The organism is Martinezella multihospitum, from assembly GCF_900094585.1.
In the GTDB taxonomy this organism is placed as follows: Bacteria; Pseudomonadota; Alphaproteobacteria; order Rhizobiales; family Rhizobiaceae; genus Rhizobium; species Rhizobium multihospitium.
On record NZ_FMAG01000002.1, the window covers coordinates 253,302 to 309,165 of the forward strand.

A 55,864-nucleotide genomic window follows, 5' to 3' on the forward strand; every position below is an offset into this window, starting at 1 on the left:
TAAGGCGGAGCATATCGATGAGCGATCCAGACGGCCTCTTCTATCCCATACTGACATTGCTTCTGGCTGCACTGGTCATCATGGGAAGCCCGGGCCCCTCGACGATCAGCGCGACGGCGATGGGAGCCGCCTATGGCTTCCGGCGGTCGCTCGGTTACGTCTTCGGTCTCATCGCGGGCACCGTGGCGGTCTTGCTGGCCGTGGCGGCCGGCGTCGTTGCGATCCTCCTCTCCGTGCCGCACGGCGCCTTGGTGCTGACGATCGTCTCGGCCGTCTACATCCTTTATCTCGCCTTCAAGATCGCCACGGCGCCGCCGCTGTCTCGCCGCGACGATCGGGTCGCGGCGCCTGCCTTTTCCGGCGGGTTCCTGCTGGCCGTCGCCAATCCCAAGGCCTATCTGGCGATCGCCGCCGTCTTTGCCGGCGTCAGCCTGTTTCAGGATCAGAGGCTGCTCGACGCTGCCTCCAAGATCGTGCTGCTGACGGCAATGATCGTCGCCATCCATATGATCTGGCTTCTCGTCGGTGCTTCCCTATCCCGTTTCCTCCAAGATCCGAAGATCTCGCGGATCGTCAATATCTTGCTGGCGATCCTGTTGATCGTTGCAACCGTCGTCGCCGTGCTGGAGTGAAGCCTCAGTTCCAGTCGCCGATCGCGACCTGGATCACCGCCATGGCGGCCACAGCCGCCGTATCGGCACGCAGGATGCGCGGGCCGAGCGGAATGGCGGTGACGAAATCGAGGCTGCGCAAGAGGGAGCGCTCTTCTTCGGAAAAACCGCCTTCGGGGCCGACCAGCAGCGCCAGATGCTTCTCCTTTACCTGCGTCAAAAGCGGCAGCGGGTTTTGGCCGGCATCGCCTTCGTCGCAATAGATGATGCGGCGCTCACGCGGCCAGCGGGCAAGCAGGTCGGCAAGCTTCATCGGCTCAGCCACATCGGGAATGCCGAGAATGCCGCATTGCTCGGCCGCCTCGATGACATTGGCCTTGACCTTGTCGAGATTGGTGATCTTGCCTTGGACGTGCTGGGTCATGACCGGCTGCAGCAGGCCGGCACCCATTTCGACCGCCTTCTGCACGAGATAGTCGAGGCGCCCGACCTTTAAGGGCGCAAAGAGATAATGCAGATCGGACGGGGCCGGCTGGGGCCGCGTTTCTTCGACCGGTGTCAGCAGAATGCGTTTGCGGGTGGGGAAGGAGACGCCGACTTTCCATTCGCCGTCGCGGCCGTTGAAGACAAGAAGTTCGGCACCATCCTCCATGCGCAGTACGTTGGCGAGATAGTTGAATTGATCCTGGTCTACCTCGATGGTGGTGCCAGCCTTGATGTCTGACGTCACGTACAGCCGCTGCATGCGGAAATTGGCGCGCATGGATTACCCCCGGAATTACCTGGAACTATGAGATGGAGCGGCCCGAAGATCCGGCGAGAAGCCGAACCGCTCTAAATGAAGAGCGCGACCATAACCCAATATACGGCGGCGGCAAGCAGGGCAGCCACGGGAACGGTGATCGCCCATGCGCCGATGATGGTCATGAAATGAGAGCGGCGCACCAGGCGCCGGCGATGAACCTCGTCGGGATTGCGCTCATCCGTGGTTTCCGGCTCGTGCCAGGGGATACCGGCGGCTTCGGCCCTCTTGCGCATGTAGGCGAGGCGCCGTCTGGAGCGCACGGTGGACCATTCGCGGAAGAAGCCGACGCCGAAGACCGCACCGACGGCGATATGGGTCGAACTGACAGGAAAGCCGAACCAGGCCGCGACGATGACGGTAAGCGCGGCGGAGACCGCCACGCAATAGGCCCGCATCGGGTTGAGCTTGGTGATCTGCTCGCCGAGCAGGCGGATCAGGCGCGGCCCATAGAGCAGGATGCCCACCGAAATGCCGCAGCCACCGATCATGACGACCCAGAAGGGCGCCTTCTGCGTCGTCGTTTCGGCCACCACGCCAAGCGAGCCGCCGAGCCCGATATCGCGGACGATCGCGGCCAGCGGGCCGATGGCATTGGCGACGTCGTTGGCGCCGTGCGCGAAGGACATCAGCGCCGCCGAACAGATCAAGGGCAGGCGGAAAAGCTTGCGCAGCGAGCTGTTCTTGTTTTCGAGCCCGACCGATTGCGCCGCCACCAGCGGCCCCGCACCGAGCCAGGCGACGATGCCGACGATAATGCCGATCCCAAGGTTCAGTACATTGGGAATGGCACCTTTCGGCTCCAGCTGGACGACGAGATAGCCCGAAAAAGCGCCGGCCATCAGTCCGATCAGGATCGGAATCCAGTATCTGGCGGCGGCGATCTTGTCGTCGCGATAGATGATACGCGTCTCGATGAAGAACAGGATGCCGGCAGCGATGGTGCCCCCGAGAAACGGCGTTATCACCCAGCCGGCGGAGATCGCGGCAAGAACATTCCAGTTTACGAGTTCCGGGCCGACGGCGGCAACGCCTGCGCCGACGACGGCTCCCACGATCGTATGGGTGGTCGAAACGGGGGCTTTCAGCCAGGTGGCGAAGTTGATCCAGAGCGCGGCGGAGAGAAGTGCTGCCATCATCAGCCAGGCAAGCTTGCCGATACTGATGATGCGGTTGGTGTCGACGATATGGGTCGAGATCGTATTGATGACCGGGCCGCCGGCGATCGTCGCACCGAGGATCTCGAAGATTGCGGCCATGACGAGGGCCTGCGTCATGGTGATCGCACGCGCGCCGACCGCCGCACCGACATTGTTGGCGACGTCTTTCGCGCCGATGTTCATGGCCATGTAGCCGGCAAGGGCAACGGCGGCAAAGATCAGTGTCGCGCGCGGCTGGTCGAAAACGTAGATGCCGGCAAAGACCATGGCGAGACCGAGGAAGATCAGGCCGATGCCCGGCGCCACCAGACGTCTCGTGACGTGATGGGTCGCGTCCTCGACATAGGTGACTTTGTCGAGGTCCTTGTCGAGCGTCCTTTTTACTGGTGTGGCCGGTCGGTCGGGCATGCAATTCTCTGGATCAAAACTCTCGTATCGCGCTGACCGATAAGGCGCGCAATATCCACCAAGCATACTGGCACAGTTTTTTGTGAGTAATGTGGCTTACTTCGCCTGCAAAACCGCTGGAGCGGCCGTCATCCGTTGCGCGAAGGCGAGAATGAGATCGTGCAGTTCCGGTTCGCGAACGCGTTCGGCTGCTTCCTCGCAGGAGACCCACTCAATGGAGCGCTCGCCCTTTTCCTTGAAGTTCTTGACGAGTTCGCTGACCTCAAGGGCGTAGACCTGCACGCGGCATGGCACCTGAATGCCGTCCTTCAGCACCTTGTCGTAGCCGAACGAGCCGAGCGGCTCAGTTTCCACCACGCCTCGCACGCCTGCCTCTTCATAGGCTTCGCGGGCAGCGACCTCGTGGGAGAGCTTGCCGGGCATCGGCCATCCCTTGGGAACGACCCAGCGACCGGTGTCGCGGCTGGTCAGCAACAACATCTCAAGTTGACCGGTTTTCTTTTTCACCCGATAGCAAAGCGCAGCATATTGCTGTCGCGGCGGACGCCGAAACATGAGTTGCACATCATTTGCTATGCGGCTGAGAAAGGCCAATTGTCGGTTCACCTTTGAGCGTTGGAGTGAAGGCTGGAATCTATATTATCATGGTGTGGAAAAAATTTGCGCTCCATATAAGGCTATATGGTATTTCCCCACAAAATTATTGAGTGTTGCATAGATAAAAATGCGAAGATTTGTCTTCTGATATTCGCCAGCGATTGTGCTGAAAACGACATTCAACAGCATTTTCGTGCCGCAGATGGCGCAATTGCTTGGATGTGGCTGCTATCGTTTTGGAAAGAAAGAAAAAACTTATTATGTCCGGACGCATTCCGCCTCGACGCCTGCCGCCCTTGAACGCGCTGCGCGCCTTCGATGCGGTTGCGCGCTGTGGCAGCATCCTGAAGGCGGCCGATGAGCTTGGCGTCGTGCGCGGGGCCATCAGGCAGCAGCTGAACCTGCTGGAGGCACATTTTGGCGTACCCCTGTTCGATCGGCAGAATGGCAGGCTGGTACTGACGGCGAAGGGCAGGGCATTTGCCGATTCTGTCGGTATCGCATTCGGCATCCTGACGCGGGCTTCGGCAGAACTTTCCATAGGAGGCCGGCGGTCGATCCGGCTCGGCGTTCCCTCCGCCTTTGCCGTCTGGTGGCTGATGCCTCGCGTCGCCGCGCTCCAGGCGGCTCTTCAGGATATCGATATAGACATCGTGCCCATGGCGACGGTGGAGCCGCTTGCCAAGCGCGCCGAGCTTGAGGCGGTCATCATGGGCGGCGAATACAGGCCGATGCGTGATATCACGGCCATTCGCTTCATGGAGGACGAGTTCGGCCCTGTCGCCACGCCAGATCTTGCCGATCGCGTCGGGCTTGCCGACGGCGTTTCGGCGCTTGCCGGGGCTATCGCCCTTGCAAGCCGTTCCGCCCCAAGCCTGTGGGAGGATTGGTTTGCCGAAAGTGGCCACGCCACTGTCCGCTTTGCCGGAAATCGCGAATTTGAAGACCTATTGCTTGCGATCGGCGCCGCCCGCTCGGGCCTGGGGGTGGCGATTGCGCCGCGCACGGCCATTGGCGAGGATATCGATCGTGGCGCATTGGTCGCGCCATTCGGCTTCATCCGGCGGCCGGCGGGCTATAGCCTCAGTATCCGCAGCAGCGATGTGAAGGACCCGGCCCTCGTCCGGCTGGCGAATTGGTTGAGTGCGGCCGGGGCCGAACAAGCTTAACAAGACACTCTGCTCCCGATCATATGGCAGAAAATCTGCCATATGACGCATCGCAATGTCCATCGACATGCCCTTTGCCATCATGCCAGATCGTGGCATCGAACCAGCCGGCAGGAGCGCATCATGGATCAGCCTTCTTTTCTTTCCCGTATCGACTGGGTGGCGCGCAGCTGCCGGCTCCTGGCGGCCACGGCAGCGGAGTTTCGCGACACAAAACCCTTTGCCGGTCTCACCATCGGCACGGGCATCCATCTGGAACCGAAGACCGTTGCGCTGCTGATGACGCTACGCGCCGGCGGCGCCGATCTCGTCTGCACCGGCAATCTCAACAGCACCCAGCCGGAAACGGTGGACTATCTCCGCGCCCAGGGCATCAAGGTCTTCGCGACACAGACCCGCGACGCCGGCGAGCACGGCGCCAGCCTCGATGCGATCCTGGCGGAAAAACCAGATCTGCTACTCGACAATGGCGGCGATCTCTTCGCCCGTGCGGCCGACCGGCCCTATGCCAACCTGCTCGGCGGCACCGAGGAGACCACATCCGGCCGCACCCGCCTCCTGCCGATGCGCGACAAGCTCAACATGCCGATCCTCGTCATCAACGACAGCCCGATCAAGCAGTTCGCCGAAAACCGCCATGCCGTCGGCCAGAGCCTGTTCGAGAGCTATCTGCGCTTCACCAACCGCTCCACCAACGGCAAGCGCGTCACCGTCTTCGGCTATGGTGCCTGCGGCAAGGGCACGGCTGCCTGCTTCCGTAACGCATTCTCCGCCGTCAGCGTCGTCGACATCAATCCTGTCACCACGCTCGAGGCGCATCTCGACGGCTTCTCGACGCCGCTGCGCGAAGCGGCGATCCGTTCCGCCGATATCCTGATTACCGTCACAGGCTATCCAGATATCATCACGGTTGCCGATCTGCCGTTGATCAAGGACGGTGCGATCCTGATGAATGGCGGTCACTTCCCGCATGAGATCGATGTCGAAGGCTTCCGCAACAGTCCCGATGTCTCAGGTATCGACCGCTATGAAGCCGAGCAGATCGAGACCGTCCGCATGCGCGATGGCCGTGCCTTCCACATTCTCGGCGGCGGTCACATGGCCAATCTGGCCGGCCCGCGTCCGCTGGGGAATACCGTCGAATCCATGGATCTCGGCTTTGCGCTGCAGGCCCGTTGCCTGGAGCGAGTCGCCAGGGGCGACCTCGGCAAGGAAGCCTGCGTTATCCCTGTTCCCACTGATATCGACGCTTTGGTCGCCTCCGCCTATCTCGACCTGACACGCTAAATCTCGGTCAGCGCCTGCGGCAGTAGACGATCATAGAGTGCCGCCATCTCGTCGCCGAAACAGCAGAAGATGATTTCCTCGAACGCACCGTCCTTGCTTTCGGCAAGGGTGGTGCGGATCGCGATTTCTGCCGCCGGCGCGGCGGGAAAGCGATAGACGCCGGTGGAGATCGCGGGAAAGGCGATAGTTCTGAGGCCGTGCTGCCGGGCAAGGCTGAGGCTGTTGCCGTAACAACCGGCAAGCAACTGCTCTTCGCCACGGTCGCCGCCATTCCAGACCGGGCCGACCGTATGGATCACATGCTTTGCCGGCAGGCGATATCCGGCTGTCATCTTCGCCTGGCCGGTCTTACAGCCGTTCAGCGTCCGGCATTCTGCAAGGAGATCCGGCCCGGCGGCGCGATGGATCGCGCCATCCACGCCACCGCCGCCGAGCAGGCTGCTGTTGGCCGCATTGACGATGGCATCGACCGCAAGCCGGGTGATGTCACCAACAACAACGGTGAAGCGGGTCTTAGAATTCTTGGCAACATCGGAGCGGATGGTTTCAGGCGCGGACATGATGCTCTCCTCGGACTTCGAAAGGGCTTTCACCGTTCCCAATAGGGAACAGGACCGTAAAGTTCCGCCAGAAAATCGATGAAGACACGTACTTTCGCCGGCAGGAACTGTCGGCTGGGGTAAACGGCCGACAGCGTGACATTGTGCGAGCCTTCATAGGCCGGCAGCACCTGCACGAGGCGGCCGTCGCGCAATTCTCCCCCGATATCCCAGGTGGAGCGCAGCGCAATGCCGAGCCCGGCGATCACGGCTTCGCGCACGACCTCGCTGGAATTGGTGATCAGCCTGCCCTCCGGCCGAAAGATCAGGCTGCCTTTCGGCCCTTCTAGCCGCCATGGATCGAGATTGTGCGCCGGCAGGCAGATATGCCGGCGCAGATCGTCGATATCCTGCGGCATGCCGTAGGCTGCGATATAGTTAGGCGAGGCACAGAGCACGCGGCGCACCGGCGCGAGCCGGCGGGCGACAAGACTGGAATCGGTGAGCTCGGCAATGCGGATGGCAAGATCGAAGCCGCCGCCGACGATGTCGACGAATTCATCGCTGAGCACGAGATTGAGAGCCAGTTCGGGATGCGCCTGCATGAAGGATTTCAGATGTGGCGCGATGTGCAGCCGGCCGAAGGATGTCGGGGCTGAGATTTTTAGCGTGCCGTGCATCTGCGAGGAGCGCCCGGCAATATAGGCTTCCGCCTCTTCCAGCCCTGCAAGAATGGCAAGCACGCGATCGTAGAAACCCTGGCCCGCTTCCGTCAGCGAAATCTGCCGCGTCGTGCGCTGCAGGAGGCGCGTGCCCAGCCTGTCTTCGAGGCGCTTGATGCGCTTGGAAATGACGGCCGGCGAAAAGCCGAGCGCACGGCCGGTCAGGGACATGCTGCCGGTCGCAACGACGCTCGCGAAGATTTCGAGATCTCCTAAATTGGTCATGCAGAATTATTTCCTGTTTTGGAATAAGTGCTTATCATTTGCTCCAAACTTGGGAAAGCGCTAAGCCTGTAATGCGCTACAAGGGGGCTGTATCCGCAACGGGATGCAGGAGGAGGACGGCATGGCCGAGGCCATTTCATTTCTGGAACCGCGTGCGGATGTTCTGGCCCGGCGCAGCGCGATCGTTGCCGATCTCGCCGATCTCTTGGCGCCCGAATGCTTGATCCACGAGGCGCGCGAGCTCGTGCCCTTCGAGACCGACGCCTTCGTGTCCTATCGCCGCCTGCCGCTCGCCGTCGCCCTGCCGCGCTCGACGGCGGAAGTCGCGGCCGTCATGAAATATTGCCATCGCTACGGCATTCCCGTCGTGCCGCGGGGCGCCGGCACCTCGCTCTCCGGCGGTGCCATCCCGCAGGAGGATGCCGTCGTTCTCGGCCTCTCCAAGATGAACCGCATCCTCGATATCGATTATGCCAACCGCACCGCGACCGTGCAGGCGGGGGTGACGAACCTGCATGTCTCCGAAAGCGTTTCGGCCGATGGCTTCTTCTATGCGCCCGACCCGAGTTCGCAGCTTGCCTGCACCATCGGCGGCAATATCGGCATGAATTCCGGCGGCGCCCATTGTCTGAAATACGGTGTCACGACGAACAATCTGCTCGGCGTCAAACTGGTGCTGACCGACGGCACCGTCATCGATCTCGGCGGCAAGGCGCTGGATGCGGCGGGCTACGATCTGCTCGGCCTCGTCTGCGGGTCGGAAGGCCAACTCGGCATCGTCACCGAGGCGACAGTGCGGCTGCTCGCCAAGCCTGAGGGTGCCCGGCCGGTGCTCTTCGGCTTCGACAGCTCCGAGGAGGCCGGCGCCTGCGTCGCCGATGTCATCGCCGCTGGCATCGTGCCCGTCGCAATCGAATTCATGGACAAGCCGGCGATCGAGATCTGCGAAGCTTTTGCCAAGGCCGGCTATCCCCTCGATGTCGGGGCGCTGCTGATCGTCGAGGTGGAGGGGTCGGAGGCGGAAATGGACGACATGCTGGCTAGCATCGTCGCCATCGCCCATACCCATAAGGTCAAGACCGTGCGCGAATGCCAGTCGGCAACGGAAGCCGCCCTGATCTGGAAGGGCCGGAAATCCGCATTCGGCGCCACCGGCCGCATCGCCGATTATATCTGCATGGACGGCACCGTGCCGCTTAGCCAGCTTTCCTATGTGCTGCAGAAGACGGGGGAAATCGTCGACGGCTACGGTCTGCGCGTCGCCAATGTTTTTCATGCCGGCGATGGCAACATGCATCCGCTGATTCTCTTCAACGCCAACGATCCCGAGGAGGCGGCCAAGGCGGAAGCGGCCGGCAACGATATCCTGCGGCTCTGCGTCGATGCCGGCGGCTGTCTTACCGGCGAGCACGGCGTCGGCATCGAAAAGCGCGACCTGATGCGGCACCAATATGCCGATGTCGATCTTGCCCAGATGATGTCGGTGAGATCGGCCTTCGATCCCGGCTGGATCCTCAACCCCTCCAAGGTCTTTCCGCTCGACGGACGCAACGCTGCATGACCGAATTTCACCCCAGGACCGAGGAGGAAGCCGCCTCCATCATCGGCGATCACGCGGCACGCGGCGCGGCTCTCGCGATCGTCGGCGGCAATACGCGATCCGGCTTCGGCAATGCGGTCATATCCGAAGCCACTCTGTCTTCGCGCGATCTTGCCGGCATCGTCGCCTATAATCCGGGGGAGATGGTCATGACCGCGCGTGCGGGCACGCCGGTCGCGGAGATCGAGGCCGCTCTTGCCGCAAGTGGTCAGATGATGGCGTTCGAGCCGATGGATCATCGGCCGCTGATGGCGACGGAAGGCGAGCCGACGATCGGCGGCATTTTCGCCGCCAATGTCTCTGGCCCGCGCCGTTTCGTCAGCGGTGCTGCGCGCGATAGCCTGCTTGGCGTCCGTTTCGTCAATGGCCGGGGCGAGATCGTCAAGGCCGGCGGGCGGGTGATGAAGAATGTCACTGGCCTCGATCTGGTCAAGCTGATGGCCGGTTCGCACGGCACGTTCGGCCTTCTGACCGAAGTGACCTTCCGCGTGCCGCCGAAACCGAAGACGGAGGAGACGATCGTGCTGTCCGGCCTCAACGATGCGGAAGCCGCCAATGCGATGGCCGCTGCCATGGCCCTGCCGCTTGAAGTGTCCGGCGCTGCTCATCTGCCCCTAACGGTCGCCTGGTCCTTTCTCGACGGCAGGCTGCCGCAGGGCGAGGCGACGGTACTGCGCCTCGAGGGTCTTCCAGGCTCTGTCTCCGTCAGGGGTGAAAAACTCGCCGCTGCGATGGGCCGGCTCGGGTCGGTGAAGCGCCTTCCAGAAGACGACAGTCGCAGGCTCTGGCGCGAGATCCGCGATGTGAAGCCCTATGCTGACGGTACGACGCGCCCCGTTTGGCGTGTGTCCGTGGCACCCAGTATCGGCCACCAGCTCGTCGCGGCCCTTCGCCTGGAAGCGGGCGTCGACGCCTATTACGACTGGCAGGGCGGATTAGTCTGGATGCGCATGGAAGCGGAGCCGGAAGGCGATGTATTGCGACGCTACATCCATGCCTTGGGCGGCGGACATGCGACTTTGATGCGCGCGACCTCGGCCCACCGCGCGATGACACCGGCCTTCCAGCCGCAACCGGACGCCGTGGCGCTGCTGTCTGCGCACGTGAAGGAAAAGTTCGATCCGGTGGGGATTTTCAATCCGGGGAAGATGGGGTGATGCGGCACTGTCCAAGATTGCCCCTCACCCTAACCCTCTCCCCGCAGGCGGGGAGAGGGGACGATCTTTTTCCGAGCGGCCTTTCGATGCTTGCAAAGGTTAGAGACGACGGAGGGCGCGTCCATCACCTTCTCCCCGTCAAAACGGGGAGAAGGTGGCCGCCCTTCGGCAAAAACTCAGGAGGCCGGATGAGGGGCAGGATCTTGCTCGAACGGGGACATGTGTAAATGCAAACCAATTTCACGCCCGAACAGCTTGCCGATCCGCATGTGGCCGAGTCCGAGGCGATCCTGCGCAAATGCGTGCATTGCGGCTTCTGCACCGCCACCTGTCCGACCTACGTCACGCTCGGCAATGAGCTCGATAGCCCGCGCGGCCGCATCTATCTCATCAAGGATATGCTGGAAAATGGCCGACCCGCCGATGCCGAAGTGGTCACGCATATCGACCGCTGCCTTTCCTGTCTTGCCTGCACGACGACCTGCCCCTCGGGCGTCGATTACATGCACCTGATCGATCATGCGCGCGTCCATGTCGAAAACACCTACAAGCGTCCCCTGATGGACCGGCTGACCCGCAATGTGCTCGCCGCTGTCTTGCCCTATCCCGGCCGTTTTCGGTTGGCTCTGCGGCTTGCGAAGCTTGGCCGGCCGTTCAAGGGCCTGTTGAAGCGCGTTCCGGCATTGAAGGCTTTCGCCGCCATGCTCGATCTTGCGCCCCGCAGCATCCCGGCGCCTTCTCCCTTTGCCAAGCCCGCTCAATATGAGCCGCAGGCGGAACGGCGCGGCCGCGTGGCGATCCTGACGGGCTGCGCCCAGCCGGTGCTCGATCCGGAGATCAACGCAGCCACCATCCGCCTGCTGACACGCCTCGGCGTCGAGGTCGTGGCGCCGGAAGGGGAGGTCTGCTGTGGCTCGCTGGTCCATCATATGGGCCGCGAGGAACAGGCGCTTGCCGCCGCCCGCACGAATGTCGATGTATGGATACGCGAGATCGAGGCGGGAGGGCTGGACGCCATCATCATCACCGCGTCAGGCTGCGGCACGACGATCAAGGATTACGGTCACATGCTGCGCCTCGATCCGGCCTATGCTGAAAAGGCGGCGAGGGTTTCGGCGCTCGCCAAGGACATCACTGAATATCTGGCTGGCCTCGATCTTCCCTCGCATATGCCGCGGGGCATTGCGGTTGCTTATCATTCCGCCTGCTCCATGCAGCATGGGCAGAAGATCACTATGGCCCCGAAACTCTTGCTGAAGGCAGCCGGCTTCACCGTGCGCGATCCGGCGGAGGGCCACCTCTGTTGCGGCTCGGCCGGCACCTACAACATCATGCAGCCGGAGATTTCGGCCGAGTTGAAGGCGCGCAAGGTGAGGAATATCGAGGCAACGAAAGCCGATATCATCGCAACGGGCAACATCGGCTGCATCACCCAGATCGCCACAGGAACCGGCATTCCCATCCTGCATACGGTGGAATTGCTGGATTGGGCCTATGGCGGCGAGATGCCTGCGAAACTGAAGGGTCTGCAGCCGGCCGCTGCCTAGCGCATTTTCAGGAGAAGCGGGAATGATCTAATGCAGCTTATCGCGCGCCGGTCGGCGATGTGCCTGCCATTCGACCTCGAACCGGTCGGCGGCAATCTGCGTCATGCTGATGCGATCCTGGCCTTCCTCGAAGAAGAGGCCATCCACCAGGCCGGCGATGCCCTCGTAAAACGAACCTTCGACAAGACTGGTGAGCCGCCGCATCTCGCGGCCCAATGCAGCATAGTCGGCAACCGACATGCAATGCCGGCGGCCGTCCGCGAAAACGTCGATCAGTCGCGGAACATCGCCGGCGACATCGACTTCGTAATAAACGATGACTGGCTCCTCGCTTTCCGGATGGATCCAGTCACATCGGTAGTAGAAAAAGCTCATGGCTGAAACATAGCACAAGATCCCCCAAGCCTGAACCGGTTTGAGGGATCGATTGCGACTTCAGCCTGAGCGACGTCAGAAGTTGAACGAAACGCCGAAGTTGAGAGCGTGGGTGAAAACCCTGGTCTTCAGCGTGTCGCCGCTGTCGATCGAGACGTTGTTCACGAAGTTGTAGTTGCCCTTGTATTCGACGAAGGTCGACCAGTGCTTGGCGAACTGGTAGCTGACGCCGGCTTGAGCCTGCAGCGAAGCGCCGCCGAACTGGTAGTCGAAGGTTGTGCCGGAAGCGCGCGTGACTTCGACGTGCGGCACGTTGATGCCGGCGCCGAGACCGACATAGGGTGTCCAGTTGCGGCTCGAATCCTGGAAGCGGTAGAGCGCATTCAGCGTCAGCATGTTCAGGCCGTCGGTGAACTCGAAATGCGACCAGCCGGGCGTGTTGCCGAGATCGCCGTAGACCTTCGCATGGGTATAATCGAGCGACACGCCCCAATTCGGCTTGTCGAACTGGTCAAGCCACCAGATGCCGCGGAAGCCGAAATAGGGCGGCATCTTGAACGATTTGCCGGACCAGTTGGGGTCAAAATCAGCGCCGTCCGACGTGGTCACATTGCTGCCTGTCGCGCCCTGTATGCCGCCGTAAGCGGAAAATTGCATCTCTGCCGAGGCAGAGCTTGCGGCAAATATGAATGCGGAAGTCGCAAGCGCGGCGAATGCCGGCTGCTTGATGCGAAATGCACGATGCATATGAAATCCCCGGATGCCAAAGTGCCGCTATCTAAACGCGCTTCCATGACACTTCTATTGCAGTCACGGGTAAGCAAGTACGGCTTAGGCGGGAAAACTGACGGCAAACTGAAGGCAATGGGCCGTTTTTCAGCGGTGCAGCGTGATAAATTTCAGGCTGTAACCCCGGCGCAACAGTGCCTCCATCCGCGCCTGCACACAATAAGCTATTGCAAGTGATACGGGCGTCCCTTCCTGGCATGAATGGTGTCATGCCAGGAAGGGACGCCCGCTATCTTGGTGCCTGATTCGGGTCGGCCAGATCTCGGTTCTATCAGCCGCCGAACAGGGTCCTCAGCACATCGACGCCGCGATCCTGATAGCTGACTTCGCCCTGCTTGTTGCCGGGACCGACGACGATGACCTTCGTGCCGACGGGAACGCGGTCATAGAGATCGATCACGTCCTTGTTCATCATGCGGATGCAGCCGGACGACATGTTGAGGCCGATGCTCCATGGCTGGTTGGTGCCGTGGATGCGGAAGGCGGTGTCGTTGCCGTTGCGATAGAGATACATGGCGCGCGCGCCAAGCGGATTGTCCTCGCCGCCTTCCTGGAATGCCGGCAGCTTGTGGCCCTTCTTGGCTTCGCGAACGATCATTTCCGGCGGCGGCGTCCAGCCGGGCCATTCCGCCTTGCGGCCGACCTTGACGACGCCCGACCAGCCGAAGCCGTCGCGACCGACACCGATGCCGTAGCGTCTTGCGCGATTATTGCCTTCGACGAGGTAGAGATACTTGTTGTTGGTGTCGACGATAACGGTGCCCGGCTCCTCGTTCGTCGCCAGCCGCACCATGCGCCGCTGGAACTGCGGCTTCACCTGGCCCTGCGGCTCCATCGCGACCCGGACAACATCGCCGCGGGTAGCAGGTGCTGCATAGGGTGCGGAGGCGGTGAAGGCCGCCGCGTTCGATGCTGCAAGAAGACACGCCGCAACGACACCTGTCGTCACGATCGACAATGCTGCTTTCATAATGCCATTCCCCTCGTTGAATTCGGTAGGAAACTACCGGAACCAACGAGGGGATCAAGATCAAAATGCCCGATGAGGAGAACGGCCTGGAAGAACCGCCCTCTCTTCTATGGTGGATCAGACTATAGTCTGAACTATAGTGGAGGGCTTTCCGGTGCGGCGAATACTGCCCCTTCGATGGGATAGTATCGCCGCACAGGTCCAGCGGTCGTTCGAGATTACATCACGGTGACGCGGGTGCCGACCTTCACGCGATTGTAAAGGTCGATGACATCCTCGTTGCGAAGGCGGATGCAGCCGGACGAGACGGCATTGCCGATTGTCCACGGCGCGTTGGTGCCGTGGATGCGATAGAGCGTGGAGCCGAGATACATGGCGCGGGCGCCGAGCGGATTGCCTTCGCCGCCTTCCATGTGCGCCGGCAGATAGTGGCCCTTGGCTGCTTCACGGGAGATCATTTCGGCCGGCGGCGTCCAATCCGGCCATTCCTGCTTGCGGGTCACGGTGTGGGCGCCGGCCCATTCGAAGCCAGGCTTGCCGACGCCGACACCATAGCGACGCGCCTTGCCGCCATCCATCACGAGATAGAGAAAGCGGTTGTTGGTGTCGATGACGATGCTGCCGGGCTTTTCCTTCGTCTGGTAGTCGACGATCTGCGGCAGGAACTGCGGATCGATCTGGCCGCGGATTGCCGGATATTGCGGACGGGCCATGGCGACCTGCTGCACGGCGGGACGCGCAAACAGGCCGCGCGGCTGCACGACCTGACGCACCTGCGGATTGGCCTGCTGCTCCATTCTGGGATCGGCGGCGCGACGCGCCATCGGGCGGGGGTAGACGACCGGCTGCACGTTGCCGCCGCCAAGCTGCATCACCCAAGGGGCGGTCAGATCGGGACTGACGATAACGGGCGGGCGCGACTGATAGCGATCGTCGGCAAAGGCGGTGGAAGCAAGCAGGCTCAGGGCGCCGGCGGCGCATAGAACGGCATGTTTCATCATCGGACAAACTCTCTACACATGGGCCGAAGATGGGCGCGAAGCACCCGGTCGAAATCATGGTGCCACTTGCACGCGAGCGAATGGTAAAGATCTATTCATCAAAATGCCGCGAAGCCGATAAAGCTTTATCAGGGTTACCACCTGGTTTGGAAAGATGGTTTGCAAGTGGTAAATCATGAATCGGAATGCGCGGTCGTCGAAATCAGCCTATGAATTTAAGCATTTGATTGATCTCAATTTATCCGATAGTTGCATACCGGTTTCCGGTAGCGCGCGCTGAAATAGGGGACGAATCGCGAAAATGACCGAAACGGGCATAATCACCGGCGAAGATGGCAAGGACCGCTGCTTCTGGCACGGCAATCTGCCGGAATATCAGCGCTATCACGACGAGGAATGGGGCCGCCCGGTCGTCAACGACATCAGGCTCTTCGAGAAGATCTGCCTGGAAGGCTTCCAGTCGGGCCTGTCCTGGCTGACGATCCTGCGCAAGCGAGAGAATTTTCGCGCCGCTTTTGCGGGCTTCGATTTCGAGAAGGTCGCCAAGTTTGGCGAAGCCGATATCGAGCGCTGCCTCGCCGATGCCGGCATCATCCGCCACCGCGGCAAGATCGTCTCCACCATCAACAATGCCAATCGCGCCATCGAGCTGCGCAACGAATTCGGTTCGCTCGCCCGCTATTTCTGGGGCCATGAGCCGACCGCTGCCGAGCGCCCCGAGGTCTTCGATCTTGCGCATCTTCGCGCCAATCCGACGACTGCGGCTTCGGTGCGGATTTCGAAGGATCTGAAGAAGCGCGGCTGGACCTTTGTCGGTCCGACCACAGTTTATGCCTTCATGCAGGCCATGGGCCTCGTCAACGATCACATCGAAGGCTGCTATTGCCGGAAAGAGGTGGAGGCGATGCGATACGCATTGGTGCGGCCGTGAGAGCTGCACTTCTCGGTTTTTCGCTGACGGCGTTTGCGCTGTTGGGCGCTGCCGGCGCCCAGGCTCAAAGCGACACCCAGCAACAGCAATTGCCGCAGCTCGACCGCGGCGAAAAGCTCGAGAAGATCGCCTTGCCGGCTGTCCTGGAAAAGCTGACGGGTTGGACGAAATTCGGCAAGGGTAAGGTCTATCTGCTGCCGCTCAAGAAGGGCCAGCATGTGCGGATCAGCTTCAGCTCGAAGAGCAAATACGCCTATATGGCGATCTTCGATCTATCGTCGAGCGAGGATGAATCCTTCTTCGGCACGGATGAGGACGGCGATACCGCAGACGTCACCGTCAACGAGGACACGACCTGGCTGATCAAGCCATACTATTCGCGTGTCACGCGCCGTCGCGGTCTCGGCGCCCCCTACGAGATCCTCATCGATCCCAATCCGCCGGCCACACAGCAACCGGCCGACCAGCAGAAGGATCAGGGTCCGATGCTGTTTCCGCCGCGCTCGAAGCAGGGACAGTAAAGCTCAGGAAAGCGCCTCGATGATGCCGTGCAACTCGCCGAGATGGCCGATCTTGCGGAAACGCGGCGCCTCGCTCGGTTCGTCGACATGTTCGAAGGACCATGTGAGTTCGTGCGGCACGAAGACGCCGTAGCTGCCGGCTGCGAGCGCCGGCACGATGTCCGATTTCAGCGAATTGCCGATCATCATCGCCCGTTCCGGCCCGTCACCGACCTTGGAAAAGATGCGGCGATAGGTCGACGCGTTCTTGTCGGAGACGATCTCGACCGCATCGAAAAGGTCACCCAGCCCGGATTGGGCAAGCTTGCGCTCCTGGTCGAAGAGATCGCCCTTGGTAATCAGCACCAGCAGATACTTGCCCGATAGCGCTTCCAGCGTCTGGCGCACATGTGGAAGCGTTTCGACGGGATGGGCGAGAAGGTCGCGGCCGATATCGAGAATTTGCGCGATAACGGTCGCCGGCACTTCTCCCTCCGTGATTTCGATGGCCGTCTCGATCATCGAGAGGGTGAAGCCCTTTATGCCGAAGCCGTAATGCCTGAGGTTGCGTTTTTCCGCCTCCAGCAGCCGTGCGGAAATGACGTCGCTTGCCGCATGATTGGCGAGAAGATCGGTAAATTGCAGCTCTGTCAGCCGGTAGAACTGTTCGTTCTGCCAGAGCGTGTCGTCGGCGTCGAAGCCGATCGTGGTCAAAGGGCGTTGCGTCATCGGTATGTCCGTTCTGCGCATGATATGAAGGCTAGAGTCTAATCCGCGCCCGGCCGGACGCAAGAGTAAGCGTCGGTCACCGCATCGTGATCGGTCCGAGGTCTCGCGTTGAAATCGGTTTCCGGTGCATTATGTGCTTGTTGTCTCGATTGCCGCGGAGCCAGAGCCGGGCCTCGATGACTGTCTTATGACCTCTCCAGGGCAGTGCCGACAGCGGCTGCCGTGCCGAGGCCAATCTATACCAAGAGATAAGCATTCACCGGCCGGAAGCATCTTCCGGCTGACCACAAGGGAATTTCTCCTATGCGTTACAATCAACTCGGCAATACCGGGCTGTTCGTCTCCGAACTCTGCCTGGGCACGATGACCTTCGGCGAAGCCAATCCCAACACGCCCTGGGGTTCGATCGCCGACGTCGACCAGGCGCTGGCCGACAAGATCGTCGAAGGCTCGCTCGCAGCCGGCGTCAATTTCATCGATACCGCCGACGTCTATTCCTTCGGCAATTCCGAAAAACTGCTCGGCCAGGCCCTGAAGAACCTCGGCGTTCCCCGCAAGGATGTCGTCATCGCCACCAAGGTCTACGGCGTCATGGGCGACAAGCCGAACGACCGCGGCGCCTCGCGCGGCCATATCATGGACTCGGTGCAGGCAAGCCTCGACCGTCTCCAGACTGATCATATCGACCTCTATCAGATCCATGCCACGGATACGGTGACCCCGATCGACGAGACGCTGCGGGCGCTGGACGATCTCGTCTCGCGCGGTCTGGTCCGCTATGTCGGCGTTTCCAACTGGCAGGCTTGGCGCATCGCCAAGGCGCTCGGCATTTCCGAACGTCGCGGCTTTGCCCGCTTCGAGACGGTGCAGGCCTATTATTCCATCGCCGGCCGCGATCTCGAGCGTGAAATCGTGCCGCTGATGGCAGAAGGGAAACTCGGTTTGATGGTCTGGTCGCCGCTGGCAGGCGGTCTGCTCTCGGGCAAGTATGGTCCGGGCGCTCCCGGCAATGGCGAGGGACGGCGTGCGAGCTTCGACTTCCCGCCCGTCGATAAGGACCGCGCCTGGGCCTGCGTCGCCGCTATGCGCGAAGTGGCGGAGAAGCACGGCTCCAGCGTCGCAACCGTGGCGCTTGCCTGGATCCTGGCGAAGCCCTTCGTCACATCAATCATCATCGGCGCCAAGCGTCTGGACCAGCTCGATCAGAATCTGGCCGCGGTCAGGCTGAAGCTCGATGCCGACGATATGGCCAAGCTCGACGACGTCAGCGCGCTTCCGGCCGAATATCCCGGCTGGATGTTGGCCCGCCAGGGCGCCCAGCGCGTGCCGCAACCCTTCGAGCCGAAGGCCTGATATCATGCAAAGCCGGGCCGCAGCTTTTCGCCGCGGCCCGGCGGCTGTCACAGCTCGATGACGATCTTGCCGAAGGGGCCGCGATCGAGATGATCGAAGGCGGCCGGTACCTCGCCGAGTGCATAGCGATGATCGATGACGGGCTTCAGGCCGATGCTGTCGACCGCACGCACGAAGTCTTCGAGTGAGCGGCGATGGCCGACGCCGATGCCCTGCACGGTGGGGGACTTCAGCAGCAGCGGTGCTGCCGGACCCGAGATGTCAAAACCCTCGAGGACGCCGATGACCGAGATGCGGCCATGAGGCGCCACCGCCTTCAGCGACTGGCCGAAGTTCGGCCCGCCGGCAATTTCGATGATATGGTCGATGCCCTGATCGTTGGTGAGACGATAGACTTCCTCCACCCAGTCGCCTTTATTGCGGTCGATGCCGTGATGGGCGCCGAGTGCCTTCGTCCGTGCGAGCTTCTCCGGCCCCGACGAGGTCACGAAGACCTCGGCTCCCTGGGCGGCGGCGATCTGCAGGCCAAACAGCGCCACGCCACCCGTTCCCTGTACCAATACGCTATCACCGGGCCTGATCTTGCCTCGCTCGACCAGAGCGAACCATGCCGTCAGGCCAGCGCAGGGCAAAGTGCTTGCCTCGGCATAATCGAGGCTCGCCGGAGCCGATACGAACCAGCCCTCCGGCATGGAGATATATTCGGAGAGCACGCCGGGATAAAAGCCGCCAAGCGTCTTGTAGGGAGGTGTGCGGGCATCGCCGAGCGGCTTGCCGTCGATCCAGCCGGGATGGAAGGTCGAAATGACCCGGTCGCCCACGGCAAATCTGGTCACGTCGTCTCCGACCGCTTCGATCACGCCTGCCATATCGGAGGCCGGCACGAAGGGAAATTGGATCGGTAGGCCCATGCCGGTCTCGCGCACGAGCTTGTCGCGATAGTTCAGCGAAACGGCTTTGACCCGCACAAGCACTTCGCCGCGCGCCGGCTTAGGTACTGCCGTTTCCGTGAGGTTCAAGGGAGCGCCGACGGCAATCGTATCGAGAGTCCAGCGCTTCATGGTCTTCGTCATCATGATCTCCTGAGAGGAATTGGAAGCAATGGACAGAGCATATCGTTGCTTTTTGGTCGCCAGTGGCGATATTATTTCCGCTAAATGGTTCCTTATGGGAAGCAATCATCATGAACGACATGCTCAACGGCATTCCGGAATTCGTGGAGGCGGTCGAGGCCGGCGGCTTTTCGGCGGCGGCGGCACGTATGAACCTGTCGCGCTCGGCGATCGGCAAGACCATCGCCAAATTGGAGCGGCGCCTGAATGTGCGCTTGTTCCACCGCACCACCCGCATGCAGAGCCTGACGGATGAAGGCCAAGCCTTTTACGAGCGCTGCCGCCGGGCGCTGGACGAGATACAATCCGGCGAAGCTATGCTGGAATCGGGCAAGCGCGAGGTCACCGGACGCCTGCGCATCTCCATGCCGGTTCTCTTCGGCCGCCGCTGCCTTACGCCGCTGCTGCTGGAGCTGGCCCGCATGCACCCGAAGCTCGAACTGGATCTCTCCTTCAGCGATCGCGTCGTCGATCTCTTCGACGAGGGCTTCGATCTCGCTATTCGCAACGGCGTACTGCGGGACGAGGCCGGTCTTGCCGCGCGCAAGATCGCCTTCCATCACATGACGCTATGTGCATCGCCGGCCTATCTGGCCGCAAGAGGGACGCCGCAGATCGTTGCCGATCTCGCCGATCACGATCTCGTCGTCTATGCGAGATCCGGCGAGGCGAAGAGATGGGCTTTCCTGAAGGATGATGGCGCAGCCCTCGACTATTTTCCGCAAACGCGGTTGCGGTTCGATGACCTGGAGGTCATTGCGGACGCGGCTGCTGCCGGAATGGGCATTACCTGGCTACCCTGCTGGCTCGTAAGGGGCTATGTGCACGCGGGCAAGCTCATGCCCGTGCTCAATGTCTCCAGCCGTCCCGTCAACGTCTATGCCGTCTGGCCGCAGGTACCGCAGCTTTCTCTGAAGATGCGTGTGATCATTGATCTGCTCGCCGCGCGCTTGCCTGGAATCATGGACTGAGCGCGTGATGATGCCTCCGGCTAGAGCAATTCCAGGAAAAGTGCGGAGCGGTTTTCCGTCCGGAAGTGCGTGAAAACAAAGAGATAGAGCGGTTCAGAGTTTCCGTGAAAAGCTGAGCCGCTCTAGAGCAGGGCGCCCTCGGCAAAGACCTGGTTCCATCTGAAGACCCGCACGGATTTGCGCAGGCCCGACGCCCAGAATGGATCTTCCTTCACCAGACGGTCGACGGCATCGCCGGTCTCCGCTTCGACAAGCCACAGGCCGCCGGCAAATGCGTCACCCTCCCGGCTGAGCGGTCCGGCCGTCCTGATGGACGCGGCATTCGCTTCCAGGAAGGCGAAGTGGCGCGACAGATACTCCTTGCGGATCGCGGCGGCGTTTTGCTGATCGTCCTCGAACAGAACTGCGAACAGGGTCATCTTCATCTCCTTGCTGGATATTTCCAGTCTATGACTGCAATAATGCCGATACACGCGGTAAATTTTCAGCAGGGAGCTGCAAAATTGCACGATATCGATTGGAATGATCTGCGCCATCTTCTCGCCCTTGCGCGGGGAGGGTCCTTCGCTGCTGCCGGCAGGGCGCTTCGCACGGATGCGACGACGGTCGGTCGCCGCCTGCGCGTCCTGGAGAAACGCCTCGGCACGACGCTGTTTTCGCGCGATGGAGGTGGCGCCCTGTCGCCGACGCCAGCGGGCGAGATCGCGGTGGCGAAAGCCGAGGCGATCGAGGCCGAAGTCATGGCGCTGTCGGGCGCGTTGGATGCGGCCGATCCGATGGCACTCGGCAAGGTGCGCCTCACGGCGGCGCCATCCTTCATCAGCCGGCTGTTGATCCCCTCGCTGCCCAGCCTGCTGGCGCAACATTCCGGCCTGCAATTGGAACTCATCGGCGATTCCAGAAATTTCAACCTGACCCGGCGCGAGGCCGATATGGCGCTGCGCCTTGCAAGACCCGCCGATATGACAAACGGCAAAGTCGTCGCCAGGCGGATCGCAACGCTGGACTATGCCGTCTACGTCGCTGCCGGGCAGGAGAGGCATGCGGAAAAGCTGCCCTGGATCGTCTATGAAGAGGCGATGGTGCATCTGCCGCACGCCCGCTGGATCGCCGCGCAGGCGGAAAGGTCAGGTCGTTCCAGCCCGCTTGCGGTCAACGATGCCGAAGCTCTGCTGCAGGCCGCGGCTGCAGGGTTGGGGCGCGCGCTGCTGCCGAAAATTCTCGCTCAGAATGTAGGAGGTCTTTGCCGTGTCGATAGCGGCGACGGCAATCCGCCGGTGCGAGAGATGTGGCTGCTGATACATGCCGAGCTTCGCCAGCTCGTCCGCATTCGCGCCGTTTCCGGTTGGCTGGATGGGATCTTTCGCCATCCGCATCCAGAGCGGTGAGAAAGGCGGCACGGATGCCGCCTCCCATTATCGGGCGAATTACTTGCCGTGCTTCTGCAGCCAGGCTTTCATTTCCTTGATCTCGGCTTCCTGCGCGGTAACGACGGCTTCCGCCAGCTTGCGCAGTTCGGGATCCTTGCCGTATTTCAGCTCGATCTTCGCCATGTCGATCGCGCCTTGATGATGCGGGATCATGCCGCGAACGAAATCCGCATCGGCGTCGCCGCTGTAGTGGATCATCATGTCCTTGTGCATCTTGCCCATGGCGTCGTTGAACGCCTTGCTGGAAGCGCCCTGGTCGCCCATCGGCTTGCTCATATCCATGCCCTTCATGTCGTCGGCAAGGGCAGGAAGGGCGATGACAAAGGCGAATGCGCCGGCAAGCATCAGCGATTTTGAGGTAGTCATAGGTGTTCTCTCCGTTTCTGGACGGTATCTGGATTTGAGCGGCAGCGCTCGTCGATTGAATGCAGGATATCGTCAGGCAAAACGGGGAGGCGGTGCTGTCGGCTGCAGCTGGGAGCCGGTAAGACGCTGGCCGGGCGCCGGTGCTGGATAGGAGAAGGCGTGTTTGCCACCTTCGATCGCAAGGGTCGGCATCAAGGCAAGGCAGGCGGCGCAGGACGCCACATGCGCCATACCGCCGGCGCAGGGATTTTCCGGCTTCTTTTGCTGGGGTTCGGCCATGTTGGCGTGACCGGCGATGTCAGGCATATCGGCCATATTCATCGACGCTGCTTGAGGCGTAGACATGACAGATTCGCAGACAGGGCAATTCGCCAGCGCCGGCATGGCACCGTAGAGCACCCAGGCAATCAGCATCGTCAGGATCGCAAATACACGCATGAACAGAAACCTAGCCGTGCAATCCATGAAGGCAAGCGCGAATTGCATCCTCGGGACACCAGAAGGCGATCAAGGCTGTAGTTTGACTTCCCTGATGATTTCGATCGGCGGAAAGTGGATGCAATCCACCACATCGAAGGTGAGCGTAAACTGGGCTGGCGTTGCGGCCGCCCATCTCAGCGCCTCTTCCGCCGCGTTCGCCGGGATTTTCATCGCAAGGGTGCAATGCGGCTGCCAGCGATCAGGTCGGGAATGCTCATGGCAAAGGGCAGGATCGATCTCGTCGTGAATGGTGCGGTGTATCCGTCTCAGGACATGATCATTCGTCGGACGCGCCCAGAGCACCAGCATCTCGTTTGGAAAATGATCGATCCCCGAAAACTCGATTGCTAACGGCGGGACGTTTGCGAAGGCCCTTTGAGCCGCGGCGACGAGCAAGGAAACGGCAATGTCCTCATAAACAGCGAATGTCAGATGTGGCGGATAGTGCAGCGCCTGCATCGACGCAGAGGCTTCGAACCGGCTCGCCTCCCGCCAGAGATCGAGAACCGGAGCGGCGCTATCATCGCTGCATTTCAAAACGATTGCGTGTGGCATGGTTTCTCTGCTGCCCTCTCCGGCTTTTCTCGGTTTTGTCGGCCGCTAACTTATAACAATCCTTGCCGCATTCGGCCCAATCCGCTAGTTAACCGCGACTGTTCCCATACCGGATTACCCTAGAGATGAGCGACAAACAAAAGAAACCGCAGAAGCTCAAGGCCCGCCTGCCGCGTGGCTTTGTCGATCGTTCGGCCAGCGACATTCGCGCCGTCAACGAGATGACCTCCAAGATCCGGGCCGTTTATGAGCATTATGGTTTCGATCCCGTCGAAACGCCGCTGTTCGAATATACCGATGCGCTCGGCAAATTCCTGCCCGATAGCGACCGGCCGAACGAAGGCGTGTTCTCGCTGCAGGATGAAGACGAGCAGTGGATGTCTCTGCGCTACGACCTGACGGCGCCGCTTGCCCGTCATGTTGCCGAGAATTTCAACGAGATCCAGCTTCCCTACCGCACCTATCGCGCCGGCTATGTGTTCCGCAACGAGAAGCCAGGCCCGGGCCGTTTCCGCCAGTTCATGCAGTTCGATGCCGATACCGTCGGTGCGCCGGGCGTTCAGGCCGATGCCGAGATGTGCATGATGATGGCCGATACGCTGGAAGCCCTCGGCATCAAGCGCGGCGACTATGTGATCCGCGTCAACAACCGCAAGGTTCTTGACGGCGTCCTGGAAGCGATCGGCCTCGGCGGCGATGACAAGGCCGCCCAGCGATTGAACGTGCTGCGTGCCATCGACAAGCTCGACAAGTTCGGCCCGGAAGGCGTGGCGCTGCTGCTCGGTCCCGGCCGCAAGGATGAATCCGGCGACTTCACCAAGGGTGCCGGCCTCAATGCCGACCAGATCGATAAGGTGCTCTTCTTCGTTGGCATCAAGGATTATGCCGAAAGTGCCGCACAGCTCGCCGAGCTGGTCGCCGGTACGTCCAACGGCGTCGAGGGCGTCGACGAATTGAATTTCATCGGCAGCCTCGTCACCAGCGCCGGCTATCAGTCGGATCGCATCAAGATCGATCCGTCGGTCGTGCGCGGCCTCGAATATTACACCGGCCCGGTCTACGAGGCTGAGCTCACCTTCGACGTCACCAACGAGAAGGGCGAGAAGGTCGTCTTCGGTTCGGTCGGCGGTGGCGGCCGTTATGACGGGCTCGTCTCGCGCTTCATGGGCCAGCCGGTGCCGGCGACAGGCTTCTCCATCGGCGTGTCGCGCCTGATGACGGCGCTGAAGAATCTCGGCAAGCTCGGCACCGAGGAGGTCATCGAGCCTGTCCTCGTCACCGTCATGGATGGCGATGTCGATGCCATGGGTCGCTACCAGCGCTTCACCCAGCAATTGCGCGCCGCCGGCATCCGCGCCGAGATGTTCCAGGGCAACTGGAAGAAATTCGGCAACCAGCTGAAATACGCCGACCGTCGCGGCTGCCCCATCGCCATCATCCAGGGCGGCGATGAGCGCGCCCAGGGCGTCGTCCAGCTCAAGGATCTGATCGAGGGCAAGCGCCTCTCCGGTGAGATCGAGGACAATGCCAGCTGGCGTGAGGCTCGCGTGGCCCAGGAAACCGTGCCGGAAGCCGAGCTGATCGCGAAGGTCAAGGCGATGCTCGCAGCACAGGCGGAAGACCGGAAGAGGGCGCTCGGCAATGTCTGAGTGCGCGGCTTTGCCCCTCACCCTAGCCCTCTCCCCGCTTGCGGGGAGAGGGGACGACCTCTTTTGTTGCACTTCATCGGTTCCCACAGAGGTGAGAGAAGATGGAAGGCGCGCCCATCCCCTTCTCCCCGTCCGAACGGGGAGAAGGTGGCCGCCCTTCGATAAAAACTCAGGAGGCCGGATGAGGGGCTTTGATGGCGGCGAGAGGGGAGTTTTGATCCCATGCCCCTGATCAACCTTCCGAATTTTGCCAGCGACCTGCTGGACGAATTCTCGGTTCGCGGGACGGAGAGGGTGGATACGCCCATCATCCAGCCGGCCGAACCCTTTCTCGACATGGCCGGCGAGGATCTTCGCCGCCGTATCTTCATGACCGAAAGCGAAACCGGCGCCAGCCTTTGCCTGCGCCCGGAATTCACCATTCCGGTCTGCCTGCGCCATATCGAAACCGCGACCGGCACGCCGAAGCGCTATTCCTATCTCGGTGAGATCTTCCGCCAGCGCCGCGAAGGTGGCCATGAGTTCTACCAGGCCGGCATCGAGGATTTGGGTGATGGCAATACGGCGAGTGCCGACGCTCGCGCCGTCAGCGATGCCATTGGCATCCTGGACCGCGTGGTGCCCGGCAGGCAGCTCTCCGTGACCCTTGGCGATCAGGCCGTGTTCGAGGCCGTGGTGCAGGCGCTCGGCCTGCCATCCGGCTGGCAGAAGCGGCTGATCCACGCTTTTGGCAACATGATGCAGCTCGAAACCCTGCTCGCGCATCTTGCAAGCCCGCAGCCGGTCACCGGACTCGATGCCCATGTGCTCGATTTCCTGAGCCGCGGCGACGAGCAGGGGCTGGTCAGGCATATCGATGCCACTATGCACGCAACCGGCTATTCCACCAATGCCAGCCGCTCGCCGAAGGAGATCGCCCGCCGCCTTCGCGAGAAGCTGGTCCTGTCGGAAACGCGGCTCGATGATGCGGCCTTCCGCGTACTGGAGGAGTTTCTGTCCTTGAGTGTGCCGCTGGCGGATGCTTCCGCGGCACTGGCGGGCTTTGCCGACGCGGCAGGCTTGAAGCTTAGTGCGGCTCTGAAGAATTTCGACGCTCGCGTCGCGGCCTTGGCCAATGCCGGTGTCGACGCTTCCAAGATCGACTATCGCGCCGCCTTCGGTCGCCCGCTTGATTATTACACCGGCCTCGTCTTCGAGGTGACGGTGCAGGGATCGAGCGCGGTGCTTGCCGGCGGCGGCCGCTTCGACCGGTTGATGACCTTGCTCGGTGCCAAGAATCATATCCCGGCTGTCGGCTTCGCGCTTTGGCTCGACCGCATCGAAATCGCGAGGGCGGCCTGATGACCATCACGATAGCGATTCCTTCCAAGGGCAGGATGAAGGACGATTGCGCCGCGATCTTCGAGCGCGCCGGCATGCCGATCGTTGCCGTCGGCAATGACCGCTCCTATCGTGGCCGTGTCGAAGGTTGGGATGGCGTCGAGATCGCCTTCCTGTCGGCCTCGGAAATCTCGCGAGAGATCGGCAACGGCAGCGTCGATTTCGGCATTACCGGCGAAGACCTCGTGCGCGAGGGCATGGCGGAGGCGGACCGCCGCGTCGAATTCTGCGCACGGCTCGGCTTCGGTCATGCCGATGTCGTTGTCGCGGTACCGGAAATCTGGCTCGATGTCGATAGCATGGCTGACCTCGGCGATGTCGCCGCCGATTTCCGTACCCGGCATGGCCACAGGCTGACGGTCGCGACGAAATACTGGCGGCTGACTCAGCAGTTCTTCTCCAGCCAGCACGGCATCCAGCTCTACCGCATCGTCGAAAGCCTAGGCGCCACCGAAGGCGCACCGGCCGCCGGCTCGGCCGATATCATCGTCGACATCACCTCCACCGGCTCGACGCTCAGGGCGAACCATCTGAAGATCTTGTCGGATGGGGTTATCCTGCGCTCGGAGGCTTGCCTGGTGCGCGCGCGCAAGGAAAGCCACGATGGCAATCCGCTGGTTCCGCGTATCATTGCAGCGGTGCGCAGCGCGCTCTGACGTTTCAGTTTCCTATTGACGCAAAAAGCCCGCCGGAATTCCGGCGGGCTTTTTTGTCTTGGAAGGATATTGGTCGATCAGGCGGTAGCGTAGGCGCCGCGGCGAGCGTCGACCGAGTAGACGCCAGCACCGTTGGTGGCGAGCATGATATAGGCGCCGGCCAGCGTGATGTTCTTCAGGAAGTTCACGAAGTTCAGGCCGTTGATCCAGCCATTGGCGGCGGCCGGGAAGTCCGGAACGTTGACCGTCGGCAGATGGAAGACGACGCCGGTGAAGACGCAGAAGGCAGCGAGCAGCCAGCCGACGATGCGGACCTGGAAGCCGATCAGGACGCAGACGCCAGTGATGAATTCGAAGGCGCCGGCGACATAGGTGAGCAGCGTCGAGGCGGGCAGACCGGCACCGGCGATCATGCCAGCGGTACCTGCGGGATCGCTCAGCTTGCCGAAGCCTGCGAAGATAAACATGAAGGCGAGCAGGATGCGCGCCACGAGAATGATGATGTTGTTGGTGTTGGACATGACAGTCTCCGGTAAATTCACTTGGGATCGGGTGGCGACAATTTCTGGAGACTGATATTCGTGATTTTCGGGAGGTTGAAAAGATAAACAACTGCGCACAATTAGTTCACAATCATTGAACAATGATCCGCTGAGATCGCTCTTCCCATACGCGCCGCATCGGCTATTGTTGCGCCAAATCAATCGTCAAATCATGGTTTTCAGGAGCGAGCCCATGGCCGATCTGTCGTCCTTTCCGATCACGAAGCGCTGGCCTGCCAGCAATCCGGATATTATCCAGCTCTATTCCTTGCCGACGCCGAACGGTGTCAAAGTCTCGATCGCGCTGGAAGAACTCGGTCTGGCCTATGAGCCGCATCTCATCTCCTTCGGCACCAACGACCAGAAATCCCCGGAATTCCTGTCGCTGAATCCGAACGGTCGCATTCCTGCGATCATCGATCCCAATGGTCCCGACGGCAAGCCGATCGGTCTGTTCGAATCCGGCGCAATCCTCGTCTATCTGGCGGAGAAGACCGGCCAGCTCATGCCGAGCGATGCGGCCAGGCGCTACGAGACGCTGGAGTGGGTCTTCTTCCAGATGGCCGGCGTCGGCCCGATGTTCGGCCAGTTTGGCCACTTCTTCAAATTCGCCGCCGAGAAAGTTGCGAACAACTCTTATCCGGTCGAGCGTTATCGCGATGAGGCCAAGCGTCTGCTCGGCGTGCTGGAAGAGCGCCTGAAAGGCCGCGAATGGATCATGGGGAACGAATATACGATCGCCGACATCACCACTTTCCCCTGGGTTCGCGGCGTCGACGTCTTCTATGGCGGCCGCGAGGTTCTGGAGTTCGAAAGTTTCCCCTCGGTCATGGCCTGGCTGGAGCGAGCCCTTGCGCGCCCGGCAAGCCAGCGTGGCTTGAGTATCCCCAAGCGGGATTGATTCCTTACCTGTCAGCAGGTCAGGCATATGCTTTTATAGCGGCGCCTTTCTGCCTGGCCCCTCACCCCGGCCCTCTCCCCGTAAACGGGGCGAGGGGCTAGTAAGCTTTTTGGGCAGGTCAGCCTTCAGCAACGTAGATGTCGGTTTTAGAAGAGGAAACGCCCTCTCCCCACATGGTTTGCAAGCGCGGCGATGACGAACTCACCCGACCATCATCGACAGCCGTTTACTGCCGGGTGGCGAGTTGACTGCCCGGTTCCAGTTTGAAGCGCGGGAACAGGAAGACGCCGACCATGCTGCCGGCATGTTGCTTGTCGGCAGCAACGGATTCGCCGACGCAGAAGACCGGCTGGCGATGACCACTGGTGCCGAGCGTCGTCGTGGAATAACAGAAGGAGGAATTGGCCGTTGCCGCCTGCTCGAAGAGATCGAGGATACGAGCTCGATCGTGCGGATCATAGCAATGCATGAGGCTCAGCAGGCCGCATTCCGAAGAGCTCAGCCCGTGCAGCATCGTGCTCCACTGCCCAAGTTTGATGATGCCGCTTGAAAGATCGCCCGTCCATCCTTCGGAAACACAGAACTGTGCCAGAAGATCGGGGTCGTGGCCTTCGAACTCCAGCGAGCCGGGAGCAAATGGTGCGGAAAAATTGGCCTTGGCAATCTTGAACAAGATGATCCCCACATGAGCGCATGGTCCCCCCGCGCGCGTCACTTCAATTCCATATCTCTCCGGATGGAAGGTCTCCCTGCATTTTTCGGCGCTGCTCATGGCGGAGGCGTGCCTCCGCTAATCCGCTGTCGACAATGCTCTTTGGGATGGCGCTCCAGTTTATGAAGTCATTTCAAGTAATAAATCCGGACAGTGTCAGCGATCAAGGTCACGATCATGCCAAGCCGCAGGTTAAGCCTGTCCAAAAGAAGTAAAAATTACGTGTATTGCAGCTAACTCTCCAAAATCACTGCGCTGCGAGTTATAGGGGCTTTTTCCAAAACAGCAATGGGCAAGTTGCAAAATTTGCAACGCAATAGAATCTTGCAGGAATTGCAGTTGTACAATTTCAGCACAATTAAAAAGGGCGACCCGAGGGCCGCCCTTCATCAATTCCGGATGTCGGATTGAACAATCGCGACAGGCCGTTGGCCTATCACATCATGTCCATGCCGCCACTTCAGGCCGCTTGGCGGCCTGAAGCACTCAAAGTGCATGGGCGAAGCTTTATGGACATTCCTGCGATTAGGCCGTTGGCCTATCACATCATGTCCATGCCGCCCATGCCACCCATGCCGCCCGGCATGCCAGCAGGGGCATCCTTCTTCGGCAGTTCGGCGATCATGGCTTCGGTGGTGATCAGCAGCGAGGCAACCGAAGCTGCGTCCTGCAGAGCCGTGCGAACGACCTTGACCGGGTCGACGATGCCCATGGCGATCATGTCGCCGTAGACGCCCGTCTGAGCGTTGTAGCCGAAGTTGTCTTCGTTCTTGTCGAGGATCTTGCCGACAACGATGGAGGCTTCGTCACCAGCGTTTTCAGCGATCTGGCGGCAAGGAGCCTGCAGAGCGCGGCGAACGATGTTGATGCCGGCTTCCTGGTCGTCGTTTTCACCCTTGGCAGAGATCTTCGTGGAGGAGCGCAGCAGAGCGGTACCGCCGCCCGGCACGATGCCTTCCTGAACGGCAGCGCGCGTCGCGTTGAGAGCGTCGTCGATGCGGTCCTTCTTTTCCTTCACTTCGATTTCCGTCGAGCCGCCAACGCGGATAACGGCAACGCCGCCAGCGAGCTTGGCAAGACGTTCCTGCAGCTTCTCGCGGTCGTAGTCGGAAGTGGTTTCTTCGATCTGAGCCTTGATCTGGGCAACGCGGCCTTCGATGTCGGACTTGGCGCCAGCGCCGTCGACGATCGTGGTGTTTTCCTTGGAGATCGAAACCTTCTTGGAACGGCCGAGCATGTCGAGCGTAACCGACTCGAGCTTGATGCCGAGGTCTTCGGAGATGACAGTGCCGCCCGTCAGGATGGCGATGTCTTCCAGCATGGCCTTGCGGCGGTCGCCGAAGCCCGGAGCCTTGACGGCAGCAATCTTCAGGCCACCGCGCAGCTTGTTGACGACGAGCGTTGCAAGAGCTTCGCCTTCGACGTCTTCAGCGATGATGAGGAGCGGCTTGCCGGTCTGAACGACGGCTTCGAGAACCGGAAGCATGGCCTGCAGGTTCGAGAGCTTCTTCTCGTGGAGCAGGATGAACGCGTCTTCGAGGTCGGCGATCATCTTTTCCGGGTTGGTCACGAAGTAGGGGCTGAGGTAGCCGCGGTCGAACTGCATGCCTTCGACGACTTCGAGTTCGGTTTCGGCGGTCTTGGCTTCTTCAACCGTGATGACGCCTTCGTTGCCGACCTTCTGCATGGCTTCAGCAATATCGAGACCGATCTGCTTTTCGCCGTTTGCCGAGATCGTGCCGACCTGTGCGACTTCTTCCGACGTGTTGATCTTCTTGGCCTTGGCCTGGAGATCCTTGACGACTTCAGCAACAGCGAGGTCGATGCCGCGCTTCAGGTCCATCGGGTTCATGCCAGCTGCAACTGCCTTGGCGCCTTCGCGAACGATGGCCTGGGCGAGAACGGTTGCGGTCGTGGTGCCGTCGCCGGCGATGTCGTTGGTCTTCGAAGCAACTTCGCGGACCATCTGGGCGCCCATGTTTTCGAACTTGTCTTCGAGTTCGATTTCCTTGGCGACCGTGACGCCGTCCTTGGTGATGCGCGGAGCGCCGAACGACTTGTCGATAACGACGTTGCGACCCTTCGGGCCGAGCGTGACCTTCACTGCGTCAGCGAGGATGTCGACGCCACGAAGCATCTTTTCGCGGGCGCTGCGGCCGAATTTTACTTCTTTAGCTGCCATTGTTTGAACTCCTGAATTCGCGTTGTCCGGGTTTGTGGCCCGTCAGCTTTATCGGAAAGGGAACCGGCCGGATTAGCCGATGATGCCCATGATGTCGGCTTCCTTCATGATCAGAAGGTCTTCGCCGTTGAGCTTGACTTCGGTGCCCGACCACTTGCCGAACAGAACGCGATCGCCAACCTTGACGTCGAGTGCGACGACCTTGCCGGATTCATCGCGAGCGCCGGAACCGACGGCGACGATTTCGCCTTCCTGCGGCTTTTCCTTGGCGGTGTCGGGAATGATGATGCCACCCTTGGTCTTTTCTTCCGACTCGACGCGACGAACGACGACACGGTCATGAAGGGGGCGGAAATTGGTGCTTGCCATTGTCTAATCCCTCGATCAAATGACATTCACGGATCAGCGGGGGATCCGTATGGGCTTGTGTTAGCACTCAGCATTGGCGAGTGCTAGCGACGGTGATTTAGGGGTGGCTTCCGGACGAGTCAAGAACAGCACTGTGAATTTTTTACGGCGCGCATCGGCTTGTTTTGGGGATGATTAACGCCCATGGCGTCGCAGCGTAGCATGTCGTTGCAAGGACTCTCTCATTTTGATCTCGTAAAGAAGGGCATGGTAACGCTCTTTCTGGACCATCAATCCGCTGCCTTCACCTGGTCACTTTGCCGCTCGCAGACCCTGTCTATGCCTGCTCCTTGGGCCTTGTGCGGTGCAAAAACCTTGTGGGCCGCTCTTGTAATTTGCCGGCCGGTTTGCGATGTCAGCCCGTGATTTATTTGATGTGAGGACGGCATGGGCAAACGGATCGAGAGCTTTCGCGACATCGGCGGACTTTATGATGTTGCGCTCTGCGATGTCTGGGGCGTGCTCCATAACGGCGTCACGGCCTATAAGGAGGCCTCCATCGCGCTCGAAGCCGCCCGCCGCGAAGGCCTTGCGGTCGTCCTCATCACCAATTCTCCGCGCGTCGCTCCGAAGGTCGTCGAGCAATTGCGGGCAATCGGTGTTCCTGACAGCGTCTACGATCGTATTATCACATCGGGTGATGTTACCCGCAAGCTGATTGCCGAGGGGCCGAAGAAAGTGTTCCTGCTCGGTCCGGAGCGCGACACCGGCATCCTCGAAGGCCTTGATGTTCAGCGTGTCGACGCTGGCGAGGCCGAAAGCATCGTCTGTACGGGTTTCTTCGACGACGAGACCGAAACGCCTGACGATTATACCGACATGCTGACGGCCTGGTCTGCCCGCAAGGTGCCGCTGATCTGCGCCAACCCGGATCTCGTCGTTGAGCGCGGCCACCGCATGATCCCCTGTGCCGGCGCCATGGCCGCCTATTACGAGCGCCTGGGTGGTCAGACGCGCATCGCTGGCAAACCGCACCAGCCGATCTATGATGCCGCGATCGCAGCGGCCCGCGAAGTGAAAAGCGAGTTTCCACTGTCGCGGGTGGTGGCGATCGGCGACGGCATGCCGACCGACGTGCGCGGCGCACTCGATTATGGTCTCGATCTTCTTTATATCAGCCATGGCATCCACGCCCGCGAATATGTCGTCGAGGGGCATACGGATGAGGCCGCTCTCGGCGCTTTCCTGGCGCGCGAGCAGGCTTCACCGAAGTGGTGGATGCCGCGCCTTGTCTGAGGAGAGTGGCAGTCGATGACCGTGTTCCATCGCAACGAAACCCGCGAGCCGCTTCCCGATGCCTTGAAGGGTGGCGTGGTTGCCATCGGCAATTTCGACGGCGTGCATCGCGGCCATCAGTCTGTATTGACGCGTGCGTTGGAAATCGCAAGAGAGCGCGGCATTCCCGCACTGCTGTTGACCTTCGAGCCGCATCCGCGCAGCGTCTTCAAGCCGGATCAGCCGGTGTTCCGCCTGACGCCGGCGCCGCTCAGAGCGCGTCTCCTCGAAGCACTCGGCTTCAACGCCGTCATCGAATATCCTTTTGATCGCGCCTTTTCGCAGCGTTCGGCGGATGAATTTGTCCATTCGATCCTGATCGACTGGCTGCATGCCTCCGAAGTCGTCACCGGTTTCGATTTCCATTTCGGCCATGATCGCCAGGGCGGCCCGGCCTTCCTGATGAATGCCGGCAGTCACAATGGTTTCGGCGTGACGCTGATCGATGCCTTCCGCGACGAAAATACCGAAGTGATTTCGTCGAGCCGTATTCGCTCGCTGCTGGCTGAAGGCGATGTGGCGCAGGCAGCGAGACTGCTCGGATACCGCTATACCGTCGAAGCTCCCATCATCGGTGGCGAGAAGCTCGGCCGCACGCTCGGCTTCCCGACGGCCAACATGCAGCTTCCGCCTGAGATCTCGCTGAAAGCCGGCATTTATGCCGTGCGCTTCCGTACGGCCGATGGCGTCATCCGAAATGCCGTTGCCAGCTACGGCCGGCGTCCGACGGTGACGGATAATGGCGCCCCGCTGCTCGAGACCTTCGTCTTCGATTTCAGCGGCGATCTCTACGGCCAGGTCTGTTCGGTTTCCTTCTTCGGCTATCTCCGTCCCGAATTGAAATTCGACGGGCTCGACCCGCTGGTGGCGCAGATCCGCAAGGATGAGGATGAGGCGAGGGCACTGCTTGCCGGCGTCCAGCCGCTCAGCGACCTCGATCGCGTCATCGCCTTCGACTGATATTCCCGAAGTGATGGAGTGGAAAAGGTTTTCCGCCTTGTATCATCGCTCCGATTTAGGGCCGGTATCAACACTGCCGAGAGACTGTTGAATTCACGCCCGACAAGGGTCATTGTTCCGCGCCGGTTCTTGGGAGGAGCAATCGTTGACACTACGCAACCAGATCATTGCGCTTGCGCTCGCGCCTCTCGTCATCTCGATCCTGGCAATCACTGCCTTCATTACCTGGCAGTCGACCAATCTGACCAAGAACAATATCGAGACCTTCGAACAGAACATGCTGAGGGCGAAGGAAAAGGAAATCGTCAACCTCACAAATCTTGCCGTGTCGGCCATTCAGGCGGTCTATCGGGATGCCGCGCCGGACGATCAGGCCGCGAAAGACAAGGTAGCCGCGATCCTGACGTCGCTTGATTATGGACCGGACGGATACTTCTTTGTCTACGACTATGATGGCAACAACATCGTTCATCCGCGCGAGAGATTTCGCAATGGGCGCAATTGGCTCGATTTGACCGATCCGGACGGCGACAGGGTCATCGCCGAGCTCATCAAGACCGCAAAGGCTGGCGGGGGCCTGCACCAGTACAAATGGGAGAAACCTTCTACCGGCCGTGTCGCCGATAAGCTCTCATTCGCTGTCGGCCTTGACAAATGGCACTGGGTTGTCGGAACCGGCGTCTATCTGGACGATATTTTCACCCAGACTGCGGCCGCCAATGCCGCCATGCGGGCAAACATAAAAGGAACCTTTGTCGTCGTCACACTCATTGCCGTTCCTGCCGTTCTCGTTGTTTTCACCACATGCATGCTGTTGACTTTCCGCGAGCGACGCATGGCCGATGGCCGGCTGAAGGAGCTGACGCAAAGAGTGATCGATACCCAGGAGGAGGAGCGCGCGCGTCTTGCCCGTGAACTGCACGACGGCGTGTCGCAGAATCTCCTCGGCGTGCGCTATGTCATGGATCTTGCCAACCGCAAGGTACGAAACCAGGTCGATGATGCCGCCACGACGATCGAGAAGGGGATCGATACCCTGAACAGCGCGATCAAGGACATCCGGCGGCTCTCGCATGATTTGCGCCCCCGTGTGCTCGATGATCTCGGTTTGACGGCGGCGCTGACCGCTCTCGCGAACAATTTCGCTGAGCGAACCGGCATCGCAACCGAAATCGAGGCTTCCGGTTTCGCCAATATGCTGAAGCCGGAAGCCAATACGGCGCTCTACCGTGTCGCGCAGGAAGCCTTGAACAACGTGGAACGCCATTCCGGGGCGACGGTTCTGACGATCAAACTTTGGAGCGATCGTGGGCGTGCACGCTTGAGAATTTCGGACAACGGCATGGGTTTTGACGGCACCGGCGACGGCAAGGGCGGGCTCGGGCTCAGGAACATGCAGGAACGAATGGCGCATTTCCGCGGCCTACTTCTCGTCCAAAGCACAGCCGATGGCACGACGCTCATTGCGATGTTGCCGAAATCGGCAAACGCCTCGCCAAGAGCAAAGGTGGATGCCGCATGACAAGCGACAGGATCCGCGTTCTGCTGATCGATAATCATCCGGTGGTGCTGGACGGACTGAAGGCCGTGCTGGAGACGTTCGACCACATAAAGGTGGTCGGGACGGCAAATCTTGCGCAAGTCGGCCTGGAGGTCGGCCGAAGGACGCTGCCGCAAGTGACCCTGATGGACATCAACATGCCGAAGCTCTCCGGCATCGATGCGATCGAGCTTTTTCGCCGGGAGCTTCCGGAGACGCGGATCGTGATGTTGTCCATGCATGACAGCCGTGAATACATCTCCTCGTCGATCATGCGCGGTGCGGTCGGATATATCCTCAAGGACGTTTCGACCGACGAAGTCGTCTGCGCCATCGAGACCGTCGCGGCCGGCGGGACTTACTTCTCGTCCGGCGTCCGCGACATACTGGTGGCGGATGCGATGCCGAAAGAGGCCGACCCTTTGACACCGCGCGAGCGTCGCATTCTGGGTCTGATTGTTACAGGCAAAAGCAACCGCGAGATTGCCGAACAGCTTGAGATTACGCCTGCGACGGCGGAAACGCATCGCAAGAACCTGAAGAAGAAGCTTGGCATCGCAACGACGGCCGGTCTGATCCGCTACGCTCTTGACCATGGCATCGCAACCGCAGCGGGCTAGCGTCCGTCTACCCACTTCTGGGTAGGTTCGGCGATTTCGCATCAGCTAATATCTTGTTCGGCCGGCAGACTCGCCGTAGGACTTTAATCAGCGGCTGCTCGCAGGCGGGCCGTTGGGAGGAATTCACACTCGTTGGTCTCGCTCTGCATAGCCAAAGCTCATCGGCTTCGGCCCTTGGGCGCATATTGCAATCGCAGACTGATGCACCCTTCCACTCTGACAACTGCAACAAGGTGGCGCGCAGACACCGCGTGAGAGGTATCGGACATGGACAAACGCTTTGGGACGGCGGCCTGCTGGCTGCTCGTCATTCCCTACATAGGCTTGCTTTGGGTTCCCTTCTACAACAGCCACGATCCGGTGCTGTTGGGTTTCCCCTTCTTCTATTGGTATCAGCTGGCCTGGGTGCCGATCACCGCCTTCCTGACCTGGATCGCCTATCGGAGCATGCGCCATGATGACTGATATCGATCCGACAGCTCTTGCCGTCTTCATCTTCTTTTTGGCCCTTGTGACTGTCATGGGCTTCGTCGCTGCCCGCTGGCGCCGGCCGAAGACCCTTGCCCATATCGACGAATGGGGTCTCGGCGGCCGCACCTTCGGCACCTGGATCACCTGGTTCCTCGTCGGCGGCGACTTCTACACCGCCTATACCGTGATCGCCGTCCCGGCTCTGGTCTACACGGTCGGCGCTTATGGCTTCTTCGCGCTGCCCTACACCATCGTCGTCTATCCCTTCGTCTTCATGGTCATGCCGCTGCTGTGGCGGCGCGCCAAGGATCACGGCTACGTCACGGCCGGTGATATCGTGCACGGCCAATATGGTTCGAGAGCGCTTGAGCTGGCGGTCGCGCTCACAGGCGTCATCGCCACCATGCCCTATATCGCCCTGCAGCTCGTCGGCATGACGGCGGTGTTCAAGGCGCTCGGGCTCCATGGCGAATTGCCGCTCGCCGTCGCCTTCATCATTCTGGCGCTCTATACCTATTCGGCCGGTCTTCGTGCGCCGGCGCTGATCGCCTTCGTCAAGGATATCATGATCTATATCGTGGTGATCGCGGCGATCGCGCTCATTCCGGCCAAGCTTGGCGGCTACGCCAATGTCTTTGCGGCGGCCGATGCGGATTTCAAGGCCAAGGGTGCGGGCAGCCTGCTGCTCGGCGGCAATCAGTACGTCGCCTACGCGACTTTGGCGCTCGGCTCGGCGCTGGCGGCCTTCATGTACCCGCATACGCTGACCGGCATCTTCGCCTCCAACAGCGGCAACACCATCCGCAAGAATGCGGTGCTGCTGCCGGCCTATACGCTGCTGCTCGGGTTGCTGGCGCTGCTCGGCTATATGGGCCATGCCGCGCAACTGAAGCTGGACAGCCCGAACGATGTCGTCCCGGCTCTGTTCCAGACCTTGTTCTCAAGCTGGTTTGCCGGCTTCGCCTTCGCAGCCATCGCCATCGGTGCGCTCGTTCCCGCAGCCGTGATGAGCATTGGCGCCGCCAATCTCTTCACCCGCAACTTCTGGAAGGCCTATATCGATCCGCAGGTTTCCGATGCCGGCGAGGCAAAGGTTGCCAAGATGACGTCGCTGGTCGTCAAGGTCGGCGCGCTTCTGGTCATCATTTTCCTGCCGACGCAGTTCGCGCTCGATCTGCAGCTCTTGGGCGGCATCTGGATATTGCAGACGCTGCCGGCGCTGGTCTTCGGCCTCTACACCAAGTGGTTCCGCGCGCCGGCTCTGCTTGTCGGCTGGGCTGTCGGCTTCTTTGGCGGCACCTATCTCGTCTGGGATGCCGGCTGGAAGCCGCTGCACGTGGTTGCTCTCGGCGACACCAGCTTCACCGTTTATACGGGGCTGCTGGCGCTTGCCGCCAACATCGTCGTCTCGGTGGTTCTCAATGCCGTCATGCCGGCACGCGCGACCGCACGCGCCTGATCCGCACGATACCCTGATGGCCGCGGGCGGAAACGTCCGCGGCCTTTCTATATGCCGGCTGCGTTGTTTCCTCTTCCTTTCCTTGGAAAAAACGCCTATGAACCGGCGGCTATGACCCAATTTCGGCTGAGCCCATCGATACGAATTATTGGCCCGGCCTTCCGCGCGCTATAAGCTGCCGGAAGGTCCGGGTTTTTGGCGTCTCGTTCAAGAGGCGCTTTCCGCCGCCGAAAAATCCCCATATGGCTGCGCCCTCAAGGCGCAAGACGCCCGAGACACCGAGGCAATTGTCAGAACTATGACCGATACCGCTGAAAAGATGGATTACTCCAAGACCCTTTACCTGCCGGAAACCGATTTTCCGATGCGCGCCGGGCTGCCGCAGAAGGAGCCGGAACTGGTGAAGCGCTGGGAGGAGATGAACCTCTACAAAAAGCTGCGCTCTTCCGCCGCCGGCCGCGAGAAGTTCGTGCTGCATGACGGCCCTCCCTATGCCAACGGCCACATCCACATCGGCCATGCCCTCAACAAGATCCTCAAGGACGTCATCACCCGCTCGTTCCAGATGCGCGGCTATGACAGCAACTACGTTCCGGGTTGGGATTGCCACGGCCTGCCGATCGAATGGAAGATCGAGGAAAAGTACCGCGAGAAGGGCAAGAACAAGGACGAGGTTCCGGTGAACGAGTTTCGCCAGGAATGCCGCGACTTTGCCGCCGGCTGGATCAAGATCCAGTCCGAGGAGTTCAAGCGCTTGGGCATCACGGGCGATTTCGACAATCCCTATCTCACCATGAACTTCCATGCGGAATCCCGCATCGCCGGCGAGCTTTTGAAGATCGCCCGTACCGGCCAGCTTTACCGTGGCTCCAAGCCGGTCATGTGGTCAGTGGTCGAGCGCACGGCTCTGGCCGAAGCCGAAGTCGAATATGCCGATGTCGAGAGCGACATGATCTGGGTGAAGTTCCCGGTTGTAGATGGTGCATCGGTGGTGGATGTCGTCGTAAAGCCTGGTCCGAATCCTGTGCCTTTGTCGGAGACGCCCATGTCACCGAACTCTCTTGCGGAGGATGGTGCCCACATCGTCATTTGGACCACGACACCCTGGACGATCCCCGGTAATCGCGCGATCGCCTATTCTTCACGCGTGTCTTACGGACTTTATCAGGTGACGGCAGCCGCGAATGATTTCGGGCCTCGTCCTGGTGAAAAGCTTGTTTTTGCTGATAAGCTCGCCGAAGAGGCATTCGCAAAAGCGAAACTGCAGTATGAGCGGCTGCGCGATGTGACCGCCGACGAACTCGAACAGACCATCTGCGCCCATCCGCTGGCCTCGCTCGGCTACGGCTTCAAGGTGCCGCTGCTCGACGGCGACCATGTTACCGACGATGCCGGTACGGGTTTTGTCCACACCGCGCCCAGCCACGGCCGCGAGGACTTTGACGCCTGGATGTCGCATTCCCGAGCCATCGAAGCGCGAGGCATCTCGTCCGCCATCCCGTTCCCGGTCGACGACGGCGGCTTTTATACCGCCGATGCCCCCGGTTTCGAGGGCGGCCGCGTCATGGACGACAACGGCAAGAAGGGCAATGCCAACGATCTCGTCATCAAGGCGCTGATCGAGACGAACACGCTCTTTGCGCGTGGCAGGCTGAAGCATTCCTATCCGCATTCCTGGCGCTCGAAGAAGCCGGTCATCTTCCGCAACACGCCGCAATGGTTCGTCTATATGGACAAGGACTTTACGGATGGTTCGACGCTGCGTTCGCGCGCCCTGACGGCGATCGACGACACCCGCTTCGTGCCGGCTGCCGGCCAGAACCGCCTGCGCGCCATGATCGAGCAGCGCCCGGATTGGGTGCTCTCACGCCAGCGCGCCTGGGGCGTGCCGATCGCGATCTTCGTCGATGAGCAGGGCAACATCCTGCAGGATGATCGCGTCAACGCGCGCATTCTCGACGCTTTCGAGCAGGAAGGCGCCGATGCCTGGTTCGCCGAAGGCGCGCGTGAGCGCTTCCTTGGCGAGAAGGCCAACGAGCCCTGGACGCAGGTCATGGACATCCTCGACGTCTGGTTTGACTCTGGCTCGACCCACACCTTCACGCTGGAGGATCGCCCGGACCTGAAGTGGCCGGCCGATCTCTATCTCGAAGGCTCCGACCAGCATCGCGGCTGGTTCCATTCGTCGCTGCTCGAAAGTGCGGCGACGCGTGGCCGCGCGCCCTACGATGCCGTCCTCACCCATGGCTTCACCATGGACGAGAAGGGCGAAAAGATGTCGAAGTCCAAGGGCAACGTCACGTCGCCGCAAGAGGTGATGAAGGATGCGGGCGCCGATATCCTCCGCCTCTGGGTCATGACGTCGGACTATTCGGAAGATCTGCGCGTCGGCAAGGCCATCATCCAGACTAACGTCGATGCCTATCGCAAGCTGCGCAACACCATCCGCTGGATGCTCGGCACGCTGGCGCATGACAAGGGCGAAGTGATTGCCTATGCCGATATGCCGGAGCTGGAGCAGCTGATGCTGCACCGCCTCGCCGAACTCGACGAGCTGGTGCGCGAAAGCTATGATGCCTTCGATTTCAAGCGCATTGCTCGCGCCTTGATCGATTTCGCCAATGTCGAGCTGTCGGCCTTCTATTTCGACGTCCGCAAGGATGCGCTCTACTGCGATGCGCCGTCGAGCCTGCGCCGCCGTGCCTCGCTCGCCGTCATCCGCACGATCTTCGATTGCATGGTGACGTGGCTGGCGCCGATGCTGCCCTTCACCACGGAAGAGGCGTGGCTCTCGCGCAATCCCTCGGCGGTCTCGGTTCACCTCGAACAGTTCGTCACCGTTCCGGCCGAGTGGAAGAACGAGGCGCTGGCCGAGAAGTGGAAGAAGATCCGCTCGGTGCGCAGCGTCGTCACAGGCGCGTTGGAAATCGAACGCAAGGACAAGCGTATCGGCTCGTCGCTCGAGGCTGCCCCGGTCGTCTACATCGCCGATCCGGAGCTGCTGAAGGTACTTGAAGGGCAGGATCTCGCTGAGATCTGCATCACCTCCGATATCACTATCGAAGGCGGTGAAGGCCCGGCGGATGCTTTCCGCCTTGACGATACAGCCAAGGTCAGCGTCGTTCCGAAGCTTGCCGAAGGCCGCAAATGCGCCCGTTCCTGGCGCATCACCACCGATGTCGGCTCCGATCCGGAATACCCTGACGTCTCGGCGCGCGATGCCGTGGCACTGCGCGAACTCGCGACAGCATCGGCCTGAAAATCGGAATCGATTTTCAGAAAGCCTGATGCGTGAATTAAAAGCGGTAGAGCGTCCTTTGTGCTTCCAAAGGGAAGCACGGCGCTCTACTGTCAACTGAAGAAAATTGCCGGGTGAATTGCCTTTGCGGCGTTCATCCGGTAAAAGCTGCCTGAAAATGGCCCGATTTTTACGGCAGTTGCCGTCGAATGGGGTCCTGTTACGTTTATTCCGGCATGGCTGGGAAGGGTTTTCATGAGAGCGATGCATAAGGTTCGTGTCGGCGTCAGCTTGGCGGCACTTGTGGTTGGCTGCGGCGCGATGTCCGGTTGCCTCAGCAGCCCGACTTACGGCACCGACAAGACAGCCGGCGTACAGCTCCTGGACGACCTCGGCGATATCGCCTCCGTTTCGGCCGCAACGCCGAAGGACAAGGGCGTCAAGTACCCGAACCGTCCGGGTCTGGTTGTGGGCGGCGACAAGGATACTCTGACGCAGCCGCAGCAGTCGCTGGCAAGCAAGGACAACCCGGCCTGGCTGGAATCGCCGGAAGATGCCCGCAAGCGCCTTGCCGCAGAAGCCGACGAGAAGAAGAACGACGTCAACTATCGTTCGCCGCTGGCTCAGGCCGACAGCGCCAGGAATCACATGAGCGAAGCGCAGCAGACGGCTGCCTATCGCGCCGCGCGCCAGGATCAGGCCGGTACCTACGATCAGCGCCGCTACCTGATCGATCCGCCGCAACAATATCGCCAGGTCGCCGACCAGGCCGCGCTTAGCGATCTCGGTACGCCCGAATCCAAGAAAGAAAAGAAACGCAAGAAGGATGCCGAGGCTGCGCAGCAGTCCAACAACAGCAGCTGGTGGAAGCCCTTCCAATAAGAAGTTTTCAAAGCGGCGGTGTCAAAACCGCCGTTTTTCAATCTTCGGAGCGTTTCGTTTGAAAGAAACCTCTGAGGATCTCGGCGGATGCAGTCTCGCCGAGGCCGGAATAGACCTCCGGCGCATGGTGGCATGTCGGTTGGCGATAGAAGCGCACGCCGTTGTCGACGCCGCCGCCCTTCGGATCCTCGGCGCCATAGTAGAGACGGCGTATGCGCGCGAACGAAATGGCCGCGGCGCACATGGTGCAGGGTTCCAGCGTGACGTAGAGATCGGCGCCCGCGAGACGCTCCTGGCCGAGTTCCTCACAGGCCAGGCGGATGGCGACGATTTCGGCATGGGCGGTGACGTCGTTGAGTTCGCGGGTGCGGTTGCCGGCTGTGGCGATGACCTTGTTATCGAGCACGACAACGGCGCCGATCGGCACTTCGCCGCGCTCTCCGGCACGGCGCGCTTCGGACAAAGCACGCTCCATGAATTGATTTGTAGCCGCCATTCAAGTTTTTCCACTTAACCGCAAGGGCGTGACCTGATAGGAACACGCGTTAAAAATTCAGGCAAACAACAAATGACGATGAATGACAAGCCCAAGCGGCCTGGGTCTAAACCCTTTGCTGGCGACAAGAAGACGATAAAACGCGATGGCGCGAAGCCTGCGAAGGCCGCAGCCGTCAAAGCTGCAGATGAGAGCGCAGTCGAGGATGGAAAGGCCGAGCGCATTTCCAAGGTGATGGCGCGCGCCGGTGTGGCCTCGCGCCGCGATATCGAGCGCATGATCCTGGATGGCCGCGTCAAGCTGAATGGCGTCCTGCTCGACACGCCCGTGGTCAACGTTACCCTTACCGACAAGATCGAGGTCGACGGCGTGCCGATCCGCGGCATCGAGCGCACCCGGCTGTGGCTCTATCACAAGCCGGCCGGCCTGGTGACCACCAATGCCGACCCGGAAGGACGCCCGACCGTTTTCGACAACTTGCCGGAAGAGCTGCCGCGCGTCATGTCGATCGGCCGTCTCGATATCAACACCGAGGGTTTGCTGCTGCTGACCAACGACGGCGGCCTCGCCCGCGTGCTGGAATTGCCGACCACGGGCTGGCTGCGCCGTTATCGCGTCCGTGCCCATGGCGAGATCGATCAGGAAGCGCTCGACAAGCTGAAGGAAGGCATCGCCGTCGACGGCGTGCTTTACGGCTCGATCGACGCGACGCTCGATCGCACGCAAGGGTCCAACGTCTGGATCACCATGGGCCTGCGCGAAGGCAAGAACCGCGAAATCAAGAATGTGCTCGGCGCGCTCGGCCTCGAGGTCAACCGCCTGATCCGTATTTCCTATGGCCCGTTCCAGCTCGGCGAGCTGCCGGAAGGCCATGTGCTTGAAGTGCGTGGCCGCACGCTGCGCGACCAGCTCGGCCCGCGTCTGGTCGAGGACGCCAAGGCGAATTTCGACGCGCCGCTCTACAATGCGCCGGCCGTGGCCGAGCCCGAAGAGGCGGATGCCCAACCGGCTCGGACGACCCCGGCCCGTACGGCCAAGGAAGAACGCCCGCGTCGCGAGCGCCCTGAGGACAAGCGCGAGCGTGCGCTCAGCCGTCTCGATACCAAACGCGATGCCAAGCGCGACGATCGTCGCGAAGGCGGCCACAAGGATGATGATCGCGCGAAGCGCCAGCCGCTCGGCCCGCGTCGCAGCGCCAATGTCTGGATGGCGCCCGGTGCTCGCCCGCTCGGCGAAAAGGCGGCTGCGAAAGCCGCCAAGAATGCAAAGACTGCCTCGCGGCGTGGTGAGATTGAACGCCCGCAGCGCAGCGGCTTCGACCGTCCGGACGAAGGCCCGCGCGTTCGCATCAATCGCGTCGACGAGGGCGATGGCGAATGGATCCGTTCAAGCGAGGAAGCACCGCGCCGGTCGCGTGGCGATGACGAGGGCTTTGATCGCAAGCGCTCGCGCGGTGACCGCCCACAAGGCGACCGTCCCGCCCGTGGGGACCGCCCGTTTGGCGATCGTCCGCGCGGCGAACGCGGTTCGCGGTCGGAGGGCGGCGACCGTCCTCGTGCGAAATCCTTTCAGGGAGAAGCTCGCTCCGAGCGTTCGTTCGGAGATCGGCCCGCGCGTGGCGACCGGCCTTTCAGCGACAAACTCCGGGGTGACCGGCGTCCACGTGCCGAGGGAGACGAGCGTCCGCGCAGCAAGTCTTTCGGCGGCGAGCAGCGCTCGGAACGCCCCCGTGGCGAGCGCTCGTTTGGTGATCGTCCGCCCCGTGGTGACCGGCCCTTCGGTGATCGCCCGCAGGGCGAACGGTCCTTTGGAGATCGGCCGGCCGGCAAGCCCTTCGGCAAGAAGCCGGGTGGCGGCAAATCCTTCGGCGGCAAGCCGGGCGGGAAGCCCGGTGGTTCACGCGGCTTTGGCGGCAAGCCCGGCGGTGCAGGTCGCCCGTCCGGCGGTCCGCGCGGCGGTTCTGGCCGGGGTGGCCCCGGCAGGGGCGGCCCCAAGGGCGGCAGGGGCTGACGCGCGGTGAGGATCGTCGGCGGTGAGTTTCGCGGTCGCTCGCTTGCAACGCCGAAGTCGAACGACATTCGTCCGACGGCGGATCGCACGCGCGAAAGCCTGTTCAACATTCTGAACCACGCCTATCCGGAAGCCATCGACAGCACCCGGATGATGGATGTGTTTGCCGGCACCGGCGCCGTTGGCCTGGAGGCCGCCTCGCGAGGCTGCCGTCATGTGCTCTTCGTGGAAAGCAGCGTCGAGGGCAGGGGCCTTCTCTGGGAAAATATCGATGCGCTCGGCCTGCACGGCCGCACGCGCATGCTGCGGCGCGACGCGACCGATCTCGGCAGCGTCGGCAATCTCGAGCCTTTCGATTTCCTCTTCGCTGACCCGCCATACGGCAAGGGGCTGGGCGAGAAGGCTTTTGCGGCGGCGGCTGCCGGCGGCTGGCTGGTGCCGGGCGCTCTGGCGATCCTCGAGGAGCGCGCCGATGTCACAGTTGCCGCGCCATCGGATTTCCTGTTTCTGGAGGAGCGAACCTTCGGCGACAGCAAGATGCATTTCTTCCGTTACCAGCCGCTGGCGGCCTGACGGAGGAAGGAGAGCAATATGGGCGATTATGCTGATTTCGTCGGCAGCGACTATCCGCTCGCCGCCTCCGGCACGCCGAGCGTCGCAGTTGCCTTCGGCTGCGGCGGTGCGCGCGGTCTCGCCCATATTCATATCATCGAGGCGCTGGACGAGCTCGGCATCCGCCCGATTGCGATCGCCGGTGCCTCTATCGGCTCCATCATGGGTGCCGCCATGGCGGTCGGCATGAGCGGTGCCGAAATCCGCGATCACACGCTGGCAACGGTCGGTAATCGTCCTGCGGTGCTTAACAAGATCTGGAGCCTGCGGCCGGTTAGCATGCGCAGCATCCGCTTCGGCCAGTTCAATCTCGAACGCATTCTCCGCACATTCCTGCCGGCCGCCTTCCCGGAAAATTTTTCGGAATTGCACATACCGCTGAAGGTGGTGGCGACCGATTACTATCAGCAGGCGGAAGTGGTGATCGAGAAGGGTGAGCTTTTTCCGGTGCTTGCAGCCTCAGCCGCCATTCCTGCGGTCTTCATGCCCGTCAGGCTCGGGGACCGCGTGATGATCGACGGCGGCATCATGAACCCGGTTCCCTACGAGCATCTGGCCGGGCTTGCCGATATCATCATCGGCATTGACGTCGTTGGTGGCCCGGAGGGTGGCGGCAGGCATATTCCGAACCGCATCGAAAGCCTGTTCGGTGCGGGCCAGCTGACCATGCAGTCCAACATTGCCCTGAAGCTGCGCCTGCAGGCGCCGCAAATCTTCCTGCGTCCTGCCGTCGGCCGCACCGGCGTCCTCGATTTCCTAAAGGCGCGCGACATCCTCGCCATGTCGGCCGGCATCAAGGACGAACTGAAATTCGCCCTTGATCGGGTGATGACGGCGAAAAGCTAGCCAATCCCCCTCAATTGCCGAAAGCGATTTCAGCGACGCGATGAGCCCGAACGCGCGGACCATCGAAACCGGTATGGCCGATTGGGGCCTTTGCAGGGGCGATGGGTCCGCGATTGGTCAGGACGACGATCGTGCGCTGACTGTCGAGAAGGCGGATGATGTAGTTGTAATAGGTTGGCCAGCTGCCGCCATGCGCGACATGGCGCAAATCGGTGCCCCCAAGCACGTCCAGCTGTTTGCGTTCGGTCCCGCTCAAGTAGGGAAAAACATCCGTGATCCATCCAAACCCATAGCCGACCGGCGCGCCGTCGTTGGTGCTGCCCGAGGTAAAAGCTTGCTCCAACATGGATTTTGAGACGAGGCGTTCGGTGTTCAAAGCCTGGTCCCAAAGAAACAGATCGTCGATGGTTGAAAAGAGGCCACCGTCCCCAGCCGTCAGCATCGGGTAGTCCAAGCGCTCGAACCGATCCTGTTCCTTCCAATAGCCGTGCGCCAGCTTGTGGCGGGCGGGACGCGCCTCGTCGTAAACGACGGTATGCTTCATGCCGATGGGATCGAAGACTTTGGCTTTCAGGAAGTCGCCGAAGGATTGGCCGCAGACAAGTCCTGCAATCATCGCCAGCAGCGTATAGCCGATGCCGCCATAGGCGTATTGAGTGCCCGTAGCAAAGTCGAGCCCGGGCAAATCCATGGTCCGCTCAAACACAGCTTGGTTGGTAAGTCCGGTGACATCACGCGTGAACTGGGAAACCTCTTCGCTGGAACTGAATAGCTGCGTGTAATGTGGCAGGCCAGACGTGTGGTGCAGCAGGTGGCGAAGCGTGATTTCCGCACCCCAGGAGGGAAATTCAGGAAAGTAGGTGTGTAAGCGATCATCGAGAGCAAGCTTCCCTTGCTCGGCGAGCAGCATGATCGCCATGCCGGTGAATTGCTTGGAGAGTGAGGCCAGATAGAACGATGTGTCCGTCGTGATTGCTCGCCCGGTATCCAGGTCGGCAAGACCATAACACCGGCTGCAAACGATCTCGCCATGGTCGACGACGAGAAGTGCTGCGCCCGGTTCGTTTTGCGTGTCTATATCGGCGAAGACGGTATCGATTTTACTGTCGAATCTGGCCATTGATCCTCCCTTCAGGCGGCAATGATGGATTCCCATTGCCACTGACATCCCGGCCAGATGAGATATCGGACCCACGTGACATCGAGGTGTCGCCAAGGGACGGGGCTAAACCCGCTCCGGCTCCTCCTGCGGCAACGCCATCAGATCGTCGGCGTCGCTGTAGGTGTCGGCCGCGCGCTTCGGCTTGACCAGCGGTTCGGGCTTGACCGGGCGCGAATAGAGCATGTCGCGGCCGGCCTGCAGGCCTTCGCTGACCTGCAGTACGAGCCTTTGCTCGTCGCGCTTGCGGATATCCTCGCCGATCTCATAGGCTTCCGCTTCGCTGACCCCCAGCGCCTCCAGCGTGCGGCGGCCGAAGAGCAGACCAGATTCCAGCGTCTCGCGCAGCTCATAGTCCACGCCCTTGTGACGCAGCTCGATCGAATGAACGCGGTCATAGGAGCGCACAAAGATGCGCGCATGCGGATAATCCGTCTGCACGAGCTCGACGATCTTGTCAGTCACCTCACGCAGATGCGTGCTGACGACGACGATCTTGGCGCGGTCGATGCCGGCGGAGCGCAGCACGTCCTTGCGGGTTCCGTCGCCGAAATAGATGCGGAAACCGAAGCTCGATGCCTGGCGGATGCGGTCGGCCGAGAAATCGATGACGGTCACATCCCGGCCGCTGGCAAGCAGGATTTGCGCGGCGATCTGGCCGAAACGCGAGAAGCCGATCATCAGCACATCGGAGCCGGCGCCTTCGAAATCTTCATCCAGCTCTTCCTGCGTGTCGCCCTTCACCAGCCGCTTCGCCAGCGCGGAACTGAGTGGCGTCAGCGCCATCGACAGTGTCACGATGGCGATCAGCATCGATGCTGTGTTGGCGGAAAACAGCCCACCGCTGGCGCTCGCAGCGCTGAACAGCACGAAGCCGAATTCGCCGCCTTGCGGCAGTAGCCCCGCAATGCGAACGGCATCATTGTGCGCCGAGCCCGCGACGCGGCAGAGCGCATAGATCACGATCGCCTTGATAACCATCATCACCGGGACGGCGAGCACGATCATCACCCAATTGTCGAGGATCACTTCAAGTTTCAGCGACAGGCCGACCGCGATGAAGAAAATGGCGAGCAGCACGCCGCGAAAGGGCTCGATATCCGCTTCCAGCTCATGCCGGTAGGAGGATTCCGCCAGCATCACGCCGGAGAGAAAGGCACCCATCGCCATCGAGAGGCCGGCAAGCTGCATCAGCGTTGCCGATCCCATGACGACGAAGAGGGCAGCTGCAATCATCGCCTCGCGGGCGCCGGTACGCGCAATCACCTGAAACAGCGGCGTCAGCAGATAGCGGCCGGCGATGATCATCGCCGCCACCGCGCCGACCGCGATTGCCAGGCTTGGCAGGGGATTGGCGGTTTCCTTCGCACCATCGAGCACGGTGATCAGCGCCAGCAGTGGCACGATGGCCAGATCCTGCAGCAGCAGCATCGAGAAGGAGCGCTGGCCGTACCGTGTGTTGACGTCGCCCTGCTGTTCCAGGATCTGCATGGCGAAGGCGGTCGAGGACAGCGCCAGGCCGAAGCCGATGATGATGCTGCCCTTCCAGCCGGCAATGCCGCCGAAATAGGCGGCGACCATCAGCGCAAGTCCGCTGAGCACTACCTGCGCCGTGCCAAGGCCGAAAATGTCCCGCCGCATCTGCCAGAGGCGGGTTGGCTTCAGTTCCAGTCCGATGATGAACAACAGAAAGACGACGCCGAGTTCGGCAACCGCGAGCACGGCCTCGCTGTCGCCGATGCTGTGCAGGATCGGGCCGATCACCACGCCGGCGGCCAGATAGCCGAGCACCGTACCGAGCCCCAATTTCTTGAAGATCGGCGCCGTGACGACGGCACCTCCGAGCAGCAGCAGGGTTTCGGTGAAAAGCGTATTGGGGGCGGACATCGTCTGTTTCTTTCCGTGGGGCAGGCGGTGTTGCGACGCGCGGTCATGATAAACAACCATGCGTGAAGAGATTAGAACAAGAATCGGCTTTGCCGCCCTTGATGCTTTATGTAGTGCACAATAAATGGAACGCGAAGGAAAGGCCAAGTCATGACCTCAGAAATCGATTCCGCCACTCTGCTTTCCCGTGCCAGCCAGTTGATCGACCTCGCCCGGAAAGCCGGTGCGGATGCGGCCGATGCCGTCGTGGTGCGATCGCGAGCCCATTCCGTCAGCGTGCGCCTCGGCAAAGTCGAAGGCACGGAATCTTCCGAGAGCGACGACTTCTCGCTTCGCGTCTTCGTCGGCAATCGCGTTGCCAGCGTTTCCGCCAATCCCGGCTTCGACCTCAACGCTCTTGCCGAGCGTGCCGTCGCCATGGCGAAGGTTTCGCCGGAAGATCCCTTCGCCTGCCTTGCAGATGACGCCGATCTTGCCAAGAGCTACCCGGATCTCGAACTGTTCGATCCCACCGAGGTTTCCACCGAGCAGCTGCGCGAAGCGGCCCTTGCGACCGAAGCAGCGGCCCTTGCCGTTTCAGGCGTCACCAATTCCTCAGGCGCCGGCGCTTCCGCCGGCATGGGCGGACTCGTGCTCGTCACCTCGCATGGTTTTTCGGGCCATTATATGGGCTCGCGCTTCGGGCGCTCCGTCAGCGTCATTGCCGGCGAAGGCACCGGCATGGAGCGCGACTATGATTTCGACAGCCGCCTCTATTTCGCCGATCTCGATGCGGCCGAGGAGATCGGCCGCCGCGCGGGCGAGCGCGTGGTCAAGCGCCTCAATCCGCGCCAGGTTCCGACGGACAAGAACGTTACCGTCGTCTTCGATCCGCGCGTGGCGCGCGGTTTTGTCGGCCATATTGCCGGCGCGATCAACGGCGCTTCCGTCGCCCGCAAGACGAGCTTCCTACGCGACAAGATGGGCCAGCAAGTGCTGAAGGCCGGGCTTTCGATCACGGATGATCCGCTGATCGTACGCGGCCCGTCCTCGCGGCCCTTCGACGGCGAGGGTGTGTCCGGCAAGCGGCTGGTCATGATCGAGGACGGCGTGCTGAAATCCTGGTTTCTCTCGACGGCAACGGCGCGGGAAATCGGCGGCGGACTGAAGACCAACGGCCGCGGCGTGCGCGGCGGTACGTCCGTATCGCCCGCTTCGACCAACCTGGCACTGGAGCCGGGCGATATTTCGCCGGAAGAACTGATCCGCAACGTCGGAACCGGCTTCTACGTCACCGAGTTGATCGGTCAGGGCGTCAACATGATAACAGGCGAATACAGCCGTGGTGCCACCGGCTTCTGGATCGAGAATGGCGAACTGACCTTTGCAGTTTCGGAGGTGACCATCGCCTCCAATCTGAAGGACATGTTCATGCGCGTGACGCCGGCCAACGATATCGACCGCGATTTCGGCGTCGCTGCTCCGACGCTTGCGATCGAAGGCATGACGCTGGCGGGCCGCTGAGAAACGAGCGGAGATTGGAATTATTGAATGATCGATAGCCAGAAGGCTGGCCAATTGAGCGACGTGGACCTGATCGTCGGGGCCGCGCTCGAGGCGGGCAAGATCGCTCTCGGTTTCTTCCGGCAATCGCCGGAAGTCTGGTGGAAGAACAACGGTCAGTCCCCGGTCAGCGCCGCCGATTTTGCCGCCAATGAAAGCCTTGCCGCCACGTTGCGCTCGGCACGTCCGGACTACGGCTGGCTTTCCGAGGAAACCGATGACGATGCCGAGCGGCTAAAGCATGCGACTGTCTTCGTCGTCGACCCGATCGACGGCACAAGGGGCTTTCTCTCGGGTCTGGATCTCTGGTGCGTCAGCGTTGCCGTCGTCACCGACGGCCGGCCCGTGGCTGGGGTTCTCTACGCGCCGGCGCTGGACGAGCTTTTCGTGGCGACCAGCGGCGGGCAGGCGTTGAAGAACGGCAAGCCGATCCGCGTGTCTCAGAGAGTCGGGGATGACATCCATCGGCTGGCGACCGGCGAGGACATGCTGAAGGGCTTCGATCCGGATTTCCGCAAGACGGTCGAACGGGTGAAGCACGTTCCTTCGCTCGCCTATCGCCTCGCCATGGTGGCGGATGGGCGTCTTGAAGGAACGATCGTCAAACGAAACTCCCATGACTGGGATCTGGCTGCCGCCGATCTCATTCTGGAGCGGGCCGGCGGCGCGCTCGTTGACCTTTCAGGCAATACCCTTCGCTACAATCGCGCCGAAGTATCGCATGACGAACTTTGCGGTGCATCGGCATCGCAATTACCGGAGTTTCTCCGCCAGCTTTCACATCGACGAGACGGTTGACCTTTCGGTCAAAATCCCGCAGATGAAAGGCGGAGGGGGACGACAGCAGAAAGAGACGAAAATGACTGATACCAGCGGCAAAAAGCAGCTCCTGCATCTTGTCTTCGGCGGCGAATTGGAAAGCCTCGAAGAGGTCCAGTTCCGCAATCTGAACGAACTCGATATCGTCGGCATGTATCCCGATTATGCGAGCGCGCTGACGGCGTGGAAGTCCAAGGCGCAGCAGACCGTTGACAACGCCCATATGCGTTATTTCATCGTCCACCTGCACCGTCTGCTCGATCCGCAGGAAAAAGCGGCATCCTGAGCTCGCCTCGCACCGAATTTTGCATTTGATATCTCTATCCGGTACAGCCTCGTCGCTTTAAATCCGGTCATGAAGCAGTATCTTTGACACAATAAGAACGAAAATTCGGCTGTTTATTCGGCCGGTTGATAATCGGGATTTGGCATTGATGGTGATCAGCTGGGATAGGAGGCGAACGAAATGAGTAGCCTCAGGGCGCGTCTTGCCTTGAGCGCCTATCGTTTTGGCGGGATCGCCGTCTATCCGTTCATCGGGCCTTATCTTGCCGTTCGCGCGGCCAAGGGCAAGGAAGACAGTTCCCGCAAGCTGGAGCGCTCGGGTTATGCGAGCGCCAATCGTCCGCAGGGGCCGTTGATCTGGTTCCATGCCGCAAGCGTGGGCGAAACCTCGGCCGTCATTCCGTTAATCCGCGAAATCCGTCGCCGCGACATTCACGTCATCCTGACGACGGGCACGATGACCTCGGCCAAGGTTGCGCATCAGCGTCTTGGCGAAGAGGTTATCCATCAATACGTGCCGCTCGATCTCAAGCCCGCCGTCAAGCGCTTCCTCGAATACTGGCAGCCCGATTGCGCCATTTTTGCCGAATCCGAGATCTGGCCGACGACGATCATGGAGCTTGGCCGCAAGCGAATCCCGCAGATCCTCGTCAATGCCCGCATGTCGGATCGATCCTTTGAACGCTGGAACCGGCATCTCTCGCTTGCCGAGGCGCTGTTTGAAAATCTGGCGCTTGTGGTGGCCCAGTCCGACCTCGATGCCGAACGCTTCCGTGATCTCGGCGCTTTGCAGGTTCTGAAATCGGGCAATCTCAAGGTGGATACGGACGCACCGTCCTACGATGCGCCGACGCTTGCCAGCTACATGAAGCAGATCGGCGACCGCAAGACCTGGGCCGCGGCTTCCACTTTCGAGGGCGAAGAGGGTGCTGCAGCCTCCGTCCATTCGATGCTGAAGGAGCACAACGGCCAGCTTACTATCATCGTGCCGCGCCATCCCGAGCGCAGCGACGCGATCGAGACGATGCTCGTGGAGCAGGGCCTGAAAGTGGCGCGCCGCACCCGCAACGACATCCTTTCGCCCGATGTCGATGTCTTCCTCGGCGATACGATCGGCGAGATGGGTCTCTATCTGCGGATGACCGAAGTTGCCTTCATGGGCAAATCGCTGTTCAACGAAGGTGGCCAGAATCCGCTTGAGCCGGCCATGCTCGGCTGCGCGATCCTGACCGGCGGCCATGTCCAGAATTTCCGCGATTCCTATCAGCTGCTCGCCCGGCGTGGCAGTGCCCGCATGGTGCGGGACACGGAGATGCTGGCGCGCGGCGTCCATTATTTGCTCACGAACGACACGGCACGGCGCGGTATGATCGACGCCGGTTTTGCCGCCGTGCATGAAATGCGCGGTGCGCTGGCCGCAACGGTCAAGGGGCTGGAGCCCTATATCAATCCGCTTTCGGTGAAGGCGCGGCTGATGCCGAAGACGATGGCAAACGGATAAGAAGGGAAGGGCATGACGGCGGTCAAGCTGGGAGCAATTGCGGGCATTCTTTTCGACAAGGACGGCACGCTGCTCGACTATGACCAGAGCTGGTTGCCGGTTAACCGCGAGCTCGCGCGGATCGCAGCTCAGGACGATCCCATTCTCGCCGATCATCTCTTGTCTTCCTGCGGCATGGACCCGATCAGCGGTCATATCGTGCCCGACAGCCTGCTGGCCGCCGGCAACACCAGGCAGATTTCCGAGGGGCTGGTCGCCGCCGGCTCGAAAGTGGATGTCGCGGAACTGGTGGAGAAACTCGATGCGCTCTTTGCGCATGCGGCCGATTTTTCCTCGCCTGTCACTGATCTTGCCGCCTTCTTCCGGCGCCTGCGTGAGCGCGGCTACAAGCTCGGTGTTGCCTCCAGCGACAATGAGCGCTCCATCCGCCAGACGGCGCGTCGCTTCGGCTTCATCGATTATCTCGATTATATCGCCGGATATGACAGCGGCTTCGGCACCAAGCCGGAGCCGGGCATGGTGCTCGGCTTCTACGCGGCGACGGGTCTTTCGCCCGCACAGGTCGCTGTCGTCGGCGACAACAATCATGATCTCCATATGGGCCGCAACGCCGGCGTCGGCCTGACCGTCGGCGTACTGACGGGCACCGGCTCGCGCGAGACGCTGACGGCGGCCTCCGATTATTGCCTCAACGACATTACCGAGCTGGAAGGCCTGCTCATGCCTGTGGCGCAATCGGCCTGATCCTGGCAATGGCTTGCTTTTTCACGCAATCTGGCCTTTCTTGCCGGTTTGTTGCAGGCACAAGAATAGGGCTGGACTAGACGCATGGTATCGGAAGCCCCACCTTTCTGGTGGCGAAAGCCGGATTGGCGTGCCTGGGGGCTCTCACCCTTTTCGTTCCTATACGGCCGTATCGCCGGGCATCGAATGGTGAATGGAAAACGCGCCTCCGTACCGGTGCCTGTCATCTGCGTCGGCAATTTCACGGTGGGCGGCGCTGGCAAGACGCCGACGGCGCTTGCGCTGGCTCAGGCTGCCAAGGCCAAAGGACTGACACCGGGTTTTCTCAGCCGCGGCTATGGCGGCTCGCTCGATGTAACAACGGTCGTCGATCCCGCCCATCACCACGCTACGGCTGTCGGTGACGAGCCGCTGCTGCTTGCCCGCGAGGCTCTGACGGTCATTGCCCGTCGCCGGGCCGATGGTGCGGAAAGGCTGGTGCGCGAAGGCGCCGACCTCATCATCATGGATGACGGCTTCCAGAGCGCGCAGCTTGCGATCGACTACGCGTTGGTCGTGATCGATGCCGGCAGAGGCATCGGCAACGGCCACCTCGTTCCAGGCGGTCCTGTGCGTGCGCCGCTGCGCACCCAGCTTCTTTACGCATCCGCTCTCTTGAAGGTGGGCGAGGGCACTGCCGCCGATCGCGTCGTTCGCCTTGCGGCAAGGGCGGGGAAGCCTTTCTTTTCCGCAGGCGTCAGAGTGCGTGGGCAGGAAGATTTGCGTGGCCGCAAGGTGCTTGCCTTCGCCGGCATTGCCGATCCGACCAAGTTCTTCCGCACAGTCGAGACGCTGGGGGCCGATATCGCCGTCCGGCGTAGCTTCGGAGACCACGAACATCCCGGCGAGGATGACGTCTCCGACATGCTCGACATCGCCTCGCGTGAAGGGCTGGAGATCGTCACCACCTCGAAGGATTACGTGCGCCTGATCGGCCATCATGGTCGCGCCGATGAACTCTTGCGGCGCTGCAGGGTGATCGAGATCGATATGGTCTTTGACGATCCGCAGGCTCCAGCCCTGATTATCGACAGGGCAGTTGCAATCGCCCGCGAGCGTCGCTTGCGGGAAAAGCGCGGCAAAACGGCTTAAAACTAGATCAGCTATTCAGCAAGAGATCAGCGCTTCTGGTTGGGCAGTGCGCCGGCGCGCTTTTCAGCCTCGAGCGAAGTGATGACATCGGCATAGGGTTCCTGGCGGGCAACGCTCCAGTAGCGAAGCTCATCGAGCGCGATATGTTTGCCGGTCATGGCGCAGACGACATAGGAGCCGGGCATCAGGATCTGGAAATCACCGTCGAGATAGCGAACTTTCGCCTCGCGGTTTCCATGTCCTTCGAAAAGATTCATCTGATGCCGTCCTTGATCTCTGTCATCTATCTGCCATACCGCACTACAGCGCCGCGCGTCAAATATGACGCGCAAAGGTCGGTGCAGCACCTTAAATCTGCTGCATGATTTTATCCTCAAATCGATTTCGACTTAACGATAAAATCATGCAGCAGGCGTGACTTTCCCAGACTATTTCCCGCAAAAGTTCCTTTTAGAAACGGCTGGGGTCAGCTGCGCCCGAACAGCCGTTCGATGTCTGTGAGTTTCAGCTCTATATAGGTCGGCCTGCCGTGATTGCATTGTCCGGAGCCGGGTGTGGCTTCCATCTGGCG

Annotated in this window: 56 protein-coding genes (1 of these 56 running past the window's edge); 32 read left to right on the top strand and 24 right to left on the bottom strand. The window is 61.1% G+C overall.

The window, feature by feature from the left end:
- Positions 1–17 precede the first annotated feature (17 nt).
- The gene (locus GA0061103_RS08030) at positions 18–632 is read left to right on the top strand and encodes a LysE family translocator (protein ID WP_092709355.1); all 615 of its coding nucleotides are present in this window, start codon (positions 18–20) and stop codon (positions 630–632) included.
- Positions 633–636: 4 nt separating this feature from the next.
- Here the strand turns inward: GA0061103_RS08030 and GA0061103_RS08035 are convergent, their stop codons facing one another.
- The 3 genes from GA0061103_RS08035 to GA0061103_RS08045 form a co-directional block, all read right to left on the bottom strand.
- On the bottom strand, positions 637–1,374 hold the full coding sequence (locus GA0061103_RS08035; RefSeq protein WP_092709358.1) for a 16S rRNA (uracil(1498)-N(3))-methyltransferase: 738 nt from the start codon (positions 1,372–1,374) through the stop codon (positions 637–639).
- A 71-nt stretch (positions 1,375–1,445) separates the two neighbouring features.
- A complete protein-coding gene (locus GA0061103_RS08040; RefSeq protein WP_092709361.1) occupies positions 1,446–2,981 on the bottom strand; it encodes an inorganic phosphate transporter in 1,536 nt (511 codons plus the stop codon).
- 96 nt (positions 2,982–3,077) lie between these two features.
- On the bottom strand, positions 3,078–3,575 hold the full coding sequence (locus GA0061103_RS08045; RefSeq protein WP_167376546.1) for an NUDIX hydrolase: 498 nt from the start codon (positions 3,573–3,575) through the stop codon (positions 3,078–3,080).
- A gap of 263 nt (positions 3,576–3,838) precedes the next feature.
- On the opposite strand from GA0061103_RS08045, the gene GA0061103_RS08050 reads away from it, so the two are divergent.
- Positions 3,839–4,747, top strand: a complete 909-nt coding sequence (locus GA0061103_RS08050; protein ID WP_092709367.1) for a LysR substrate-binding domain-containing protein — start codon at positions 3,839–3,841, stop codon at positions 4,745–4,747.
- Between the two features lie 123 nt (positions 4,748–4,870).
- Positions 4,871–6,034 carry an adenosylhomocysteinase gene (locus tag GA0061103_RS08055; protein WP_092709370.1) on the top strand — a complete coding sequence of 388 codons (1,164 nt, stop codon included), beginning with the start codon at positions 4,871–4,873 and terminating at the stop codon, positions 6,032–6,034.
- Here GA0061103_RS08055 and GA0061103_RS08060 read toward each other — a convergent pair.
- Complete coding sequence (locus tag GA0061103_RS08060; RefSeq protein WP_092709373.1) at positions 6,031–6,594, bottom strand: O-acetyl-ADP-ribose deacetylase; 564 nt, start codon at positions 6,592–6,594, stop codon at positions 6,031–6,033. The two genes, GA0061103_RS08055 and GA0061103_RS08060, sit on opposite strands and share 4 nt — an antisense overlap.
- A gap of 29 nt (positions 6,595–6,623) precedes the next feature.
- Entirely contained in the window at positions 6,624–7,520 is an 897-nt protein-coding gene (locus GA0061103_RS08065) for a LysR family transcriptional regulator (protein ID WP_092709376.1), read from the bottom strand.
- Between the two features lie 121 nt (positions 7,521–7,641).
- Between GA0061103_RS08065 and GA0061103_RS08070 the strand changes: the two genes are divergently transcribed.
- The 3 genes from GA0061103_RS08070 (at position 7,642) to glcF (ending at position 11,824) form a co-directional block, all read left to right on the top strand.
- Positions 7,642–9,081 carry an FAD-binding oxidoreductase gene (locus GA0061103_RS08070; protein WP_092709379.1) on the top strand — a complete coding sequence of 480 codons (1,440 nt, stop codon included), beginning with the start codon at positions 7,642–7,644 and terminating at the stop codon, positions 9,079–9,081.
- A complete protein-coding gene (locus GA0061103_RS08075; protein ID WP_092709382.1) occupies positions 9,078–10,277 on the top strand; it encodes an FAD-binding protein in 1,200 nt (399 codons plus the stop codon). Before GA0061103_RS08070 ends, GA0061103_RS08075 begins: the two co-directional genes overlap by 4 nt.
- A 227-nt stretch (positions 10,278–10,504) precedes the next feature.
- Positions 10,505–11,824 carry a glycolate oxidase subunit GlcF gene (gene glcF, locus GA0061103_RS08085; RefSeq protein ID WP_092709388.1) on the top strand — a complete coding sequence of 440 codons (1,320 nt, stop codon included), beginning with the start codon at positions 10,505–10,507 and terminating at the stop codon, positions 11,822–11,824.
- 27 nt (positions 11,825–11,851) lie between these two features.
- Here glcF and GA0061103_RS08090 read toward each other — a convergent pair whose 3' ends face one another.
- From GA0061103_RS08090 to GA0061103_RS08105, 4 genes are all read right to left on the bottom strand, one after another.
- A complete protein-coding gene (locus GA0061103_RS08090) occupies positions 11,852–12,199 on the bottom strand; it encodes a DUF6881 domain-containing protein (protein WP_092709390.1) in 348 nt (115 codons plus the stop codon).
- 75 nt (positions 12,200–12,274) lie between these two features.
- Complete coding sequence (locus tag GA0061103_RS08095; protein WP_092709393.1) at positions 12,275–12,946, bottom strand: outer membrane protein; 672 nt, start codon at positions 12,944–12,946, stop codon at positions 12,275–12,277.
- 313 nt (positions 12,947–13,259) lie between these two features.
- A complete protein-coding gene (locus GA0061103_RS08100) occupies positions 13,260–13,958 on the bottom strand; it encodes a L,D-transpeptidase (protein WP_092709396.1) in 699 nt (232 codons plus the stop codon).
- Positions 13,959–14,176: 218 nt separating this feature from the next.
- Positions 14,177–14,959, bottom strand: a complete 783-nt coding sequence (locus GA0061103_RS08105) for a L,D-transpeptidase (protein WP_092709399.1) — start codon at positions 14,957–14,959, stop codon at positions 14,177–14,179.
- A 301-nt stretch (positions 14,960–15,260) separates the two neighbouring features.
- Between GA0061103_RS08105 and GA0061103_RS08110 the strand changes: the two genes are divergently transcribed.
- A complete protein-coding gene (locus GA0061103_RS08110; RefSeq protein ID WP_092709402.1) occupies positions 15,261–15,890 on the top strand; it encodes a DNA-3-methyladenine glycosylase I in 630 nt (209 codons plus the stop codon).
- Positions 15,891–15,928: 38 nt separating this feature from the next.
- Positions 15,929–16,411, top strand: a complete 483-nt coding sequence (locus tag GA0061103_RS08115) for a hypothetical protein (protein WP_245304729.1) — start codon at positions 15,929–15,931, stop codon at positions 16,409–16,411.
- A gap of 3 nt (positions 16,412–16,414) precedes the next feature.
- Here the strand turns inward: GA0061103_RS08115 and GA0061103_RS08120 are convergent, their stop codons facing one another.
- Positions 16,415–17,119: an HAD family hydrolase gene (locus GA0061103_RS08120; RefSeq protein ID WP_092709407.1), complete on the bottom strand. Its 705-nt coding sequence runs from the start codon at positions 17,117–17,119 to the stop codon at positions 16,415–16,417.
- Positions 17,120–17,422: 303 nt separating this feature from the next.
- Here GA0061103_RS08120 and GA0061103_RS08125 point away from each other — a divergent pair, with 303 nt between their 5' ends.
- Complete coding sequence (locus GA0061103_RS08125; RefSeq protein WP_092709410.1) at positions 17,423–18,472, top strand: aldo/keto reductase; 1,050 nt, start codon at positions 17,423–17,425, stop codon at positions 18,470–18,472.
- A 47-nt stretch (positions 18,473–18,519) separates the two neighbouring features.
- Here the strand turns inward: GA0061103_RS08125 and GA0061103_RS08130 are convergent, their stop codons facing one another.
- Positions 18,520–19,545: a zinc-dependent alcohol dehydrogenase family protein gene (locus GA0061103_RS08130; RefSeq protein WP_092709412.1), complete on the bottom strand. Its 1,026-nt coding sequence runs from the start codon at positions 19,543–19,545 to the stop codon at positions 18,520–18,522.
- 110 nt (positions 19,546–19,655) lie between these two features.
- Between GA0061103_RS08130 and GA0061103_RS08135 the strand changes: the two genes are divergently transcribed.
- Positions 19,656–20,555, top strand: coding sequence for a LysR family transcriptional regulator (locus tag GA0061103_RS08135; RefSeq protein ID WP_092709415.1), 900 nt, complete (start codon positions 19,656–19,658; stop codon positions 20,553–20,555).
- 122 nt (positions 20,556–20,677) lie between these two features.
- Here GA0061103_RS08135 and GA0061103_RS08140 read toward each other — a convergent pair whose 3' ends face one another.
- Positions 20,678–20,974, bottom strand: coding sequence for a YciI family protein (locus GA0061103_RS08140; RefSeq protein WP_092711167.1), 297 nt, complete (start codon positions 20,972–20,974; stop codon positions 20,678–20,680).
- Between the two features lie 84 nt (positions 20,975–21,058).
- Between GA0061103_RS08140 and GA0061103_RS08145 the strand changes: the two genes are divergently transcribed.
- Positions 21,059–21,943 (top strand): LysR family transcriptional regulator, encoded by an 885-nt coding sequence (locus tag GA0061103_RS08145; RefSeq protein WP_245304707.1) that lies wholly within the window; start codon positions 21,059–21,061, stop codon positions 21,941–21,943.
- Positions 21,944–21,982: 39 nt separating this feature from the next.
- Here the strand turns inward: GA0061103_RS08145 and copM are convergent, their stop codons facing one another.
- The 3 genes from copM to GA0061103_RS08160 form a co-directional block, all read right to left on the bottom strand.
- Positions 21,983–22,351 (bottom strand): CopM family metallochaperone, encoded by a 369-nt coding sequence (copM, locus tag GA0061103_RS08150; RefSeq protein ID WP_092709421.1) that lies wholly within the window; start codon positions 22,349–22,351, stop codon positions 21,983–21,985.
- A 72-nt stretch (positions 22,352–22,423) separates the two neighbouring features.
- Entirely contained in the window at positions 22,424–22,789 is a 366-nt protein-coding gene (locus GA0061103_RS08155) for a hypothetical protein (protein ID WP_092711169.1), read from the bottom strand.
- A 69-nt stretch (positions 22,790–22,858) separates the two neighbouring features.
- Entirely contained in the window at positions 22,859–23,386 is a 528-nt protein-coding gene (locus GA0061103_RS08160; RefSeq protein ID WP_092709424.1) for a 2'-5' RNA ligase family protein, read from the bottom strand.
- Between the two features lie 125 nt (positions 23,387–23,511).
- Here GA0061103_RS08160 and hisS point away from each other — a divergent pair, with 125 nt between their 5' ends.
- The 3 genes from hisS (at position 23,512) to hisG (ending at position 27,071) form a co-directional block, all read left to right on the top strand.
- On the top strand, positions 23,512–25,035 hold the full coding sequence (gene hisS / locus GA0061103_RS08165; protein WP_092709426.1) for a histidine--tRNA ligase: 1,524 nt from the start codon (positions 23,512–23,514) through the stop codon (positions 25,033–25,035).
- Positions 25,036–25,257: 222 nt separating this feature from the next.
- Positions 25,258–26,376 (top strand): ATP phosphoribosyltransferase regulatory subunit, encoded by a 1,119-nt coding sequence (locus tag GA0061103_RS08170; protein WP_092709429.1) that lies wholly within the window; start codon positions 25,258–25,260, stop codon positions 26,374–26,376.
- Positions 26,376–27,071 (top strand): ATP phosphoribosyltransferase, encoded by a 696-nt coding sequence (gene hisG / locus GA0061103_RS08175; protein WP_092709431.1) that lies wholly within the window; start codon positions 26,376–26,378, stop codon positions 27,069–27,071. The genes GA0061103_RS08170 and hisG overlap by 1 nt, the downstream gene beginning before the upstream one ends.
- Before the next feature lie 77 nt (positions 27,072–27,148).
- Here the strand turns inward: hisG and GA0061103_RS08180 are convergent, their stop codons facing one another.
- A complete protein-coding gene (locus GA0061103_RS08180) occupies positions 27,149–27,592 on the bottom strand; it encodes a DoxX family protein (RefSeq protein WP_092709434.1) in 444 nt (147 codons plus the stop codon).
- 214 nt (positions 27,593–27,806) lie between these two features.
- Here GA0061103_RS08180 and GA0061103_RS08185 point away from each other — a divergent pair, with 214 nt between their 5' ends.
- Positions 27,807–28,514 (top strand): glutathione binding-like protein, encoded by a 708-nt coding sequence (locus GA0061103_RS08185; RefSeq protein ID WP_092709437.1) that lies wholly within the window; start codon positions 27,807–27,809, stop codon positions 28,512–28,514.
- A gap of 226 nt (positions 28,515–28,740) precedes the next feature.
- Here the strand turns inward: GA0061103_RS08185 and GA0061103_RS08190 are convergent, their stop codons facing one another.
- The 3 genes from GA0061103_RS08190 to groES form a co-directional block, all read right to left on the bottom strand.
- Positions 28,741–29,187, bottom strand: a complete 447-nt coding sequence (locus GA0061103_RS08190; RefSeq protein WP_245304708.1) for a hypothetical protein — start codon at positions 29,185–29,187, stop codon at positions 28,741–28,743.
- 580 nt (positions 29,188–29,767) lie between these two features.
- Positions 29,768–31,408, bottom strand: a complete 1,641-nt coding sequence (groL, locus tag GA0061103_RS08195; protein WP_092709440.1) for a chaperonin GroEL — start codon at positions 31,406–31,408, stop codon at positions 29,768–29,770.
- A 72-nt stretch (positions 31,409–31,480) separates the two neighbouring features.
- A complete protein-coding gene (gene groES, locus GA0061103_RS08200; protein ID WP_004109735.1) occupies positions 31,481–31,777 on the bottom strand; it encodes a co-chaperone GroES in 297 nt (98 codons plus the stop codon).
- A gap of 426 nt (positions 31,778–32,203) precedes the next feature.
- On the opposite strand from groES, the gene GA0061103_RS08205 reads away from it, so the two are divergent.
- The 8 genes from GA0061103_RS08205 to GA0061103_RS08240 all read left to right on the top strand — a co-directional run bounded on the left by GA0061103_RS08205 (position 32,204) and on the right by GA0061103_RS08240 (position 42,261).
- Positions 32,204–33,052, top strand: coding sequence for a TIGR01459 family HAD-type hydrolase (locus GA0061103_RS08205; protein ID WP_092709443.1), 849 nt, complete (start codon positions 32,204–32,206; stop codon positions 33,050–33,052).
- 15 nt (positions 33,053–33,067) lie between these two features.
- Complete coding sequence (locus GA0061103_RS08210) at positions 33,068–34,051, top strand: bifunctional riboflavin kinase/FAD synthetase (protein ID WP_092709446.1); 984 nt, start codon at positions 33,068–33,070, stop codon at positions 34,049–34,051.
- Between the two features lie 145 nt (positions 34,052–34,196).
- The gene (gene mctS / locus GA0061103_RS08215; protein WP_092709449.1) at positions 34,197–35,573 is read left to right on the top strand and encodes a two-component system sensor histidine kinase MctS; all 1,377 of its coding nucleotides are present in this window, start codon (positions 34,197–34,199) and stop codon (positions 35,571–35,573) included.
- Positions 35,570–36,211: a two-component system response regulator MctR gene (gene mctR, locus GA0061103_RS08220; protein WP_092709452.1), complete on the top strand. Its 642-nt coding sequence runs from the start codon at positions 35,570–35,572 to the stop codon at positions 36,209–36,211. Before mctS ends, mctR begins: the two co-directional genes overlap by 4 nt.
- Before the next feature lie 267 nt (positions 36,212–36,478).
- A complete protein-coding gene (locus tag GA0061103_RS08225; RefSeq protein WP_068391887.1) occupies positions 36,479–36,676 on the top strand; it encodes a DUF3311 domain-containing protein in 198 nt (65 codons plus the stop codon).
- On the top strand, positions 36,666–38,141 hold the full coding sequence (gene mctP / locus GA0061103_RS08230) for a monocarboxylate uptake permease MctP (protein ID WP_092709455.1): 1,476 nt from the start codon (positions 36,666–36,668) through the stop codon (positions 38,139–38,141). Before GA0061103_RS08225 ends, mctP begins: the two co-directional genes overlap by 11 nt.
- Positions 38,142–38,439: 298 nt before the next feature.
- Positions 38,440–41,400, top strand: a complete 2,961-nt coding sequence (gene ileS, locus GA0061103_RS08235) for an isoleucine--tRNA ligase (protein WP_092711173.1) — start codon at positions 38,440–38,442, stop codon at positions 41,398–41,400.
- A 234-nt stretch (positions 41,401–41,634) separates the two neighbouring features.
- Complete coding sequence (locus tag GA0061103_RS08240) at positions 41,635–42,261, top strand: hypothetical protein (RefSeq protein WP_092709458.1); 627 nt, start codon at positions 41,635–41,637, stop codon at positions 42,259–42,261.
- A 37-nt stretch (positions 42,262–42,298) separates the two neighbouring features.
- Here the strand turns inward: GA0061103_RS08240 and GA0061103_RS08245 are convergent, their stop codons facing one another.
- Positions 42,299–42,736, bottom strand: coding sequence for a nucleoside deaminase (locus GA0061103_RS08245; protein WP_208603509.1), 438 nt, complete (start codon positions 42,734–42,736; stop codon positions 42,299–42,301).
- Positions 42,737–42,829: 93 nt separating this feature from the next.
- Between GA0061103_RS08245 and GA0061103_RS08250 the strand changes: the two genes are divergently transcribed.
- Genes GA0061103_RS08250 through GA0061103_RS08260 form a run of 3 tightly spaced genes read left to right on the top strand, consistent with a single transcriptional unit; the run spans position 42,830 to position 46,225 of the window.
- The gene (locus GA0061103_RS08250; RefSeq protein WP_092709464.1) at positions 42,830–44,767 is read left to right on the top strand and encodes a pseudouridine synthase; all 1,938 of its coding nucleotides are present in this window, start codon (positions 42,830–42,832) and stop codon (positions 44,765–44,767) included.
- A gap of 6 nt (positions 44,768–44,773) precedes the next feature.
- Positions 44,774–45,340 (top strand): 16S rRNA (guanine(966)-N(2))-methyltransferase RsmD, encoded by a 567-nt coding sequence (gene rsmD / locus GA0061103_RS08255; protein ID WP_092709467.1) that lies wholly within the window; start codon positions 44,774–44,776, stop codon positions 45,338–45,340.
- A gap of 18 nt (positions 45,341–45,358) precedes the next feature.
- Positions 45,359–46,225: a patatin-like phospholipase family protein gene (locus tag GA0061103_RS08260; protein ID WP_092709470.1), complete on the top strand. Its 867-nt coding sequence runs from the start codon at positions 45,359–45,361 to the stop codon at positions 46,223–46,225.
- 10 nt (positions 46,226–46,235) lie between these two features.
- On the opposite strand, the gene GA0061103_RS08265 is transcribed toward GA0061103_RS08260, so the two are convergent.
- Both GA0061103_RS08265 and GA0061103_RS08270 read right to left on the bottom strand, forming a co-directional pair.
- Positions 46,236–47,345 carry a serine hydrolase domain-containing protein gene (locus GA0061103_RS08265; protein WP_092709473.1) on the bottom strand — a complete coding sequence of 370 codons (1,110 nt, stop codon included), beginning with the start codon at positions 47,343–47,345 and terminating at the stop codon, positions 46,236–46,238.
- Positions 47,346–47,450: 105 nt separating this feature from the next.
- The gene (locus GA0061103_RS08270) at positions 47,451–49,271 is read right to left on the bottom strand and encodes a monovalent cation:proton antiporter-2 (CPA2) family protein (RefSeq protein ID WP_092709476.1); all 1,821 of its coding nucleotides are present in this window, start codon (positions 49,269–49,271) and stop codon (positions 47,451–47,453) included.
- A 150-nt stretch (positions 49,272–49,421) separates the two neighbouring features.
- On the opposite strand from GA0061103_RS08270, the gene GA0061103_RS08275 reads away from it, so the two are divergent.
- The 6 genes from GA0061103_RS08275 (at position 49,422) to lpxK (ending at position 55,293) form a co-directional block, all read left to right on the top strand.
- Complete coding sequence (locus tag GA0061103_RS08275; protein WP_092709478.1) at positions 49,422–50,774, top strand: TldD/PmbA family protein; 1,353 nt, start codon at positions 49,422–49,424, stop codon at positions 50,772–50,774.
- 27 nt (positions 50,775–50,801) lie between these two features.
- On the top strand, positions 50,802–51,611 hold the full coding sequence (locus tag GA0061103_RS08280; protein ID WP_092709481.1) for a 3'(2'),5'-bisphosphate nucleotidase CysQ: 810 nt from the start codon (positions 50,802–50,804) through the stop codon (positions 51,609–51,611).
- Positions 51,612–51,672: 61 nt separating this feature from the next.
- Positions 51,673–51,918, top strand: coding sequence for a DUF4170 domain-containing protein (locus tag GA0061103_RS08285; protein ID WP_092709484.1), 246 nt, complete (start codon positions 51,673–51,675; stop codon positions 51,916–51,918).
- 180 nt (positions 51,919–52,098) lie between these two features.
- Positions 52,099–53,418 (top strand): lipid IV(A) 3-deoxy-D-manno-octulosonic acid transferase, encoded by a 1,320-nt coding sequence (gene waaA / locus GA0061103_RS08290; RefSeq protein ID WP_092709487.1) that lies wholly within the window; start codon positions 52,099–52,101, stop codon positions 53,416–53,418.
- A gap of 12 nt (positions 53,419–53,430) precedes the next feature.
- Positions 53,431–54,162 (top strand): HAD family hydrolase, encoded by a 732-nt coding sequence (locus tag GA0061103_RS08295; protein ID WP_092709490.1) that lies wholly within the window; start codon positions 53,431–53,433, stop codon positions 54,160–54,162.
- Between the two features lie 84 nt (positions 54,163–54,246).
- On the top strand, positions 54,247–55,293 hold the full coding sequence (gene lpxK / locus GA0061103_RS08300; RefSeq protein ID WP_092709492.1) for a tetraacyldisaccharide 4'-kinase: 1,047 nt from the start codon (positions 54,247–54,249) through the stop codon (positions 55,291–55,293).
- A gap of 26 nt (positions 55,294–55,319) precedes the next feature.
- On the opposite strand, the gene GA0061103_RS08305 is transcribed toward lpxK, so the two are convergent.
- Together GA0061103_RS08305 and mutL are read right to left on the bottom strand one after the other, a co-directional pair.
- Complete coding sequence (locus GA0061103_RS08305) at positions 55,320–55,550, bottom strand: DUF2093 domain-containing protein (RefSeq protein ID WP_069612411.1); 231 nt, start codon at positions 55,548–55,550, stop codon at positions 55,320–55,322.
- A gap of 209 nt (positions 55,551–55,759) precedes the next feature.
- On the bottom strand, positions 55,760–55,864 hold the 3' portion of the coding sequence (gene mutL, locus GA0061103_RS08310; protein WP_092709495.1) for a DNA mismatch repair endonuclease MutL. 1,728 nt of this gene lie beyond the right edge of the window; 105 of the gene's 1,833 nt are visible here — the last part of the coding sequence; its start codon lies off the right edge, out of view — the gene reads right to left on this strand; its stop codon occupies positions 55,760–55,762.

Coding starts and splice junctions, on each gene's coding strand:
- glcF (WP_092709388.1), top strand. CDS start 10,505: ATGCAAACCAATTTCACGCCCGAACAGCTTGCCGATCCGCATGTGGCC.
- GA0061103_RS08125 (WP_092709410.1), top strand. CDS start 17,423: ATGCGTTACAATCAACTCGGCAATACCGGGCTGTTCGTCTCCGAACTC.
- groES (WP_004109735.1), bottom strand. CDS start 31,777: ATGGCAAGCACCAATTTCCGCCCCCTTCATGACCGTGTCGTCGTTCGT.
- copM (WP_092709421.1), bottom strand. CDS start 22,351: ATGACTACCTCAAAATCGCTGATGCTTGCCGGCGCATTCGCCTTTGTC.
- GA0061103_RS08275 (WP_092709478.1), top strand. CDS start 49,422: ATGACCTCAGAAATCGATTCCGCCACTCTGCTTTCCCGTGCCAGCCAG.
- groL (WP_092709440.1), bottom strand. CDS start 31,408: ATGGCAGCTAAAGAAGTAAAATTCGGCCGCAGCGCCCGCGAAAAGATG.
- GA0061103_RS08155 (WP_092711169.1), bottom strand. CDS start 22,789: ATGCGTGTATTTGCGATCCTGACGATGCTGATTGCCTGGGTGCTCTAC.
- waaA (WP_092709487.1), top strand. CDS start 52,099: ATGAGTAGCCTCAGGGCGCGTCTTGCCTTGAGCGCCTATCGTTTTGGC.
- hisS (WP_092709426.1), top strand. CDS start 23,512: ATGAGCGACAAACAAAAGAAACCGCAGAAGCTCAAGGCCCGCCTGCCG.
- GA0061103_RS08110 (WP_092709402.1), top strand. CDS start 15,261: ATGACCGAAACGGGCATAATCACCGGCGAAGATGGCAAGGACCGCTGC.
- GA0061103_RS08135 (WP_092709415.1), top strand. CDS start 19,656: ATGAACGACATGCTCAACGGCATTCCGGAATTCGTGGAGGCGGTCGAG.
- GA0061103_RS08305 (WP_069612411.1), bottom strand. CDS start 55,550: ATGAATCTTTTCGAAGGACATGGAAACCGCGAGGCGAAAGTTCGCTAT.
- GA0061103_RS08055 (WP_092709370.1), top strand. CDS start 4,871: ATGGATCAGCCTTCTTTTCTTTCCCGTATCGACTGGGTGGCGCGCAGC.
- hisG (WP_092709431.1), top strand. CDS start 26,376: ATGACCATCACGATAGCGATTCCTTCCAAGGGCAGGATGAAGGACGAT.
- ileS (WP_092711173.1), top strand. CDS start 38,440: ATGACCGATACCGCTGAAAAGATGGATTACTCCAAGACCCTTTACCTG.
- GA0061103_RS08285 (WP_092709484.1), top strand. CDS start 51,673: ATGACTGATACCAGCGGCAAAAAGCAGCTCCTGCATCTTGTCTTCGGC.
- GA0061103_RS08240 (WP_092709458.1), top strand. CDS start 41,635: ATGAGAGCGATGCATAAGGTTCGTGTCGGCGTCAGCTTGGCGGCACTT.
- GA0061103_RS08035 (WP_092709358.1), bottom strand. CDS start 1,374: ATGCGCGCCAATTTCCGCATGCAGCGGCTGTACGTGACGTCAGACATC.
- lpxK (WP_092709492.1), top strand. CDS start 54,247: ATGGTATCGGAAGCCCCACCTTTCTGGTGGCGAAAGCCGGATTGGCGT.
- GA0061103_RS08060 (WP_092709373.1), bottom strand. CDS start 6,594: ATGTCCGCGCCTGAAACCATCCGCTCCGATGTTGCCAAGAATTCTAAG.
- GA0061103_RS08225 (WP_068391887.1), top strand. CDS start 36,479: ATGGACAAACGCTTTGGGACGGCGGCCTGCTGGCTGCTCGTCATTCCC.
- GA0061103_RS08095 (WP_092709393.1), bottom strand. CDS start 12,946: ATGCATCGTGCATTTCGCATCAAGCAGCCGGCATTCGCCGCGCTTGCG.
- GA0061103_RS08075 (WP_092709382.1), top strand. CDS start 9,078: ATGACCGAATTTCACCCCAGGACCGAGGAGGAAGCCGCCTCCATCATC.
- GA0061103_RS08170 (WP_092709429.1), top strand. CDS start 25,258: ATGCCCCTGATCAACCTTCCGAATTTTGCCAGCGACCTGCTGGACGAA.
- GA0061103_RS08065 (WP_092709376.1), bottom strand. CDS start 7,520: ATGACCAATTTAGGAGATCTCGAAATCTTCGCGAGCGTCGTTGCGACC.
- GA0061103_RS08130 (WP_092709412.1), bottom strand. CDS start 19,545: ATGACGAAGACCATGAAGCGCTGGACTCTCGATACGATTGCCGTCGGC.
- GA0061103_RS08100 (WP_092709396.1), bottom strand. CDS start 13,958: ATGAAAGCAGCATTGTCGATCGTGACGACAGGTGTCGTTGCGGCGTGT.
- GA0061103_RS08250 (WP_092709464.1), top strand. CDS start 42,830: ATGACGATGAATGACAAGCCCAAGCGGCCTGGGTCTAAACCCTTTGCT.
- mctP (WP_092709455.1), top strand. CDS start 36,666: ATGATGACTGATATCGATCCGACAGCTCTTGCCGTCTTCATCTTCTTT.
- GA0061103_RS08140 (WP_092711167.1), bottom strand. CDS start 20,974: ATGACCCTGTTCGCAGTTCTGTTCGAGGACGATCAGCAAAACGCCGCC.
- GA0061103_RS08070 (WP_092709379.1), top strand. CDS start 7,642: ATGGCCGAGGCCATTTCATTTCTGGAACCGCGTGCGGATGTTCTGGCC.
- GA0061103_RS08270 (WP_092709476.1), bottom strand. CDS start 49,271: ATGTCCGCCCCCAATACGCTTTTCACCGAAACCCTGCTGCTGCTCGGA.
- GA0061103_RS08245 (WP_208603509.1), bottom strand. CDS start 42,736: ATGGAGCGTGCTTTGTCCGAAGCGCGCCGTGCCGGAGAGCGCGGCGAA.
- GA0061103_RS08180 (WP_092709434.1), bottom strand. CDS start 27,592: ATGTCCAACACCAACAACATCATCATTCTCGTGGCGCGCATCCTGCTC.
- GA0061103_RS08090 (WP_092709390.1), bottom strand. CDS start 12,199: ATGAGCTTTTTCTACTACCGATGTGACTGGATCCATCCGGAAAGCGAG.
- GA0061103_RS08295 (WP_092709490.1), top strand. CDS start 53,431: ATGACGGCGGTCAAGCTGGGAGCAATTGCGGGCATTCTTTTCGACAAG.
- GA0061103_RS08030 (WP_092709355.1), top strand. CDS start 18: ATGAGCGATCCAGACGGCCTCTTCTATCCCATACTGACATTGCTTCTG.
- mctR (WP_092709452.1), top strand. CDS start 35,570: ATGACAAGCGACAGGATCCGCGTTCTGCTGATCGATAATCATCCGGTG.
- GA0061103_RS08210 (WP_092709446.1), top strand. CDS start 33,068: ATGACCGTGTTCCATCGCAACGAAACCCGCGAGCCGCTTCCCGATGCC.
- GA0061103_RS08160 (WP_092709424.1), bottom strand. CDS start 23,386: ATGCCACACGCAATCGTTTTGAAATGCAGCGATGATAGCGCCGCTCCG.
- GA0061103_RS08280 (WP_092709481.1), top strand. CDS start 50,802: ATGATCGATAGCCAGAAGGCTGGCCAATTGAGCGACGTGGACCTGATC.
- GA0061103_RS08205 (WP_092709443.1), top strand. CDS start 32,204: ATGGGCAAACGGATCGAGAGCTTTCGCGACATCGGCGGACTTTATGAT.
- GA0061103_RS08040 (WP_092709361.1), bottom strand. CDS start 2,981: ATGCCCGACCGACCGGCCACACCAGTAAAAAGGACGCTCGACAAGGAC.
- GA0061103_RS08105 (WP_092709399.1), bottom strand. CDS start 14,959: ATGATGAAACATGCCGTTCTATGCGCCGCCGGCGCCCTGAGCCTGCTT.
- GA0061103_RS08120 (WP_092709407.1), bottom strand. CDS start 17,119: ATGACGCAACGCCCTTTGACCACGATCGGCTTCGACGCCGACGACACG.
- GA0061103_RS08260 (WP_092709470.1), top strand. CDS start 45,359: ATGGGCGATTATGCTGATTTCGTCGGCAGCGACTATCCGCTCGCCGCC.
- GA0061103_RS08265 (WP_092709473.1), bottom strand. CDS start 47,345: ATGGCCAGATTCGACAGTAAAATCGATACCGTCTTCGCCGATATAGAC.
- GA0061103_RS08050 (WP_092709367.1), top strand. CDS start 3,839: ATGTCCGGACGCATTCCGCCTCGACGCCTGCCGCCCTTGAACGCGCTG.
- GA0061103_RS08185 (WP_092709437.1), top strand. CDS start 27,807: ATGGCCGATCTGTCGTCCTTTCCGATCACGAAGCGCTGGCCTGCCAGC.